Raw genomic sequence first — 56,571 nt, 5'->3', positions numbered from 1 at the left:
CAGCACCAGCCCCGCCGGCGCCTTGCCGATCGCCACGCGGCCGGTCTCGGCGCCGGTGGCGGCATCGAGCCGGATCAGGGCGTCGCCGCTCCAGTCGCTGACCAGAAGGGCACGCCCGTCCGGGGTGACGGCGATCCCGAACGGCTCCAGCCCGGCCTTGAACGTCGCCGTCACCCGCCGCGCCGCGAGGTCGATGCGGCTGACGAGGCTGAGATCGGGATGGGTGACGTAGAGCGTCGCCCCATCCGGGCTGGCGGCGAGGCCGGCGGGCACGGCGGCGACGCCGATCACCGCCCGCACGGCCCGCGCGTCGATATCGACCAGCGCCACCTCCGCCGCCTTCTGCGACACCACCGCCATCAGCGGGGAGGGCGGCTCGGCCCGCGAAGGGCCCGCCGCGAAGGGCACAGCAAGCGTGGAAACGGCGAACGCAAGCACGGCGCGGCGGGAAGCCGCCCCCGCCCTCACCGCGCCCCCCCCCGCGCGCCGCTCATTTGCCGGTCACCTTCGCCTGAAGCCCCTTGAGGCCCTGCTTGATGAAATCGGTCATCGCCGCCACGGCGGCCTCGTCATTGCGGTCCTCCGGCGGCTCGTTGGTGGTGTCGGCGCGGTAGAAGCGGGCATCCCACGTCACCAGGCTGCCGGCGCCATCCGGCTTCACCTCGATGGTCTGGGTGTAGAAGCTGACCGGGATCGCCTCGGCATTCTCGGTGAGCAGGCGATAGGAGATGCGGTGGGCGGCGGGGTCGATCTCGTCCAGCCCCTCCTTGATCTCACCCTTCTCCAGCGTCACCACGCGCTCGGCGCCGGAGGCGTCGCCGCCGGTGGCCTCCAGCTTTTTCACCAGCGGATGCCACTCGCCGAGGCTGCCGAAGCGGGAGAGCACGGCCCACACCGCCTCCGGCGGGGCGGCGATCACCAGCGTCTCGTCGGCCCTCTGGGGCGTCGGCCCATGGGCGAGGGCCAGAGCCGGGGCGAGGAGCAGCAGGCAGAGCGCAAACGCACGTCGTTGAAGCATGGTCGTGTCCTTTAGCGGGTGGGAAGGCGGTCGGGGCGCCGCGAGGTGGTGGCACCGAGGCCGAAGAGCAGCGCGAGGCAGAACAGCGCCAGCGCGGCGGGGATGGCGGCCGTGTCGACGCGCATCTCCACCGGGCGCGGCCGCGTGTCGGCCTCGACGGCGGCGATGAGCCCGCCGCCGGCGCCCAGCGCGAGGAAGCCGAGCCCGGTCTGGGCGGCGAGCGCGCGCAGATGCTCCTCGCGCATCGCGCTCAGATGCTCCGTCCCGGTGGCGGCCTCCCCGCCCCAGGGGGCGTTGCGCGGATTCCAGCCGGCGCGCGAGGCGGCATCCTCCGGCGGCGGACCCATGCGGTTTTCCTGCGGCACGTCCTGCTCCTCGTAGAAGCCGACCTCGCGCCCGTCCTGATCGAACTTCGGGATCGGGGAGGGGTCCGCGCCGCCAATGCCGACAAGGAGCCCGGCCACCTCGCCGGGCTTGCCGTCGAAGCTCGGCAGGGCGCCACCGGGCAGGGGTGGGGCCTCGTGCCCATCGGTCATGAAGATGAGGTCGGCCTTGAGCCCGGCGGCCAGCTCGAGGCCCGAATGCACGCCGCGCGCGACATAGCTGTCGCCCTCCCAGGCCATGCGCCAGTCGAGATCGTCGATGGAGCCGGCGATGGCGGCGAAATTGCCGCAGACTTCCGCCGGCTCGAACAGCAGGAAGCTGCGCCGCTCGGTGAAGATGGCGAGGCCGAGACGCGAGCCGCAGGGCAGGCCGGCGAGGATGTCGCGCGCCGCGCCCTTGGCGGCGGCGAGGCGGGTGGCGGGGCGCCCCTCGCTCAGCGCGTCGCGGACATTCATGCTGCCGGTCACGTCGACCACCACCAGCACGTCGCGCACGGTGCCGGTCTGGACGATGCGCGGGGCGAACAGCGCGGCGAGGATGGCGAGCAGCGCCGCCAGCAGCAGCCAGAACCGCCAGTCCCGACGGTGGCCGAGGCCATGGCTGGTCGCTGCGCGCCCCCTCATGGCAACCCCCGCGGCAGGCCGGGAAGGTCGGTCCACAGCTTCTTCACCGCCTCGGGCGGGAGTTCCTCGCCCTCCAGCTCGATCTGCGGAAAGTCGCGCACCAGCCGCATGGCGATGTCGAGATTGTATTTCGCGTCCCAGAAGCCGGGATCGAGGGTGAGGGCGCGGCGGTAATTGTCCTTGGCGAGCCGCACCAGCGGAATGGCAGGGTCGATGCGGTTGGATTCGAGATGGTTGAAAGCCACCCGCAGCCGGGCATTGGCCATGTCGTAGAGCGCGGCGACGGCGAGGCGCCGGTCCGCCCCGCCGGCGAGCTGGTTGAGCAGCGGCTGCGCCTCGTCCAGCCGGTCGCGCGTGGCGAGGAAATGCAGCCGGGCGAAAACGAGTTCCGGCGGGTCCTCGGCGCTGATGGCGAGGTCATGGCCGGCATTGAGCGACGCGATGAGGCCGTTGTCGCGCTCGACCACGATGAGCCGGGCGCCGAGCCAGGAGGCGGCGGCGAGACTGGCGAACAGCACGGTCCCGGTGGCGAACAGCGCCAGGCGTCTCAGCCTCATGCGGCCCTCCTCAGATCGGCGGCGGGAAGCGGCGTCGCGCCTGCCAGCCGGCGGCCCGCCGGGCGCAGCTGCCGCTCGGCCAGCTTGGCGGCCAGCAGCAGCGCCACGGCGAGGGCGGCGACGAGAAAGGCCGGGCGGGCGAGATCGCGGCGGGGAATGCGCTCGGCATAGCGGATCGGCCGGGTTTCCTGCCGGTCGATCTCGGTGATCGCCTGCGCCACCGCTTCAGGGCTGGTAGCCTCGAAGGCGCGGTAGGGCAGTCCGAGGCTCTGCAGGAACAGGTGGAGATGCCGCTCCGGATTGGCCTGCGCGGAATCATCGCCCGAGGCCGGCACGTCGTAAATGCCCTGCGCCCCGCGCGTGCGCAGGAACAGCCAGTAGAGATGCAGCGGCGTGCGTGCCGCCGCGTCGCGCAGCGCCTCCTGCACCCGGCGGTCGATCAGCGCCGCGCCATCCGACACCAGCAGCACGGCGCGCGAGGCTTCGTCCGTGTCGTCGGCGAAAGAGGAGAAGGCGAGCGCCAGTCCGCGCCCGACATCGGTGAAGGCGAGGCCCGGCCGGTCGATGGCGTCGATCGCCGCGTCCACCACCTCGTGATGATCGGTCAGTGGCAGCACCGGCATGGGCGAGGTGGAGAAGGCGGCCACCGCGATGCGGTCATGCGGGCGGCGGGCGACGAACTCCGCCAGCAGGCGCTTGGCGGCGGCGGATTTCGATTCCTGGTCGCCGGTGGGGGCGCGGCCGGCGAAGCTGTTATCCATGCTGGAGGACCGGTCGAGCAGCAGCACGAGATGCGCGCCGGTGCCCTCGCGCTCGACGCTCTGCTCGCGCCGGTGCAGGCCGGCGAGCCCGAGCACCAGTGCCACCATGGCCACGACGCCGGCCAGCCGCAGGCCCACGCCCATGATCCGCGACAGAGGATCGTCCGGGATCAGGCTCGTGGCGGCGATGCCGCGCCGGCGGAAGGGGGTGGCCAGCAGCGGCAGCACGGCGAGCAGCAGCAGCGCCAGCATGGCGGGGTGATCGACGCCCCAGCCGCGCGTCAGCCCGTCCCAGACGGCGCCGGCGGCGTTCATGCCGTGCCCCGCTCGACCGCGCGCAGCCGGCGCGCCAGCGCCACCAGCTCGGCCGGCGGCAATTCGCGCTGCGCCCCGGCGGGGTCGGCACCGAAAAAGGCGCGGCGGGAGGCAGCGAACAGGCGGCGCACCTCCGCCTCCGCCGTTCGGAAGGCGGCGTGGCGCTCGAAGAAGCCGGGCAGGTCCTCGGCGAACACACCCTTGCCGTCGGTGGCATCGAAGGCCCGGTGCAGCGTCTGCAGCGCGCGGGTGTAGCGCGGGTCGGCCAGCGCGGGATCGCCCGCCGGCGCGGCCAGCCCTGACGGTATCGCCCGCGCCGCCCGCGCGAAGGGGCGCGACCGGCGGTGGCCGAACGGTCCCCAGCCCATCTGCCAGGCGAGGAGCAGAAGGGAGAGCAGCGCCACGCCGAGCGCGAGCAGCAGCCCACGCGTCAGCGGCGCCGTGGGCAGCGGACGCGGGGCGATGTCCGGCCGCAGCGCCATGGCCGGGCCCGGCCCAGTGGCGACGATCTCGCGCAGCGGCGACATGAGGAACGACCAGCTCGGCACGTCCACCGCCACCCGCCGCTCGCCATCGACGGCGAACAGGGCGACGGCGGGGATGGTGAGCCGGCGCGGCTCCAGCGGCGCATAGAAGGTCTGGTAGACGAGGTCGAGCGTGTAGCGGTGGACGCCCTCACGGACGCCCCTGTCCTTCACCCGCACATCCCTGAGGTCGAGCCAGTAATTGAGCGCGCGCGGGGTGGGCAGCGAGGCGGAATCGAGCACGAAAGGCGCGTCGAGCGCGATCTCGGCCGTGAGGGTGAGCGTGTCGCCGATGACATGGCCGAAGCTGCGCGGGGCGTAGAGTTCCACGCCGCGCAGCTGGGCGAGGGCGGGGGCCGCCGTCAGCGCCAGCACACTCAGGGTCGCGACGAGGCGGGCAAGCCGGCGCATTTAGCCCTCCATCAGCCGCTGGGCCAGCGCGTCGGTGTCGAGCGCGTCCTTGAGTCCAACCGGGCGCAGGCCACGACGGGCGAACAGCGCCGCCAGCGCCGCCTGCCGCTCGCGCGCCGCGCGCAGCCAGCGGGCGCGCAAGGCCGGGCGCATGAAGACGAGCCGTGCCGCGCCGGTCTCCAAATCTCCGAGTTCGATCAGCCCCCAGCGCGGCAGGTCTTCTTCCACCGCGCCGTCGCGCAGCACGACGGGGACCACATCGTGCCGCCACAGCGCGTCGAGCAGGCGCTCGATCTCGGCCGCCGGCATGAGGAAATCCGACACCAGAAACACCAGGGAACGACGCCCCGGCAGGCGGCCGGCGGCCTCGAACAGGCCGGCCGCACCGGCGCCGCGGGGTTGCGCCGCCATCAGCCGCTCGCGCACCTCCGCCTCCAGTCCGCGCCGGCGCGACAGCGTCAGGCTGGCGGCCTCGTTCACCGCTTCGTCGCAGCCGAACAGCGCGAAAGTGTCGCCGGAGCGCACGGCGGACAGCGCCAGCAGCGCGCCGAGTTCCGCCACAGGACCGGCCACCGCCGCGCCGAAGCGCATGGAGCCGGAGAGATCGACCAGCATCGCCACCGGCACGGCGCGGCGCGGCGCAAACTGCCGCACATGCAATTCGCCATAGGGATCGCGCAGCGAGACGCGCAGGTCGATGCGGCGGGGATCTGGCTGTCGCAGCAGCGAGACATGGCGGCGGAACTCACCCTCCGCGCCCTCGCCCCGCCCGGGATGGGCGCCGGGAAAGATGCCCTCCGGCCGCCAGCGCAGGCGATAGGGAAGCGGGCGCAGATCGTCGGCGGTCGGCGTGTCGCGCGGCGTCGCCGTCATGGCGCCGGCACCCGTTCGAACACGCCGGCGATGAGCGCGGCGACGATGGGTTCGCGGCGCATCTCGTAGACCGGATCGGTGAAGATGCGGTGCGCCATGACTTCGGGAAACACGGCGCGCAGATCCTCCGGCACCACCATGTCGCGCCCTTCCAGCCACGCCCGCACACGGGCGGCACGGATGAGGTAGCTCATGCCGCGCGGGCTGGCGCCGCCCTGCACCACCCGGTCCATCGACACGCCCTCGATGGTGAGGCCGAGCGCGCCGGGATGGCGCACGCCTTCCCACAGCGCCAGCGTGTAGGCTTCCAGCGCCGGGCTGGTGCGCACGCCGATCTGGATGGCGCGGGCGACGGTGCCGAGCGCCTGCGGGTCGAGCACGCCGCTCTCCACATCCATCAGCAGCGCGTCGACATCGTGGAAGCGCGGATCGAACACCAGCGCGCGCCGGGCTTCCTCCGCTTCCGGCATCGCCACCTGCACCTCCATCAGGAAGCGGTCGCGAGCGGCGGCGGGCAGTTCGAAGGTCTCCTCGCGCTCCACCCGGTTGCGGTCGGCGAAGACCTGCACATGCGGGAAACGGTATTCGCGGTTGAAGGCCGAGACCGAGCGCTCCGCCATCAGCCGCAGCAGCAGCGAATGCACCTGGGGGCGGGCGCGGTTGATCTCGTTGAAGAAGAAGATGGAGAGGTCCTCACCCTGGCGCAGCAGCGGGCCGGGGTCGATGCGCGGCTTGCCGTCCTCGCCGAGATGGGCATGGTAGACGAGATCGCCCGGCATCAGGTCGATCGTGCCCTCGATGCGCTCGAAGGCGCCGCCGATGGCGCGGGCCATGGCCCGCAGCAGCGTGGTCTTGCCGACGCCGACATCGCCTTCCAGCAGCACATGGCCGCGCGCGAAGGTGGCGATGGTCAGCAGGCGGATGACCCGTTCCTGCCCCAGCACCACCTTGCCGATCTCGCGCTCGAAGCGCAGCGCGTGGGCGTGCCAGTCCGCCAGCACGGAATCGGGATCGCGGACGAGATGCATGGGGGGAGCCTCTCAGGCGGCGGGCGCGGGCCGCTTGTGCCGGAAAAGGGCGCGGCCCACGCCGGACGGAGGGGACCCCGCCCGGCGTCGGCCGCGCCAGTTGCCCACAAACCGGGCGGCTTGCCCGGAGGATCGCGGGGCGGACAGGAGAATATCGTCCGCCCGCAAGTGGGTTCTCGAAGAACAGAGCCGTGCGGCCGGGGGGTCAGTTCGGGATCTTGCTCACGTCGTAGACCCACTTGCCGGTCTTCTCGAAGTTGGCGACGCGCTGGGCGTTGCGCGCTTCCATCGCCTTGATCGATTCCGACTGCTTGTTCAGTTCCTTGGGATCGTGCTTGGGATCGTATTTGGAGCCCGCCACCTTGTCGGGATAGCCGGGCTTGGGTTCCCAGCAATTGCCGGGCGCCTTGCAATTGGTGCCGTCATAGGCGCTGGCGCCGCCCACCAGAGCGAGGGACAGCACGCCGGCGCCGGCGAGGGTCATGGCGAAGGTGAGGCTGCGGTCGATGATGCTCATGTCAGTCTCCTGGTCGTTTTCCACCCGTCATCAACCGACCGGTTCAGCCGGCCGGCCCGCCGCACGCCGCGGGCAGCTCTTCGGCTGGCTCAACGTGCTTGGCGTTCGCGTCGAAGGGCTTGAACTTGCTGCGCTGCTCATCGGTGAGCCACACGGCGCCCTTCGGATCGTCCTTGTAGAGATGCCGGACCCAGGCCATGGCGAGCAGCATCTCGTTCATGTTCAGCGCGCCATACATCGGGCCCATCTGGCCGTTGGCGCCGCCGAAGATCGTCTCGAACAAGCCCTGGTCGGTCTCGTTCTTGGGGTAGGTCCAGTAGGAATCGTTGAGGCCGGGGCCGATCTTGCCCTCGCCATAATGGCCGTGGCAGCCCGAGCACATGGACAGGAAGATCTCGTGCGCCTTGGGCAGGCAGACGGGGTCTTCGTTGTAGATGTTCTTGCCCGTCTCCAGGAAGACCTTCACCGCCTTGGTGTCGCGTCCCTCTTCCGGCGCCTCGGACAGGTCGAGCGGCTGCCCGGTGACGGTGTTACTGAGCATGATCGCGGCACGGGCACCGAACCCGACCACACCGGCTCCGAGCGCTCCGGCGAGCAGCAGCGTAGCCGCCTTCTTGGTGAAAATCGTCTTCGTCATCGAATCTTGTTCACATCCAGAGATCAGGGGCGCACCGCGGCCCGGCAGACACGCGGTGCGTCGGAGGCCATGGTCAGGTATTCGGCTCAAGCAGCGGAATGCCTTCCTGGGTGAGGATCTGCTCGATCTGCGGGCGCGCCTTCTCCAGCGCTTCGTTGATCTGCTTGACCAGTTCCGGGTCGTTCTTGCGCACGCCGATGGCCTGGTCGTAATGCATCGGGATCGGCGCATCGTTCGGCCGGTCGATGTCCTTGGTGATCACCGTGATCCGCAGCGGGGTGGACGACGCTTTCACATAGCGCGCCACCTCGGGCGCGAAGGCGATGCCGACATCGGCCTCGCCGCTGGCGACCTCGGAGACGATGCGGTCGCCCGGCACCTGGACCCACTGGTTGCGGCGGGATTTGAAATTGACCAGCGAATACATGTAGGCCGCGTTGTCCTCGAACCGGCCGATGCGCTTGAGCATGGTCTCGGCGGGCGAATAGAAGCGCACCGCGAAACGGGCCTGGTCCTTGATCTGCTGGTCTTCCCAGTCGCTGGCGGTGATGTTGCGGTCGGCCTTGGTCACCAGCACATAGCCGGTGCGGTAATAGGGCTTGGAGGCGAGCACGCGCTCGTCGCCGACATCGACGCCCATCACGACGTCGCAGTTGTTCTTGTCGAGCTGGTCGCGCACGAGATAGATGCCGGGCTGGTCGGTGCGCACGAAGACCGGCTTGCGGCCCATGGCCTGCGCCAGCACGATGGCGATGCGGTCCTCGAAGCCGCTATTGTCGGCGGCGGAGAACGGCGCTTCGGCGTTCGAGGCGCAGATGCGCAGCTCGTTGGGATTGCGGCCGGCGGCCTTGTCGGCCTCGACGGTCGCGGCGCGGGCGAGCCCGGCAAAGGCAAAACCGGACAAGGCGAGACCGGCGGCAAGGGCGAGCCGGCTGACGACCTGTCGTGTGGACATCGGGGAGCCCATGGCGAGTCCTCCTGGACGGGATTTCGGGTGCGGAAGGTGCTGTGAGGCAGGGGCGGGCAGGGGACGCGGCACCGGCAGTGAGCCCTTGTCGGCGCGCGTCCCCTTTCCCTAGGCGACCGGCGGCGAGGCAGCCGCCGGACACCCGGCCTTCGGGGACAGCGCCGCCCGCCGCGCTTTGCGGCCGGCGGCGTGTCAGGCGAAGGATCAGCCGCCGCCCTGGATGACGTTGGTCGAGTATTCGCCAACGTTCGGGTCGCTGTAGGGGCCGTCGCCATTGAGCGAGAACACCATCACGCCGCCACCCATCTGGGTGTAGTGCTGGAGCTGCTTGAAGGCGCCCACCGAGCCGAGGCCGGCGGTCGGGTCGTTGAGGTCGAACACCAGGCCGACGCCCGGCCAGCCACCGACGCCGTAATAGATGGCGACGAACTGCTTGCCATTATGGGTGTAGGTCATGGGGTGGCCGATCACGCCGGAGGGAAGCTTGAACTTCCACAGCAGCTCGCCGGTGTCGCTGTCGCGCGCCTTGATGAAGCCGTCCAGCGTCCCGTAGAACATCACGCCGCCAGCGGTGGCGAGCGTGCCGCCCCAGGCCGCGAAGCGTTCCATCACCTGCCACTTGAACTTGTTGTTGATGGCGTCATAGGCCTTCACCTGACCGAGACCTTCATAGGTCTGGCGGTCACCCTTCGGGCCCGGATACATCCACAGGGTCGCGCCGACGAAGAACTGGCCGGCACGGTAGGGAAGCATGAAGGGCTCCCAGTCCATGCAGATGTGGTTGATGCCCATGAAGAAGGACTTGCGCTCCGGATCGTAGGAGTCATGTCCCTGGTTGTGGTAGCCCATGGCCGAGGGGCAGATGTCGCGGCCCTTGTGGTCCATGCGCGTGCCGAATTCCGGATCGCGCTCGGGCAGGCCGGTCTTCAGGTCGACCTTCTTCACCCAGTTGACCGTGTCGTCGATCTTGTCGGCCGAGACGAGGTCGCCATTGGTGCGGTCGAGCGTGTAGACGATGCCGTTACGGTCGGGATGGGTGAGAAGCTTGCGCATCTTCCCTTCCTTGTCCTGCTGCTCGGAGAGCATCATGACGTTGACGCCGGCATAGTCCCATTCGTCGTGCGGGGTCTTCTGGTAACCGAACTTGGCGTTACCCGTGTCGATGTCGCGACCCCAGATGGTCATCGTCCACTTGTTGTCGCCCGGGCGCATCGTCTCGTTCCACGGCGCCGGGTTGCCCGAGCCGTAGTAGAAGAGGTTGGTACCGGGGTCGAAAGCGTACCAGCCCCAGTTGGTGCCGCCGCCGATCTTCCAGGCCTCGCCTTCCCAGGTCGCCTTGCCGAGGCCCTTCTGGCCGTATTGCGGGTTGGCGCTGTTGAAGTCGTCGGCGAGGCGCACTTCCTCGTCCGGCCCGGTGGCATAGGCGCGCCACTTCTGGGCGCCGGTGGGGATGTCATAGGCGGTGACATAGCCGCGCACGCCGAGTTCGGCGCCCGAGGAGCCGATCAGCACCGAATCCTTGACCACGTAAGGCGCGATGGTGAGCGTCGAGCCGACCTTGATGTCGGAGTTTTCGAGCTTCCAGTACTCCTCGCCGGTCTTGGCGTCGAGCGCGACCACATTGCCGTCGAGCTGGGTCTTGATGATCAGCGGGCCGACCTTGCCGTTGCCCGGCCAATAGGCGAGGCCGCGATTGACCACGTCGCAGCACGCCACCGCGCGGGCGGTCGGGTTCTGCTTCGGCTTGTGCTGCCAGAGGATCTTGCCCGGATCGTCCAGCCCGACCGCGAAGGTCGTGTTGGGGAAGGGCGAGTGGATGTACATCACGCCGTCGACGACGAGGGGGGTGCCCTCATGGCCGGACAGCACGCCGGTGGAGAACGACCAGGCAGGACGCAGCTGCTTGACGTTCGCCTTGGTGATTTCCTTGGCTTCGCTGTAATTGTTGGCGTTGTAGTTCTTGCCGGTCATCGGCCAGTTGTCGGTGCTTTTCGACAGCTCGACGAGCTTGTCGTTGGCCACCGCCGGCGCCGAGGCGCCGAGGCTCATCGCGGCCGCCATGACGGCGGCGACGGAGAGCGCGGACACCGAAGTGTGCAGTCGGCTCATTGGGTCTTCCCTCGCGTTTCCTACTTCCCAAGCCGCCCCGCTGCGCCCCGGCTTTGCCGTCGACGTGCGGGTCTCTTTTATCCCTCGCCGCGCCCGCTCATTCGTGGGCAGTTCCATGAGATTGTCTAAGGGAGCGGCGGAGAATTCTTATGATTTTCTAAGAACATTGACTGTTCTGGGAGTATTGTTCGCTGCGCTCGGATTTATTGTCTTTAGGCAGAATGGAAATTCGGGGCAGGAACTTTTTCCCGTTCGCACAGATAACTCACCCACCACTGCCGGAAGCCTTGCCCAAATCGCACGAAAATGCTTCTCTGACAGCGGGTTGAAGCCTTATGCTGCACCCCGGACGCAGGCTTTGCCGATGACGCTGGCGCCGGCACCGCCGGAGCGGTACTGTTACGGAACGCTGTTTGCGGCCGTTCTCATAAGAAGTTCATAAGTATAGATGAGCAGCTCGCCCTTTTCCCTTCTGCGCCTGTCGCTGAGCGCGGTCCTCGCTCTCGGCCTCGCCGGCTGCCCGGGCGAGAGCGAGCCGGAGACGCGCGAGCCGGAGACGCGTGAGCGGGTGGCCGCGCCGGAGGCCAGCGCCATCGCCCGCAAGACCTGGCTTCAGCCGACCGACGACACCGATCCGGAGGTCTGGCTCGCCAGCCGCGACGCGGGCGCGGATGTGGCGGCGAACGCGCCGGCGGCGAAGGCGTGGCACGATGTGCTCGACGCCGCCGATGACCGCTTCGGCGAGACCGGGCGGATGATCGCCAATCGCGCGGTGCAGCTGGAGACCATGCTGTCGGAGATCGGCATCAAGGAGACGGCGCGCGAAATCATCGCCGATTTCTCGACATTGGCGGGGAAGGGGTCCCGCGCCGGCTTCAGCGATCTGTGCCAGCACTATTACAATCTGCGCAAACAGGGCCTCGACCGCACCGCCGCGCTGGCGGCGCTGGCCGAACAACCCGCGCTGAAATCCGGGAATCCCGCACCGTGACCGCCTCCGGCACCGCCGCACCTCCCCCGCCCTCCTTCGGCCTATGGCAGCGCCGCTCGCTGCGCTGGCAGGTGCTGGCCGCCATCGTCGCCATAAATCTGTGCGCGGCATTGGTCGCGGTGGTGGTCATCATCGCCAATGCGCGCCGCGCCACCGAGGCGGAAATGCTGTCCTCGCTCGCCGTCGCCGAGCGCTTCGTGCAGGAGACGGTGGAGCGCCTCGCCAGCGAACAGGGCGCCACCGGCTCGCTGGCGCAGCTGCCGCTGCACATAAGCGGGCTGCGCCATGTCCGCATCCGCATCGAGGACCGCGCCGGCACGGCGCTGGACATAGCCCCCGCCGAGAGCGAACCGCATGAGGGCGAGGTGCCCGGCTGGTTCACCTGGCTGGTCTCGGCGGAAGGGCAGGAGGTGGTGGTGCCGATCGTCGAGAACGGCGCCACGGTGGGGCAGGTGAGGGTGGCCGGCGAGGCCTCCGACGAGATCGCCGAAGTGTGGGAGGACATGTCCGACCTCGCCCTGCTGGCCGCGGCGGTGAACATCGCCATCCTTGCCGCGCTCTATCTCGTGCTCGGCCGGCTGCTGATGCCGCTGCGCACACTTTCCGCTGGCCTGTCCGAGCTGGAGGCGGGCCGGTTCGAGCACCGGCTCGACCCGCCGCGCGTCCGCGAGCTGGCGGTGATCGCGGAGCGCTTCAACGCCCTGGGCGCGGCACTGAAGGCGGCGCGGGAGGACAATGGCCGGCTCAATGAGCGGCTGGTGAGCGTGCAGGATGACGAGCGGCGGCAGATCGCCTCCGATCTGCATGACGAACTCGGCCCCTGCGTGTTCGGGCTGCGGGCCAATCTCGAATCGATCGACCGCCTCACCGCCCGCACCGAGCCGGCCCTTGGCCAGCGCATGGGCGAGCGCATCGCCACCATGACGGAGATTCTCGACCGCATTCAGGGGCTCAACCGGCGATTGCTGCGCAAGATTCGCCCGATGGCGCTCGGCCATGTGCCGCTGGCGGCGGTGCTGGCGGATCTCGTCGCCGATTTCGAAAGCCACTCGCCCGGCCGGCGCATCACGCTCTCCGCCGAGGGGCTGGCGGAGCGCTACGGCGACAGCGTCGACATCACGCTCTATCGCTGCATCCAGGAGGCGGTGACCAACGCGCTACGCCATGGCGATGCGCGCAACATCGCCATCACCGTGCGAGCCGACCGTCGCGCCGGCCGGATCGACCTCGCCATCGAGGATGACGGCACCGGCATCGCCGCCGGCGCCCCGCACGGCTTCGGGCTGATCGGCATGGAAGAGCGCATCAGCGCGCTGGGCGGCACATGGCGTATCCTGCCCGTCGTGCCGAGCGGGACGCGAATCGACGTGACGATTCCCGCCCAGCCCTATCAATTCGGCCTGTCGGCCGCTCCGGAAAGGCTTGCCGCCCAATGACCTGCGCGCTCGTGATCGACGACCACCCCATCGTGCTGCAGGGCTGCCGCCGTCTGCTGGAAGATGCCGGCGTGGAGCGGGTGCTGGAAGCCAGCACCGTGCTGACCGGCTATCGCCTGTTCCGCCGCGAGCGGCCGGATGTGGTGATCGTCGACCTCGCCTTGCAGGGCAACGGCCTCAGCGGGCTGGTGCTGGTGCGGCGCCTGCGCATGCAGGACCCGCGCACGCCAATCCTCGTCTTTTCCATGCATGGCGATCCCGTCATCGCCAGCCGGGCGCTGGAAGCCGGCGCCAATGGCTATGTGCTCAAAGACACCTCCTCCGGCGCGCTGCTGGAAGCCTTCGAGCGCGTGCGCAAGGGCCAGCCCTATATGAGCCACGACCTCGCCTTGCAGGTCGCCATGCTCGGCTCGCGCAAGACCGCGCCGCTCGCCGACATCACCCCGCGTGAATTGCAGACGCTGTCGCTGCTCGCCGAGGGCAAGGACTACACCCTCATCGCCGACGAACTCGGCATCAGCTACAAGACGGTGGCCAACACCTGCTCGGCGCTGAAGGCGAAGCTCGGGGCGAACAGCCTGCCGGAACTGGTGCGCTGCTCGATCCAGTATCTCTCGACCTCGCCCGTCGGCGCCGGCGGCCGGCCACGCGTGATGTGAGGAAGCGGCGAACCGCGCGACATGACGGTTCCGTAATGTGGCGGGGCCGAACTGTGGCGGGGGTGCCTTGGCACCGGTGGCGGCGGTGCCGGAATGTCGTTGCCGCTTCGTCACTTACACTTCGTTCACCATGCCGAGCGATGCGCCGCATTTTCGCCCCACTCGGACAGCCTCCTGAGAGACACCAAGTCGGATTGCCGGTATCTTGCCGGAGATCTTGAGTGCAGCGCGTCGGCCTTCGCCGGGATTCTTCCGCCGGAGACGGCGCTCACAGACGGTTCGGGGTGAATGGGGACATATCCTGCTCTTGCCGAGGCCTGCCGCCGCCGCGTGGCGGATCAGGCCTTTGTCCGGTTCGGCCGGGTCGCCGCCCTGTGCGGCATCGGCCTGCTGGTGGCCAACTGCACGGGCGGCCCCAGCCTGACGAGCAAGATCGATCCGAAATACGGCGTCTCCGCCAGCCCGCGCGTGGTGCAGCCCGGCCAGCCCGTGCCCAAGGGCGGCGGCACCTATCGCGTCGGCAAGCCCTATGTCGTCGCCGGCAAGACCTATGTTCCCGCCGAGCCGGACAAGTACAAGGCCGAAGGGCTCGCCTCCTGGTATGGCGACGATTTCCATGGCCGCCTGACCGCCAATGGCGAAATCTTCGACATGAACTCCATCGCCGCCGCGCATCCGACGCTGCCGATGCCGTCCTATGTTCGGGTGACCAATCTCGACAATAAGCGCTCCATGGTCGTTCGCGTGAACGATCGCGGGCCGTATCACGACAACCGCGTCATCGACGTGTCGCACCGCGCGGCCGATCTGCTCGGCTTCAAGAACAATGGCACCGCCCGCGTGCGGGTGGAATATGTCGGGCGCGCGCCGCTGGAAGGCTCCGACGACATCCAGCTCGCCTCCACCCTGCGCATGAACGGCAAGCCTGCCGATGCCTCCACCGTCATGGTGGCGTCCGCCGGCCCGCTGCGCGGCCTGACCGCCGCCAATGTGCCGGTGCCGCCGAGCCGTCCGTTCGATCTCGGCGAACCTGTGGAAGAGCAGCAGGTGGCCGAGGTGGCCACCCTCTACCAGCCCGTTCCCGCGCCGGCCGCGCCCGCCCGCGTCGCCGCTGCGCCGCATCCCGCCGCTGTCGCCGCGCCCCGCCCGGCGGTGGTCGCCGCCGCCCTGCCGGCCCCGCGCCCGGCCGCGCCGGCCAAAAACGTTGCGGCGAACAGTGCCCCGGCCAAGACCGCCAAGACGACCAAGCCCGCTGCCGCGCCGGCAGGCGGAGTGCAGGTTGCGAGCCTGCAGCCGGCCCGCACCGCCCCGGCCCCCTCCACCGGCGCGCCCGCCGGCTGGATGGTCGGCCCGCAGCCGGTGATGGGTTATGCCCCGACCGCCAGCGATGGTCCGGTCGATATGGGTCGCGGGCTGTACTGACGCCCTCCGGGTGCCTGCGTTCCGGCAAGGCCGCATCGCTGCCGCATTGCGGTGGCGACCTCCGGCTGTTAACTCTGCCCGGAGCCGGGGAGGACCGACCGTGAAGCTGTTGCGCATCCTGTTCCCGCGCCGCCATTCCGTCCAAGGCGGGCATGTCACCGGCGGAATCGCCGCCGCCCTGCTGGGTGTGCTGCTCCTTGCCGCCGGCTTTTCCCCCGCTTCGGCGCAGACCGCGCCGGACATCCAGGCCCCGCAGGCGATCCTGCTCGACTATGACAGCGGCTCAGTGCTGTTCGAGCGTGCGGCCGACACGTCGAGCGCGCCCGCCAGCATCACCAAGCTGATGACCATGGCCGTGGTGTTCGGCGAGATCACCTCCGGCCGGCTGTCTCCGGATCAGGAATTCAAGGTGAGCGAATATGCCTGGCGGCGGGGAGGGGCCCCGTCGGGCGGCTCCACCATGTTCGCGGCCGTCAACAGCATGATCAAGGTCAGCGACCTGCTGCGCGGGGCGATCATTCCCTCGGGCAATGACGGGGCGATCGTGCTGGCGGAAGGCATTTCCGGCAACGAACTTGCCTTCACGGGGAAGATGAACCAGGAGGCCAAGCGTCTCGGCCTCACCGGATCGGCCTTCGTCAACGCCAGCGGTCTCGCCGATCCCGACCAGAAGACCACGCCGCGCGACATGGCCAAGGTCGCCATCCACATCATCCGCGACTACCCGGACCTCTATAAGATCTACAGCGAGCCGGATTTCCTCTGGAACAAGATCCGCCAGAACAACCGTAACCCGCTGCTCGGCATGAGTCTGGGCGCGGACGGCTTCATGACCGGCTACCAGAAGGATGCCGGCTTCAACCTCGTGGGTTCGGCGATCCAGAACGGGCAGCGGCTCGTCGTCGTCATCATGGGCGCCAAGAGCGAGAAGGAGCGGGCCGAGGATGCGCGCAAGCTGCTGGAATGGGGCTTCCGCTCCTTCGAATCGCGCACCCTGTTCGAGGCCGGGCAGATCGTCGGCGAGGCAACGCTCTATGGCGGCGAGCGCAACGGCGCCCCGCTGACCAGCGACACGCCGATCCGGGTGCTGATTCCACGCAATGGCGACGAGAAGCTGGTGGCGCGCATCCGCTTCGAGGGGCCGATCCCGGCGCCGGTGGAGAAGGGCGAGGTGCTGGCGCGCCTCATGGTCTATCGCGGCGAGCAGCTGTCGCTGGAGGTGCCCCTCGTCGCCGCCGAGACCGTACCGGCAGGCCCGCTGTGGCGCCGGGCGATGGACGGTGCCTATGAACTGATGGTGAGCCTGCTGCGCCAGGGCTACGCCAAGATCACCGGCTGAGCATGCCGACCCGCACGCCCCCGCACGCGCCCGATTCCGCCGAGAGCACGGAGAAGCCGCCGGCCACTCCGCCGGCCAAGCCCCGCCGCACGGCGAAGCCGAAGACGGCGAAGGACACGCCTGCCGCCAAGCCCGCGCCCGCCAAGCCCAAGGGGAAGAAGACGCCGGCCCCGCGCACGGCCTCCGCGCGCGCCAAAGCCACGGCGCCGGCCACGGGGCGCTTCATCACGCTCGAAGGCGGGGAGGGGGCCGGCAAGTCGACTCAGGTCCGCCGGCTGCTGGCGCGGCTGCAGGCGGCCGGCATCGACGCCGTCGGCACGCGCGAGCCCGGCGGCTCCACCGGCGCCGAAATCATGCGCCATCTGATCCTCTCGGGCGCCGCCAAGCCGCTGGGACCGCTGGCCGAGGCGACGCTGTTCGCCGCCGCCCGCGCCGACCATCTCGACGCCACCATCCGCCCGGCGCTGGCGCGCGGCGCATGGGTGGTGTGTGACCGCTTCGCCGATTCGACCCGCGTCTATCAGGGCGCGCTCGGCAATGTCGATCCGCGCCTGATCGCCGCGCTGGAACAGGTGACCGTTGGCGAGACGCGGCCGGACCTGACGCTGATTCTCGACCTGCCGGCGGAGGAGGGCCTGGCCCGCGCCGCCGCCCGTTCAGGCCAGGGCGCCGACCGTTTCGAGAGCGAGGGGCTGGCCTTTCACCGCGCCTTGCGCGCGGCATTTCGCGCGCTGGCGGAGAGCGAGCCCGAGCGCTGCGTGCTGATTGATGCCCGCGGCACGCCCGAAGCGGTGGAAGAGGCGATCTGGCAGGCGGTGTCCACCCGCCTGAAGCTGCCTTCCCCGCGCCGGAGACGCCGGACATGAAGGACGCGCCCCCGCTGGAAGGCGACCGCTTCGGCACCGCGCCGGCGCCGCGCGAGAGCACGCATCTCGTCGGCCATGAGGAGGCGCAGGCGATGGTGCGCACCGCCTGGGATGCCGGGCGGCTGCCGCATGCGCTGCTGATCGGCGGGGCGGAAGGAATCGGCAAGGCGACGCTCGCCTATGCCATCGCCCGCTTCGTGCTGTCCGGCGGCGCCGCGCCGGCGCATTCCCTCGCCGTCGATGCCGGCCATCCCGCCGCGCGGCAGGTGGCGGCGCTGTCGCATCCCGATTTGATGGTGCTGCGGCGCACGCCTAACGACACCGGCAAGCTGCCCTCGATGATTCCGGCCGAGCAGGTGCGCCGGGTGCGCAGCTTCTTCGGCTCCACGGCGGCGCTCGGTGGCTGGCGGGTCTGCATCGTCGACACGCTGGACGAGATGAACGCGCAGGGCGCCAATGCGCTGCTGAAAACGCTGGAGGAGCCGCCGAACCGGGCGCTGTTCCTGCTGGTGAGCCATGCGCTGGGCCGGCTCTTGCCCACCATCCGCTCGCGCTGCCGGATGGTGCCGCTGCGCGCGCTGTCGGAAGGGCAGGTAGTGGAGGTGCTGGAAGGGTTGAGCGCCCACATGCCCGGCCTCGACCGCAGCCGCTTCGCGGAGGCGGCGGAAGCCTCGGGCGGCAGCGTGCGCGAGGCGCTGACGCTGATGGAGGGCGACGGGCTCGCCGTGCGCAACGCTACCCGCGTGCTGCTCGACGCCCTGCCCGATGTCGACCCGAAATCGCTGCACGCGCTGGGCGAGAAGCTCACCGGCGACCGGGGAGGGGCGTTCCAGAGCTTTGTCGGCACGGTGGAGGGCTGGATCAGCGACCATGCCACCGGGCGCCGCCAGACCGCCCGCGTTCGTCTTGCACGCCTCCCGGAGGTGTGGGAGAAGGTTCGCCGCGCTGCGGTCGACGCCGATGTCTACAATCTCGACCGCAAGACCCTCGTCTTCCGGATCTTCGCGTCGCTCAACGAGGCCCTGCGCCCCTGATCGCGCGCTGGTCGCTCCGCAGGATACCGCCGTGAGACCCGCCTTCTACATCACCACCGCGATCGACTACCCCAATGGCGCGCCGCATATCGGCCACGCCTATGAGAAGATCGCGTCCGACGCGCTGGCCCGCTTCAAGAAGCTCGACGGCTTTGACGTCTTCTTCCTGACCGGCACCGACGAGCACGGGCTGAAGATGGCGCAGACGGCGGAAAAGCAGGGTCTGACGCCGCTGGAATGGGCGACGAAGAACGCCACCCGCTTCCAGGAGATGGATGCGCTGCTCGGCGTCGATTATGACCGCTTCATCCGCACCACCGACGCCGACCACATCGCTTCCAGCCAGGCGATCTGGCAGCGGATGGTCGAGAGCGGCGACATCTATCTCGGCGCCTATTCCGGCTGGTACTCGGTGCGCGACGAGGCCTATTACGCCGAGGACGAGACGACGGTGAACCCGGACGGGGTGCGCCTCGGCCCGCAGGGCACGCCGGTGGAATGGACCGAGGAGAAGAGCTATTTCTTCCGCCTCTCCGCCTATCAGCAGAAGCTGCTCGACTATTACGACGCCCACCCGGACTTCATCCGCCCCGAGGTGCGCCGCAACGAGGTGACCAGCTTCGTGCGCAGCGGGCTGCAGGACCTCTCCATCAGCCGCACCACCTTCTCCTGGGGCATCCCGGTGCCGGGCGACGAGGCGCATGTGATGTATGTGTGGGTGGACGCGCTCACCAACTACATCACCGGCGTCGGCTATCCCGACACGGAAAGCGCCAGCTTCAAGCGCTACTGGCCGGCGAACCTGCACATCATCGGCAAGGACATTATCCGCTTCCACGCGGTGTACTGGCCGGCCTTCCTGATGTCGGCAGGGATCGCGCCGCCGAAAACCGTGTTCGCGCATGGCTTCATCCATAATCGCGGGGAGAAGATGTCGAAGTCGGTCGGCAATGTGATCGACCCGTTCGACCTCGCCCGCGCCTATGGCGTCGATGCGCTGCGCTATTTCCTGCTGCGCGAAATTCCCTTCGGCCAGGACGGTTCCTACAGCCACGAGGCCATCGTCGCCCGCACCAATGCCGACCTCGCCAACGACCTCGGCAACCTCGCCCAGCGCTCGCTGTCGATGATCGCCAAGAATCTCGGTGGCGCGTTGCCGGCGCCCGGCCCCCTCGCCGAGGATGACGCGACGATTCTCGCGGCCGCCGACGCCATGGGCGCCAAGGTGCGCGAGGCGATGGAAGGTCAGCAGATTCATAATGCGCTGGCCGCGATCTGGTCGGTGGTGGCGGACGCCAACCGCTACTTCGCCGGCGCGGCGCCGTGGGAATTGCGCAAGACTGACCCGGAGCGCTTCGGCACCGTGCTGTGGACCACGGCGGAAGTGGTGCGGCAGGTGGCGCTGCTGGCACAGCCCTTCATCCCCACAAGTGCCGGCAAGCTGCTGGACCTGCTGGCGATTCCTGAAGAGGCACGCAGCTTCGCCAGCCTCGGCGCGGCCGGAAGGCTTCAGGGCGGCACGGTGCTGCCGGCGCCGGTCGGGGTGTTCCCGCGCTATGTCGAGCCCGAGGCGCCGGCGGCGTCATGATCGTCGACAGCCATTGCCATCTCGACTTCCCGGATTTCGCCGCGGAACTCGACGACGTGGTCGCGCGGGCTCGCGCGGCCGGCGTCGGCCGGCTCGTCACCATCGGCACGCGCGTGCGCCGCTCGGGCGAGGTGAGGGCGATCGCCGAGCGCTTCGACGATGTGTTCTGCTCGGTCGGCACCCACCCGCACAATGCCGGCGAGGAAGCGGATGTGACGCTGGACGAGATTCTGGCCGCCGCCGACCATCCCAAAGTGGTCGCCATTGGCGAGGCCGGGCTCGATTATCACTACGACACCGCGCCGCGCGACGCGCAGGCGGCCGGCTTCCGCCGGCATATCGAAGCGGCGCGGCGCACCGGCCTGCCGCTGGTGATCCACGCCCGCGACGCCGACGAGGATGTCGCGGCGATCCTGGAAGAGGAAAGCGGGAAGGGCGCCTTCGCCTTCGTGCTGCATTGCTTCACCGCCGGGCCGGACCTCGCCCGCCGGGCGGTGGCGCTGGGCGGCTATGTCTCCTTCTCCGGCATCCTCACCTTCAAATCCGGCGCCCCGCTGCGCGAGATCGCCGCCAGCCTGCCGACCGACCGGGTGCTGGTGGAGACGGACGCGCCCTATCTCGCGCCCAACAGCCGGCGCGGCAAGCGCAACGAGCCTTCCTATGTCGTGGAGACCGCCCATATACTCGCCGAGGCGCGCGGAGTGTCCTTCGACGAGATCGCCGCGCTGACGACGCAGAACTTCTTCCGCCTGTTCTCCCGCGCATCCTAGAGGCTTCCGCTCCCCATGGCGCTGACCTTCACCATTCTCGGCTGCGGCTCCTCCGGCGGGGTGCCGCGAGTCGGGCAGGGCTGGGGCGTGTGCGACCCGAACGAACCACGCAACCGCCGCCGCCGCTGCTCGATGCTGGTCGAGCGCCTTGACGACGGCGCCGAGCGGCCGACGCGGGTGCTGATCGACACCTCGCCGGATCTGCGTGAGCAATTGATCGACGCCGGGGTCGACCGGCTCGACGCCGTGCTGTTCACCCATGAACATGCCGACCACACCCACGGCATCGACGATCTGCGCCCGCTGACAATCCTCAACCGCCGCCGCATCGACGTGCATGTCGATCCCGAGACCTCGGCGATGCTGCACCAGCGCTTCGGCTATTGCTTCGAGACGCCGCCGGGCAGCGACTACCCGCCGATCCTGACCGAGCACCGTTTCCACGCCGGTGACACCATCCGCGTCGCCGGGCCCGGCGGGACGGTCGAGGCGCAGGCGTACCGGCAGTACCACGGCAACATCATCTCCTATGGCTTCCGCATTGGCGGGCTGGCCTATTCCAGCGACCTGCACGATCTGCCGGAGGAAAGCCTGGCTTATCTCGCCGACCTCGATGTGTGGATCATCGACGCGCTGCGGCCCAAGCCGCACCCGACGCATCTGTCGCTCAGCGAGGCGCTGGCCTGGATCGAGCGTATGCAGCCGCGCCGCGCCGTGCTCACAAACCTGCACACCGATCTCGACTACGCCACGCTGACACGGGAATTGCCGGACGGCGTGGTCGCCGCCTATGACGGCATGAAAATCACGCTCTGACAGTCATTTAACGTGCCTTTCTCACCCACGCGACCTCCCCCGCCCATAAGAGTGTTTTCCATAATATGTCTTCTGCGAATCACTCGGAGGCGGAATTGACGCCCTCCCGCGACATAGAGCGCCTGTTGGAGATCATGGCGGCACTGCGCACGCCGGAGACCGGCTGCCCTTGGGACCTTGCACAGGACTTCGACACGATCGCGCCCTACACGATCGAGGAAGCCTATGAGGTGGCCGACGCCATCGCCCGCGGCGATCTGGACGACCTCTGCGACGAACTCGGCGACCTGCTGCTGCAGGTGGTGTTCCACGCCCGGCTGGCGCAGGAGCGCGGCGCCTTCGATTTCGGCGCCGTGGTAGAAGCGATCACCGCCAAGATGATCCGCCGCCACCCGCATGTGTTCGGCGACGCGCGTGGGCGCGACGTGGCGGCGGTGAATGCGGCGTGGGACGCCATCAAGGCGGAAGAGAAGGCGCGGCGGGCCGCCCGACGGGCGGCGCGGGGTCTGCCGCCGGAGCCGGGGCAGGGCCGCACGCTGGACGGGGTGCCGGCCGGCGCCCCTGCCCTCACCCGGGCGGTGAAATTGCAGGACAAGGCGGCGAAGGTCGGCTTCGACTGGCCGGAGGTGCGGCCGGTGCTCGACAAGATCCGCGAGGAGATCGACGAGGTGGAAGCCGAGATCGCCGCCGGCGACGCGAAGGCGGCGGGGCAAGAAGTCGGCGACCTCCTGTTCGCGCTGGCCAATCTCGCCCGCCATCTCGATGTGGACCCGGAGGCCGCTCTGCGCGGCACCAATGAGAAGTTCACCCGCCGCTTCGCCCATATCGAGGACCGGCTGGCGCAGGCCGGGCGCACGCCGACAGAGGCCAGCCTCGATGAGATGGAGGCGCTGTGGCAGGAGGCCAAGACGGCGGCGAAGACGGCGGCGCCGAAGGAGTAGGGCAGAGGGGCGCCCTGCCCCCGCACGCCCCTCCGCCGTCATCCCGGCCGAAGCGAAGCGCAGAGCCGGGAGCGCCCGCCATCACCACGCGATCCCGGATGGGCCTTCGGCCGTCCGGGATGACGACGGGCCCTGGCGCCTTATCCCCGGATGCGCCGCGCGCCGAAGCGACGCTCGATCTGCTCGGCACGGTCCGGCGGCACCCGCACGGCGAGGTGCAGCCGCCCTTCCGCGTCCTCGCGGCGCTCCAGCACTTCGCTGTGGCGATAGAGCCAGCTGAGATTGCCACCATCGGCGGCGGCGAGATCGACGGCGAGGCTCACCCGCTCGCGTGAGAGGCGCTGCGAAATGGTGGCGAGCAGCGGCTCCATGCCTTCGCCGGTGAGCGCCGACACTGGGATCGGGCGGGCATCGCCCTCGCGGCGGGCGGCGGCGTTGAACAGCCCTGCCCTCGCCTCCGGCTCCAGCCGGTCGATCTTGTTCCAGACCTCGATGACGCGATGGTCGTCTTCCGGGTCGATGTCGAGATCGGCCAGCACGCTCTTCACATCATGGGCCTGCGCGTCCGCGTCCTCATGCGCCATGTCGCGCACATGCAGGATGAGATCGGCCTCGATCACCTCTTCCAGCGTCGCGCGGAAGGCGGCGACGAGCTGGGTCGGCAGATCGGAGATGAAACCGACCGTGTCGGACAGGATCACCTTGTCGCCGGTGGGCAACTGCACCGCCCGCAGCGTCGGGTCGAGCGTGGCGAACAGCAGGTCCTGCGCCATCACCTCGGCGCGGGTCAGCCGGTTGAACAGGGTCGACTTGCCGGCATTGGTGTAGCCGACCAACGCCACCACGGGATAAGGCACCTTCTTGCGGCTGGCGCGGTGCAGGGCGCGGGTGCGCTTGACCTGCTCCAGCTCGCGCTCGATCTTGACGATGCGCTCGCCAATCAGCCGGCGGTCGGCCTCGATCTGCGTCTCGCCGGGGCCACCGAGAAAGCCGAAGCCGCCGCGCTGGCGTTCCAGATGGGTCCAGGAGCGCACCAGCCGGCTGCGCTGATAGTTGAGATGGGCGAACTCGACCTGCAGCACACCTTCCTTGGTGCGCGCACGCTGGCCGAAAATTTCGAGAATGAGCGCGGTGCGGTCGATCACCTTGGCCGACCACGCCTTTTCGAGGTTGCGCTGCTGCACCGGGCTGAGCGGGGCATCGACAAAGACCAGCCCCGCCTCCTCCGCCTTCACCAGCCCGGCGATTTCCTCGACCTTGCCACTGCCGAGATAGGTGGCCGGACGCACCTGCGACAAGCCCACAAGCGCGCTGCCGACAAGCTTCAGATCAATGGCGAGGACGAGACCGACCGCCTCGTCGAGCCGCGCCTCGGGCGAGCGGCGCACGCCCTCCTCCCCTGCCCCGCGACGGGTCAGGTGCGGAACGATCACCACCACGCGGGTCGCGTCGCCTTCGGTTTCATGCTCGACAGGCAGGCCGGCGGCACGACCGGCGGACGACGTGCGGGAGGGCTTGAACTCCAAGATCAGCCCTTCTCGCCGGTCTCATCGGGTTCGAACAGCTGAACCGGATGGCCGGGCATGATGGTCGAGATCGCGTGCTTGTAAACGAGCTGCGAATGGCCATCGCGGCGCAGCAGCACGCAGAAATTATCGAACCAGGTGACGACTCCCTGCAGCTTCACGCCATTGACCAGGAAGATGGTGAGCGGCGTCTTGTTCTTGCGGACGTGATTGAGAAAGGTGTCCTGGAGGTTCTGCGAACGTTCCGCGGCCATGGTTTTTTGATCCGTTTGTTTGTTGTTGCTCGTAGGTCGGCGCGGTCGTCCTGCGCTCTGCGCCCCGTCCGGGAGCGGTCAAGCACAAAGACGTGCGCCCCAAACATGGCATAGCATGTCTGGCGCGCAAGATGCTTTCGCCAAGTTGGTTCCCCTTGGCAAGGTCTTTCCGCACCCGCCTGCCGGCCGGGCGGGCAGAATTACCTGTGTCAGCGGGCGATTTCGGCAAGCCGGTGGTAGTTGGCGCGCAGGGCGCGCGCCACCGGGCCGGGCCGGCCGTCGCCGATCGCCTGCCCGTCGATTCGCACCACCGGGGTGGCGAAATTGGTGGCCGAAGTAACGAAGGCCTCACGCGCGCCCAGCGCTTCCGCCACGGTGAAGGGGCGCTCCTCGATGCGCAATTGCAGCTCGGCCGCCACCTCGAACATGACCGTGCGGGTGATGCCGCGCAAAATGCCAGACTCCGCCGGCCGGGTGACGAGCCGCCCCTCGGGCGTGACGATCCAGGCATTGGTCGAGCCGCCCTCGGTGACATGGCCGCCCGCATCGACGAACCAGGCTTCGCGCGCGCCGGCCTGCTTCGCCGCCTCCTTGGCGAGGACGTTCGGCAGCAGGCCGACGGTCTTGATATCGACCCGCTCCCAGCGATTATCCGGCACGGTGATGACGCCGATCCCCTGCTCCGCCGCCGCCTCGCCCTTGGCCGGGTCAATCGCGCGGGCGGTGACGACGATTGAGGGCGGCGTCGCCGGATCGGGAAAATAATGGTCGCGCCGGGCGACGCCGCGCGTGACCTGCAGATAGACGAGGCCGTCGCGCACGCGGTTGCGGGCGATGGTCTGGCGCAGCACCACCCCGAGCGCGGCAAGCGACATAGGCAGCCGGATGCGCAGTTCGCCGAGCGAACGCACCAGCCGCTCCATGTGGCGACGCTCATCCACCATATGCCCGCCGCGCACCTCGCAGACTTCATAGACGCCGTCGCCGAACTGGTAGCCGCGATCCTCCACATGCACGCCCGCCACGGCGTGCGGCACATAGGCTCCGTTCACATAGGCAATGCGCGACATCGTCCGTCCTCAGCCCGGTCTCGGTATAGCCACCCGTTCGCACATCGCATGAACATGGCGACTCAGTGGCTTGATATATCTGCCCTTTAACGTCGCCAGAGGGCGAAATTGGCCAGCCCCAGCACGACCAGAATCTCCAGCCGCCCGAGAATCATGGCCAGGGCCAGTATAAGCTGCGCATAGGCCGGCAGCGCGCCCCAGTCCGGCCAATTCACGTCCGGCTGCCAGTTCACGGAATAGACCGGACCGGCATTGCTCAGCGCCGTCACGACCGCGACGAAGGCCGCTTCAAAGCTCGGCATGGCCGGCGCGAGCGCCACGGTTAGCGCGCCGATCACCGTGCAGGCGACGCCGAACATAATCCAGATCGCCTTCATCATCTGCAACGTCACATTCTGCTGCCCGAGACGACGCGGATGCACGGCGCTGGGATGCACCAGTCGCTCCAGTTCGCGCAGGCTCTGCAGCACCATCACCCCGGCACGGTAGATCTTGATTCCGCCCGCGGTGGAGAAACTGGCGCCGCCGATGAAGACGACGGTGAGCACCACCGTCACCGGCAGGCTGGCAAAGGCGCCGGCATGCGGCTCGATGCCTGTCGTGGTGACCAGCGCGACGGCGGTGAACAGCCCGTCCTCCAGCGCGATCGGCAGCGACAGGCCGCTGCCCAGCGTGCGGAAACCAATCGCCGCGGCAGCAATGCCGAGGCCGAGGCAAAGCGCGAAAAGCACAATGTTTTCATATTGTCCGAGCGCGAGGCGAAAGCGCCGTGTGAGCAGCATGCGCTGCCAGAGCAGGCTCGTGCCGCCGATCAGCATGAAAACGATCAGCACCGCCTTGATGCCGAAATGGCCATAGGCGGCGATGCCGTCCGCATCCGGCAGCAGGCCGCCGGTGGACAATGCCGCGCCGGCGAGGCCGAGCGCCTCGAACAGGCGAAGACCGAGCAGGAACAGCAGGAAGGTGCACAGGAGCGTGGCGCCGAGATAGATCGGCAGCACGAGGCGCAGCGCGTCGTCCAGCGTCATCTGATGGGTGACGCCGAGCAGATTGGCGCGGGCGCTGCGGTCCGGCAGGCCGCCGAGACCGGCGGGGCCGAGCACGGCGACGAAGCCCACAAGGGTGAGCAGCCCGCCCGCCCATTGCAGCGTCAGCAGCCAGCCCAGCGTCGCCCGCGGCACCTTGTCGAGATCATGAATCTGGATCGGCCCGGTGGTGGTGAACGCCGCCACCGCCTCGAACCAGGCATGCACCGGCCCGAGCGTCGTGGTCGCGGCGATCGGCACGGCGGCGATGATCGGCACGACGAGCCAAAGCAGCAGCAGCAGGCCATAGGCGGCGAGCCGGTCCAGCCGCCCGGCCCGGTTGCGCACGGCGAGATGCACCGCCCCCGCGCCGAAAACGGTGAGCAGCGCCGTCATCAGGAACACGTCGGCACCGGGCTCGCGCCGGAACAGCGACACCAGCGCGGCCAGCAGCAGGAAGCCGGCCATGACGCCGGCCGTCTGGGCGCTGTAGCGGGCGACCGCGATCATGAACCGGGGCCTCTCTCAGAAGAATTCAAGGCTGACCCGGAACAGCTGTTCGACCCGCTTCACCTTGTCGGCGAGCGCGAACATCACCACCCGGTCACGCGCCTGGATCACCGTGTCGCCGCGCGGCAGCATGACCCGCCCGGCGCGGATGACCGCGCCGATGCGCATGCCGTCGAACAGGTCGAGTTGGCGCAGGGGCTTGCCTACCAGCGGCGAGGTTTCCAGCGCCTCGGCCTCGATCACCTCGCCGGCCCCGTTCAGCAGCGAATGCACGCCGCGGATGCGGCCCTTGCGGACGTATTGCAGCACTTTGGAGACGGTGATCTGGCGCGGATTCACATAGGCGTCAATGCCGAGGCCGCGCGCGAAGGCGGGATAGGCTGGGTCGTTCAGCAGCGACAGCATGCGCTTGGCGCCAAGCTCGCGCGACAGCAGACAGGAAAGGATGTTGACCCGGTCGTCATTGGTCACCGCGATCATGGTGTCGGCATCGCCGACCGCCGCCTCCTCCAGAATGGTGCGATCCAGCGCGCTGCCGCGCAGCACCACGGTGCGGTTCAGCTCCTGCGCGATCTCCTCCGCGCGGCTGATCTTGTCCTCGATGATCTTCACCCGCGCCTTCGGGTTGCGCTGCTCCAGCTCGCGCGCGACATAAAGGCCGATATTGCCACCGCCGCCAATGACGATGCGCTGCGCCGGCGGCTCGTCATGGCCGAAGATCGAGAGGGTGCGGCTCACCTGGTCGGTATGGGCGACGAAATAGGCGAGGTCGCCGGCCAGCAGCGAATCGATGGAGCGCGGCACGAAGGTCTTGCCGTTGCGGTTGACCGCCACCACCACCGCCCGCAGGTCCGGGAACAGATCGGTGAGCTGGCGCAGCGGCGTGTCGAGGACCGGGCAATCCTCCTGGCAGCGCACGCCCACAACGACGACATTGCTGTCGTTGAAGCTCACCGTATCGACGGCGCCCGGCAGCGAGAGGCGGCGCAGCACCATCTCGCCCACTTCCAGCTCGGGCGAGATCACCACATCGATCGGCAGGTGGTCGCGCGAGAACAGGTCGCGCCAGTGGCCCTGCAGATAGCTTTGCGCGCGCACGCGGGCGATCTTGGTCGGCACGTCGAACAGCGCATGGCCGACCTGGCAGGCGATCATGTTGACTTCGTCGTGCAGGGTGACGGCGATCAGCATGTCCGCCGCCTCCAGCCCCGCCCGGGCCAGCACGTCGGGATGCGAGCCATGGCCGACAAAGCCGCGCACGTCGAGCGTATCGGTCACCGCCTGGATGAGGCGGGGCGAGGTGTCGATGATGGAAACGTCGTTCTGCTCAGCGGCCAGACGCTCGGCAATGCCGAACCCCACCTGCCCCGCGCCGCAAATCACGACCTTCATGACGTCCCCCGCTCCTGCCCGCCGGCGCCAGTGGGTTTCCGCGAACGGGCCTCCGGCATTTCCTGGCGAGTCTCTCTATAGCAGGTTCGCACGGCGCGGCAGACGCCGCAGCGTCCCGCCCGCACATCTTCCTTTACCGGAAGCGGCAGGGCGGCGGCGGAAGGCGCTCAGCCGATGCCCAGCGCCTTGAGCTTGCGGTGCAGCGCCGAGCGCTCCATGCCGACGAACTCCGCCGTGCGCGAGATGTTGCCGCCGAAGCGGCTGATCTGCGCCACCAGATATTCGCGCTCGAACACTTCGCGCGCATCGCGCAGCGGCAGGCCCATCAGATGCTCGCCGCCCGTGCCGCTCGGCAGGCTCGGCACCAACGCGCCGACATCCGGCGGCAGCATGTCGGCGGTCACGGGCGCATCCGCCTCGCCGGAGGCGAGGATGAGCAGGCGTTCGATATTGTTGCGCAGCTGGCGGACATTGCCCGGCCAGTCATGCGACTGCAGCACGGCGAGCGCGTCGTCGGCGACACGCCGGCGCGGCAGGCCGGTGGACTGCGAAATCTGGTCGAGGAAGAATTCGACCAGCTCCGGCACGTCCTCGCGCCGCTCCGCCAGCGGCGGCACCCGCACCGGCACCACGCCAAGCCGGTGATAGAGATCCTCGCGGAAGCGCCCTTCGGCGATCTCTTTTTCCAGATTGCGGGCGGTGGAGGAGATGATGCGCACATCCACCGAAACGCGGGTATTGCCGCCGACGCGCAGGAAGTTCTGGTCCACCAGCACCCGCAGGATGCGGTTCTGGGTCTCGCGCGGCATATCGGCGATTTCGTCGATGAACAGCGTGCCGCCATGCGCCTCTTCCAGCGCGCCGACCTGACGGCCCTGCCCTTCGCCCAGCTCGACACCGAACAACTCGACTTCCATCCGCTCCGGGGTGATGGCGGCGGCGTTGATGACGACGAACGGCCCGTTCGCCCGCTGCGAGGCGGCGTGGATCATGCGGGCGGTCAGCTCCTTGCCGGAGCCGGAGGGGCCGACGATCATGATGCGGCTATTGGTCGGCGCCACGCGCTCGATGCCCTGGCGCAGCTGGTTCATCACCGAGGACTTGCCCACCAGCGCCTGCGTCACCGCCGTGCGCTGCTTGAGGTCGCGCACCTCGCGCTTGAGCCTCAGCGTCTCCAGCGCCCGGTCGGCGACGAGGATCAGGCGGTCGGAATTGAACGGCTTCTCGATGAAGTCGTAGGCGCCCTGCTTGATCGCCGCCACCGCCGTCTCGATGGTGCCGTGGCCGGAAATCATCACGACCGGCACGTCCGGGTGGCTCTTCTTGATGCGCTCCAGCAGTTGCAGCCCATCGAGCTTCGAGCGTTCCAGCCAGATGTCGAGGAAGACCAGATGCGGGCGGCGCGCCTCGATGGCGGCCAGCGCCTCGTCGCTGTCCTTGGCGGTGCGGGCGCCATAGCCCTCATCCTCCAGAATGCCCGCGACCAGACCGCGAATATCGGCTTCGTCATCGACGATCAGGATGTCCGTCGCCATTCGTCAGTTCTCCTTCAGCCGACCACACGGGGGGTGGGGGCCCCGCCGTTGCCTTTTCCGTCATTGGCGGCGGTGGGGCCGCCGTCGCGCGCGAAGTGCAGGCGAATCCACGCGCCCCGCCCTTCGGGCGCATCGTCGAGCTCGATGCCGCCGCCGTGCTCTTCCATGATCTTTCCGACGATCGCGAGGCCGAGCCCGGTGCCCTTCTCGCGCGTCGTCACATAGGGCTCCAGCAGCCGCGCCCGGTTCTCGGTCGGCAGGCCCTTGCCATTGTCGACAACGTCAATGTCCACCATCCGCTCGGTGGCATGCACTTTCACCTGAATGCGCGCCGGCTCGGTGCGCTCTTCCGCCGGCACCGCCGCCAGCGCCTCGGTGGCGTTCTTGATGATGTTGGTCAGCGCCTGCGAGACGAGGCGGCGATCGAAACGGGCGACCACCGGCTGCTCCGGCAGTTCGAGGTCGATGACGATGTCGGGATTGCCGACCCGCATGAGGAACACCACCTGCCGCGCCGTCTCGCCAATGTCCTGCGCCTCGGCGACGGGCTTGGGCATGCGGGCGAAGGAGGAGAACTCATCCACCATGCGGCCGATATCGCCGACCTGCCGGATGATGGTTTCCGTGCACTGGTCGAACACTTCGCGGTCCTCGCCGATCACCTTGCCGTAGCGCCGGCGCAGCCGTTCGGCGGAGAGCTGGATCGGGGTGAGCGGGTTCTTGATCTCGTGGGCGATGCGGCGGGCGACATCGGCCCAGGCGGAGCTGCGTTGCGCCACCACCAGCTCGGTGATGTCGTCGAGCGTGACCACCCAGCCATGTTCGGCCTCGCGTGACTGCTCGGTGGTCACGCGCACCGCGATCACGCGGTCGCGGCCATTGCGGGTGAGCGTGGTATTGGCCTGCACGCTGCGCTCGCCCGGCTCCATCGCCTGGGCGAGCAGCGGCGCCACTTCCGGCACGACCGCGCCAAGCTCGGTGCCCAGCACATCCGCCTCCACCACGCCGAGCAGCTTCTCCGCCGGGCGGTTGATGATGGAAATGCGCCCCTGCGGATCGAGGCCGATGACGCCGGCGCCGACACCGGAGAGCACCGCCTCGGTGAAGCGCCGGCGGGTGTCGATCTGGTCGCGGGCCTGAACGATGTCGTCGCGCTGGGTGCGCAGCTCCTGCGTCATCTTGTTGAAGGTCTCGGCAAGGCTCGACAGATCGCCCTCGGTGCGGCGCACCGGCACCTCGACGAACAGATTGCCGGCGGCGACGAGATCGGCGGCGCCGATCAGGCGGCGGATCGGCGCCACCAGGCGGTTGGCGAAATTGATGCCGAGCCAGACCGCGCAGAGCAGCACGGTGAGCGAGATCACCGCATAGAGCACCGCGAACGCCACCTGCACGCCGACGCGCTGCTGTTCGAGGTTGCGATAGTCGACGACGGCGGCCTGCGTTTCCTTGAGATAGTCGATCACCTTCGGATCGACGGCGCGGGCGACGTAGAGATAGAGATCGCCGAAATCCTTCAGCGGGATCACCGCGCCGACATAATCGGCATCGCCCGGAAGATAGATCAGCGGCTGTTCGTCGGTTGCGTCCTTTAGCGCCAGATTGGCCGGCACGACGAATTCGCGGCCGACACGAATGGTGGCGCGGTCGATGACCTGCAGGTCCTTGTCGATGATCATGGCGGCGGGCAGGCCGCGCACTACCGCCTGCGCGGTCAATGCCTGGCGGAAGCGGCTGCGGTCCTGATCCCATAGCGGACGGATGCGCTGGAGATCGCGCGCCATGCCGAGTACGTCGCCGCGGATCGAATAGGCGTGCTCGCGCACATAGGTCTGGGCGACCGACACCGCATTGTCGACGATGGCGCGGGTGCGCACCGAGAACCAGCGGTCGAGCCCCTTGTCGAGGGTGATGCTGGCGAGGATGGCGACGAGCAGCGCCGGCACCACCGCCACCACGCCGAACAGCCCGACCACGCGCACATGCAGCCGCGCCGCCGCCCGTCCGCGCTGGCGGGCCTTGACGATGCGCCACACCTCGCGGCCGATGATGCTGAGCAGCACCAGCGACATGACGCCGTTAAGGCACAGGACGACGATGATCACGTCCTGCGAGGGCACCAGCGGGGTGATGCCGATGAGGATGATGAAGCTCGCCAGCGCGATGAGCAGCGCCAGCAGCACCGCCAGCGGCGCCAGCCCCCAGAGCGAGAAACGGAAGCCCATCCCGCCGAGGTCGAGTGCTTCGTGCCGGTCCGTTGCGCCGGTCGAGGTGTCGCTCATCCATCACCCTGTTGGCGGCGGGAATCAGCCCGCCCGACTGATGCAGTGATACGACACTGGTGCAAAAATGTGACAATGATGAGCCGCCCCCGCCTTTATTCGCGAGGGCGTAAGGCGCTCACCGACTGGTGCGGATTATCTGGATGTCCAGATCCCGGATCTTCTTGCGCAGTGTGTTGCGGTTCAGGCCCAGCAATTCCGCCGCCTTGATCTGGTTACCGCGCGTCGCCGCCAGCGCGGCGGAGAGGAGCGGATATTCCACATCCTTGAGGATGCGGTGATAGAGGCCCGGCGGGGGCAGATTCTCGCCGAAGCCGCCGAAATAGGCGTTGAGATGACGCTCCACCGAGGCGGAGAGCGTTTCGTCCTGGCCGTTTTCCTCCGGTGTCGGCGGTGCCACCGGGGTGGAGAGTTCCGCCTCGATGATCGAGCCGGTGATGACTTCCTGCGGATAGAGCGCGGCGAGGCGGCGGATCAGGTTCTCCAGCTCGCGCACATTGCCCGGCCAGCGGTAGCGCTTGAGCCGGTCGAGCGCGGCAGCGTCGATCTGCTTGCGCGGCAGCCCTTCGCGCTCGGCCTGCAGGAAGAAGTGTCGGGCGAGATCCGGCACGTCCTCCGCGCGTTCGCGCAGCGGCGGCAGACGCAGCGGCACGACATTGAGGCGGAAGAACAAATCCTCGCGGAACAGACCCTGCTGGATGAGGATGCGCAGGTCCTTGTTGGTGGCGGCGACGATGCGCACATCGGTCTTGATGGCGGTGCGCCCGCCGACCGTGGTGTATTCGCCCTGCTGCAGCACGCGCAGCAGCCGCGTCTGCGCCTCCATCGGCATGTCGCCGATCTCGTCGAGGAACAGCGTGCCGCCTTCCGCCTGCTCGAAACGGCCGGCCGAGCGCGCATTGGCGCCGGTGAACGCCCCCTTCTCATGGCCGAACAGCTCGGATTCGATGAGGTCGCGCGGAATTGCCGCCATGTTGATGGCGACGAACGGCCCGTTGCGGCGCTTGCCGTAATCATGCAGCGCGCGGGCGACCAGCTCCTTGCCGGTGCCGCTCTCGCCCGCAATCATCACGGTGAGATCGGTCTGCATCAGCCGCGCCAGCACGCGGTAAATATCCTGCATCGCCGGCGAGCGGCCGACGAGCGGAATGTTGTCGGCGTCCTCGCCCAGACCTTTGAGCGCGTTCTCCGGCTTCTTCGGCTCGGACAGGGCGCGGCCGACGATGGAGATCAGCTCCTTCAGGTCGAAGGGCTTGGGCAGATATTCATAGGCGCCCTTCTCCGAGGCGCGGATCGCCGTCATGAAGGTGTTCTGCGCGCTCATGACGATGACCGGCAGATCGGGGCGCACCTTCTTGATGCGCGGCAACAGGTCAAACGCGTTCTCGTCCGGCATCACCACATCGGTGATGACGAGGTCGCCGTCGCCCTGGCTGACCCAGCGCCAGAGCGTCGCCGCGTTGCCGCAGGAGCGCACCTCATAGCCCGCCCGCGACAGCGCCTGATTGAGCACGGTGCGGATGGCAGCGTCGTCATCGGCAACCAGGATACTTCCCGTCGGCATGGCGGTTCTCAACTCTTCTCGTCACCGCGGCTGGCGCGGTACATGGGCATGAGGACACGGAAGGTGGTGCGGCGCGGCTGGCTGTCGCATTCGATGATGCCGCCATGGTCGCCGACGATCTTCGCCACCAGCGCGAGGCCGAGGCCGGTGCCGGTCGGCTTGGTGGTGACGAAGGGATCGAAGAGGTGCGGCATCAGGTCTTCCGGCACGCCGGGACCGTTATCGCGCACGCAGAATTCCAGCGGCAGGCTCACCCGCGCCGGGGCGCCGGGCATCATCAGCCGCACTCCGGGGCGGAAGGCGGTGGTAAGCTGGATCTCACCATCGGGCGAATCGCCAATGGCTTCGGCGGCGTTCTTCACCAGATTGAGGAACACCTGAATCAGCTGGTCGCGATTGGCCAATACCGGGGGCAGCGAGGGGTCGTATTCCTCGACGAAGCGGATGTGGCGGGCGAAGCCGGTGGTCGCCAGCGTGCGCACATGTTCCAGCACCGCGTGGATATTGACCGGCTCGCGTTCGATCGGCCGCTCGTCGGAGAACACCTCCATGCGGTCGACCAGCTTGACGATGCGGTCGGCCTCGTCGGTGATCAGCCGGGTCAGCGAGCGGTCGTCGTCGCTGGCCGAGAGTTCGAGCAGCTGCGCTGCACCGCGAATACCCGAGAGCGGGTTCTTGATCTCATGCGCCAGCATCGAGGCCAGCGCCGTCACCGAGCGGGCGGCGCCGCGATGGGTGAGCTGCCGGTCCATCTTGTCGGCGATGGTGCGCTCCTGCAGCATGATGACGACATGGCCCGCCACCTCCGACAGGGGCGCGACATGAATGTCGACGATGCGCTCGCCGCCATTGCGCGGCGTGCCGAGATCGACCCGATACTCGTTCACCGCCGCGCCGCGCGTGCGCACCTGCTCCACCAGCGACAGGATCGGGCTGCCAAAGGGCACGAATTCCTGAAGCCTGTGCCGCACCAGAACCGCCAGCGACGCCTCGAAGAAGGCTTCAGCCGCCACATTGGCGTCCACCAGCCGGTTGTCTTCCGCAACCGTGATCACCGGATGCGGGAGCGCATTCACGACGGCTTCCGCGGTCGCGCTGCCCGCGCGCGGGCCAGGCCGTTGCGAGGAAACCGAACTCATGCAGCTTCTCTCCATCCAATGTCGTCATAGGCGTCGCGGAGTCCGGTGACGACACGCGCCGGATCCTCGAGGGTGAGAAGGCGCTGGCGCCAGCCGGTCGCCATTTCCGGCGGACGGCCGGCACTGGCGACCGCTGCGGCGAGCGACCAGCCGATATGCTTGCGGGCGCAGCGCATGCCGAGTTCGCGCCCGTAATGCGACAGCCAGCCCTCATAAAGCTCGACCAGCACGTCGCGCTGTTCGGCCAGCGGCGGGTCCGCCGGGACGAGGCCGTTGCGCAAAAAGGCGGCGACCTGGCCGGGAAACCAGGGACGCCCCTGTGCGCCACGGCCGATCATCACCCCATCGGCACCGGAGGCGGCGAGCATGGCAGTCGCGTCCTCCACCGCCACGAGATCGCCATTGGCGAGCACCGGGATCGAGACAGCCTCCTTGACCGCGCGGATCGCCGCCCAGTCGGCGCGGCCAGTGTAGAACTGGCAGCGCGTGCGCCCGTGAATGGTGATCATCTTGACGCCGAGCGCTTCCGCACGGCGGGCGAGTTCCGGAGCGACCGTCGCCGCGTCGTCCCAGCCGAGGCGGGTCTTCAGTGTCACCGGCACGTCCACCGCCTCGACCACGGCGGCGATGAGCCGGGTCGCGAGATCGAGGTCGCGCAGCAGCGCCGATCCGGCGAGCCCGGTGGTGACGCGCTTGGCCGGGCAGCCCATGTTGATGTCGATGAGCGCAGCGCCGGCGGCTTCGGCGAGGCAGGCGGCGCGGGCCAGCGATTCGGGCTCGTTGCCGGCCAACTGGACCGCGTGGACCGCCACCCCTGCCCCTTCGGCTCGCAGCACCGTCTCCTCATGTCCGGTTTCAAAGGCGCCGGCGGCGACCATTTCGGACACGGCGAGCGAGGCGCCATAGCGCAAGGCCATGCGCCGCATCGGCGCATCGGTAATGCCGGCCATGGGCGCGAGCACCACCGCCCCCGGCAACGCGACGCGGCCGATGTGAAGATTGCCGACGGGAGAAGAATAAGGGGTCAAGCGGCGATCACTCGATGCACATTAAATAAGCCCGACCAGCGGTGCCTAGATAATAGCCATGCTGAGCGTGTCATCAACCCATGCGAAGGGCGTAAGCCAAATCTTTTGCAATGAGACGCCGCTTTTGCGCTAAACGAGCCGGCAGGGCAAGTCTGGGCTGCGGCGGCGGCAGTCAGCAAAGGGGCGGAAACCGAGGCGATGCGGACGGACGTGATCGTGGTGGCGGCAGGCAGCGGCCTGCGGGCGGGCGAGGGGCGGCCCAAGCAGTATCGCCCGCTCGGCGGTGTGCCTGTACTTCGCCACACGCTGATGGCCTTTCTCGGCCAGCCCGGTGTCCGCCATGTCCTGCCGGTGATTTCGCCGGAACATGCCGCCTTGTGCGCCAGCGCCCTCGCCGGCCTCGACGGCGTGCTGCCGCCGGTGGCGGGCGGCGCGACGCGGCAGGCCTCGGTGCGCGCGGGGCTCGACGCGCTGGCGCAGGACCCGCCCGACCTCGTGCTGATCCACGATGCGGCGCGGCCTTTCGTCTCGCCCCGGCTGGTGGCGCAGGCGATCGCCACCGCCGCTGCGGAGGGCGCCGCCGTCCCAGCCCTGCCGGTGGTCGACACGCTGAAAGCGCTTGCCGCGGACGGCTTCCTGACGACCGGCCCGGATCGGAGTGCCGTGCGCGGCGTCCAGACCCCGCAGGCGTTCCGCTATGACCTCATCCGCGCCGCGCATCGCGCGCAGGCGGGCGCGGACGACCTGACCGACGATGCCGCCGTGGCCGAGGCCGCCGGCCACCGCGTCGCCGCCTTCCCCGGCGACCCCGCCAATTTCAAACTCACCACGCGGGAGGATTTCGTGACCGCCGAACGCCATCTGCTGGCCGAACTCGCCGATGTCCGCACCGCGACCGGCTTCGACGTGCATGCCTTCGGGCCCGGCGACCATGTGATGCTGGGCGGCGTGCGCATTCCCCACGAATTCGCCCTCGCCGGCCACTCCGACGCCGATGTGGTGCTGCATGCCCTCACCGATGCGCTGCTCGGCACCATCGGCAGCGGGGATATCGGCCATCATTTCCCGCCCTCCGACCCGCAATGGAAGGGCGCGGCCTCGGACCAGTTCCTCGCCCATGCCGCCGCTCTCGTGCGCGCCGCCGGCGGGCGTATCGCCCATCTCGACGCCACCGTGATCTGCGAGGCGCCGAAGATTGGCCCGCACCGCGAGGCGATGCGCGCGCGGATCGCGGCCATCGTTGACATTTCCGTGGCGCGCGTCAGCGTGAAGGCGACGACCAGCGAGCGGCTTGGCTTCACCGGGCGCCGCGAGGGCATCGCTGCGCTGGCCGCCGCGACGGTGCGCCTGCCCTGGATCGACTGAGGAGACGGCCATGGATGACGCGGAGCGAGCCAGCGAATTAGAAGCGATCCGGGTGCTCGACCTGTGCCGGGCGCGCGGACTGACCGTCGCCACCGCCGAATCCTGCACCGGCGGCCTCGTCGCCGCCGCCCTCACCGCGATCGCCGGCTCCTCGGACGTGGTGGACCGCGGCGTCGTCACCTATTCCAACGCCGCCAAGCGGGAGATGCTTGGCGTCTCCGCCGCGACGCTGGAGGCCCATGGCGCGGTGAGCGAAGAGACCGCGCGCGAAATGGTCAGCGGCCTTCTGCGGGTCGCCGGCACCTCGCTCGGCGTCTCCGTCACCGGCATTGCCGGCCCTGGCGGCGGTTCGGACGCCAAGCCGGTCGGCCTCGTGCATTTCGCCGCCGGCACCGTTGAGGGCAAGGTGATCACCCGGCGCGAGGTCTTTGCCGGACAGGACCGGGCCGGCGTCCGGCGCCTCGCCACCCTCACGGCCCTCGCGATGCTGGCGGAACTCACTGGCACGCGGGACTGAGGGAAGCTTCAGTTAAGGCTTGTAATGCCGGTCGAGAGAGCCGACGTAGCGTCGAGGTAACAGGTTAAAGGCGTCAATGCGGCTGGCGATTGTCTCGCATATCCCGGTCTATCCGACGACGGCCGGCAACCGGGCGCGCGTGCTTGGGCTGGTGCAGGCGCTGTTGGGCCTCGGCCATGAGGTGATCTTCATCCAGATCCCCAGCGGGCCCTACGACGCCGCCGAAAGCGTCGCCCGCCACGAAGAGCTGGTCGGCCGCGGCAACTACTATGACCTCACCCGGCTATCCGCGCCCGCCCGCCTCGCCAAATGGCTGAAGGTGTTTCCGGTCCGGGCGCTGTCGCGCGTCTCGAAGGCCCTGGGAATCTACACATCCTGGCGGCACTGGCGCCCGCTCGATTCGCACATTTCGCCCGAGACGGTCAGGGCCGCGCAGGCGCTCATCGTCGCGCGCGGCTGCGATGTCTGTCTGGTCGAGTATGTGTTCCATTCGGCGGTTCTGGTCGGCCTGCCCGCGCCGGTGCGGACACTGATCGACACGCATGACCAGTTCTCCAACCGACATGTCGGCTATGCCGCCAACGGCCTTGGCGGCGCCCATTGGATTTCGCTGCGCCCCGAGGCGGAACGGCGGGGACTGATGCGCGCGGACGGCGTGCTCGCCATCCAGGAGGATGAGGCGCAGGCCTTCACCCGGATGCTGCAAGGGCAGCCCTCCCCGCCTCTCGTGCGGGTCGTGAGCCATTTCCTGCCCGACATCGAGCCGCGCACCGACCACGGCCCGCCGCACCGGGCGGCGTTTGTCGCGTCCTTCAATAGCGCCAATGTTCAGGCCTTGAGCCTTTTCCTGCAACGGGGCCTGCCGGAAGTCCTGCGTCGCGACCCCGACTTCCGCCTGATCCTCGCCGGCGGCATTTGCGGCGAGGTGCCGGACCATCCGCAGATGGACAAAATCGGCCGCTTCGAGCGGCTGAGCGACGTGTTCGCACGCGCTCCCATCTCGCTCAACCCGGTGCTGAGCGGCTCCGGCGTTTCGGTAAAGGCGCTGGAATCGCTCGCTGCCGGCGCTCCTGTCATTGCCACGGAGACCGGCGCGCGCGGGCTCAGCGCGCTGGCCGGCGAAGGGTTGCGCATCCTGCCGGACGGCGACTGGCACGCCTATGCCGAAGCGCTCACGGCGCTGACGCTGGACCCGGCACGCTGCGTGCACGCCGGCGAGCAGGCGCGCATTGCGGCGGCGGATTGGAACCAGCGCCAGCGCATGGGGCTGCAAGAACTGCTCGGCGATGGGACGCCCCTGTATTCATAGTGCTCTGTCGACTCGTCCGCGGACCCCATGTCATTACCGCACCCCATGTCATCACCGCAGCCCACCCTCGTCACCATTGCCACCGACGGATTTCAGTATCTCTGGCTGCACTGCATCGAAAGCCAGCAGCGTTATGCCGCCCGTCACGGCTACGACCACCAGCTGATGACGACGAATGCCTATCCCACCCTTCCTCCTCATTGGGCGAAGGTGAAGGCATGTCGGGCTCTTCTGGTGGGGGGCCACGACGTTTTTCTCCTTGATAGTGACGCCTGCATCCGCGCCCATGCCCCGCGCTTCACCGATCTGTTGGAGCGGGAGCCGGGCTGCGACATCTTCATCGCCAACGGGTGGTCCGGCCGGCCGAATTCAGGCGTCGTCCTGTTCCGCGGTGGCGCGGGTTCTACGGCCCCTGCCTTCCTGGAGCGATGCCTCGCCAACCGGCACAAGGAACTGCCTGAAGAAGACCGGGTCACCGCTCATGGCGAGAATGGTCACTTCATCCATTTCCTCAAGGACGAGCCGTTCCGTTCGAAGACGTTCATTCTCGATGACCGCTGGAACAAGATCGTGCCGCCCGCGACCTCCGGCGATTTCATCATTCACTATACCGGACCGATGCGGGCCCAAGGCGGCGCGATGGACGGTTGTGTGCCGCTCCCCGCCCCCGCCCTCTCGCGCCCGCCATCTGGCGACTGGGAACGGCCTGCCTATCGCCGCCTGCTGCAGCGGATAAAGGCCCGGCTCGTCAAAATGAAGGGCGCCGAAGGCGCATCGGGACCCGGCGAGGGCAGCCCCCCCGCCCTGCCGGCCCCGGCAGCCTCATTGATCCGACACCTGCTCAGACCAGGCGATGGGGTCCTCGACGCCGGCACGCGCAATGAGGCCTTCACGCACCACGTCGCCGCCGCTGTCGGCCGCGAAGGTCAACTGCGCACACTGGGCAGCGGATGCCCCCTCGACATGCTCCTGTCCGCGCTCGATGCGCGGCCGGCGACCCTGCTCAGGATCGACCTCGAACCGCTTGGCGTTGAAGGACTGAAGCGCCTCGGCGTCGCGCTCGCGGCGGGACCGCGGCCCTATCTCATGCTCGACCTCGTTCCCTCCCGACTGGAGGCAGGTGGGGCCACTTTGGGGGACGTGGCGGGTATCCTGTACGACAGCGGTCTTGTCTTACGCGAAATCAGGGATGACCATACGCTTGGCCCCAGGGGCTTCATGGATAAGACATGTCCGAAGAGCTACCTTGCCGCAGATGACAAGGGCTGGCGCGAACTGGAAGCGCGCTTGAAAGGGCCGGAGCCTTGATGGTGCGCGGACACCGCCACCAGCGCGTGAAGGGGTCCGGCACGCAAAGGACTGACCTTAGAGGCGAGGCAACTGGGATGAAGATAAGGCTGGTCCTTGGCCACCCCGCCGACGATTTTGGCCCTGAAGTGCGGGAAGGACTGCTGATCGAAGCGCTTTGCGCGAGCGGCCATGATGCACTTGCCTATCGAATTGCCGCGACCGAGGGGAAGAACAACGCCTTCATCCGTCTGTTCGCGAACGATGCCCAGCACGGCTCAGACCCCCATGCTGCCTATTCGTCTGCGTTGCTGGACCAGATCCGAGAAGATCAGCCCGATGTTCTCATCGTCAACGGGCCGGATTACCGCGCCGTCTATAGCGCTATCCGGGCGGTAGGCCCAAAGGCCCTTATTGTGTCGATTATCGGAGGGGCGACTACCCATCGCCGGCATGATCCAAGGGTTCATATCGTGCTGGAAGAGTATGACGGGCAGATCGCCCCCGCGCGATCCGCTTATGTTCGGCTGCAGCACAGGATGTTCTTTCCAAAGCTCATCCGGTGGGATCTTGCGCAACTTCCCGGGCCGCGCACCACGCCCTACGACATCGTTAATGTGGGGTCATTCATTCCGATCAAGCGGCAGATCGACCTCCTGCCGCTCGCCGACACGTGGCGTCTTTGCTTCGTCGGCGACGGGCCAGAGCGCGGCAACGTCGAGCGGCAGGGGAATACGCTAAATCGGCCTGCGTTTCTTGGAAACGTCGGGGCGGCGGATGTCTATGCGGCCATTCGGCAGTCCCGGCTCATGGTCCACCCTTCCACCTCCGAAGGCTTCCCGCGCGTCTTCGCCGAGTCGCTTTCGGTCGGCGTACCGGTGGTGGCGCGGCAATCGACATTCCGCCATCTCCCGCCCATTCCCGGTATCGTCCTGGCTCCCGACCCTGACATTCTGTCCGTCGCGTCGGCCATCCTGAATGATGCGGAGCGGCTCGACGCGCTCGGTGTGGCGGCGCGCGCGTCGGCTGAGCGCTGGTCCCAAGCGGCACTGGACAGCTCGATCCAGCACTTCATCTCAATAATTGAAAGCCTTGAGGTGACCTATCGCCCGAGCCTTAGGGAACGCCTGCGCCCCTATGCGGAAGACTTCGTGGACGCTTGGCGGCAGCGGCAGGCCGATGCCTAGCGCATCGGGCACTGACCGAGCCCCCTGACACGGGGCCTCGCCCTACCCCACCATCTCCCGCCGGCCATACACCTCATCGGCGCGTTGCTCGAAGGCTTCGGCGAAGCGGCGGAAGGCGGCGTCGAACATCGCGCCCATCAACAGGCCGAGCGTGCGCGAGCGGAATTCATAGGCGATGTAGAACTCGACCTCGCTCGCCGCCTCGCTCTCCGGCCGGAAGGTCCAGCGGTTCTCCAGCCGGCTGAACGGGCCGTCGAGATATTCCACCACGATGGACAGGCGCGGCCGGTCGAGCGTGACCCGGCTGGCGAAACTCTCGCGGAACATCTTGTAGGCGACGGTCATGTCGGCGACGAGGATGTCCACGCCCTCCCCGCTCGCCACGCGGCGGCGCACATGCAGGTTCTCGCACAGCGGCACGAATTCCGGGTAGCGCTCCACATCCGCCACCAGGTCGAACATGTCGGTGGCGGAGTGGCGCACGCGCCGCTTATTGGTGAAGGACGGCATGGTCAGGCGGGAACCGTGACGGACGCCACTCCCGCGCCCACGGCCGCCTTGCCGGCCCGCGCCGCGCGCAGCCGGGCAAAATCCTCGCCGGCATGGTGGGACGAGCGCGTGAGAGGGCTCGACGACACCATGAGGAAGCCCTTGGCATAGGCCACCGTCTCGTAGGATTTGAACTCCTCCGGCGTCACGAAGGCCATGACCGGGTGGTGCTTGCGGGTCGGCTGCAGATATTGGCCGATGGTCATGAAGTCGATATCGGCGGAGCGCAGATCGTCCATCAGCTGCAGCACCTCGTGCCGCACCTCGCCCAGCCCCACCATGATGCCCGACTTGGTGAAGATGGACGGATCGAGTTCCTTCACCCGCTGCAGCAGCCGCAGCGAATGGAAATAGCGCGCGCCGGGCCGCACCTTGAGATAGAGCGAGGGCACGCATTCGAGATTGTGGTTGAACACGTCCGGCCGCGCCTCGACCACCACTTCCAGCGCCCCCTCCTTGCGCAGGAAATCGGGGGTGAGAATTTCGATCGTGGTCTTCGGGCTGGTGGCGCGGATGGCGCGGATGGTGCGGGCGAAATGCTCGGCGCCGCCATCGGCGAGATCGTCGCGGTCGACCGAGGTGACGACGACATGTTCCAGTCCCAGCCGGGCCACCGCATCCGCCACCTTCTGCGGCTCGTCGCGGTCCAGCGGGCCGGGCATGCCGGTGCGGACATTGCAGAAGGCACAGGCGCGGGTGCAGGTGTCGCCCATGATCATGAAGGTGGCGTGCTTCTTCTGCCAGCACTCGCCAATATTCGGGCAGCTCGCCTCCTCGCACACGGTGACGAGGCCGTTGGCGCGGACGATGTCCGCCGTCTCCTGCCAGCCGGGCGTGCCGGGGGCGCGAACGCGGATCCAGTCCGGCTTCTTCAGCACCGGCGTTTCCGCCCGCTTCGCCTTCTCGGGATGGCGGGGCTTTTCCAGCGCGCGGTTCAGAGTGTTGAGAACGACGACCATTGACGGCTTTCCCGGACCGCAAGGCCGAAGCGGCCTTCAGGGTCCTTCCTAGTTCAGGGCCGCAGCGGCGTCGACCGGCGCCGCTGCACGACGCCCCTGCGTCAGCGGCGGAACAGGCCGAGCAGGAACAGCAGCACGATGGCGCCGACGGTCGAGACGATCAAGCTCCCGATCCACCCGGCCGCGACATTGATGTTCAGCGCCGAGAACAGCACGGCACCGAGAAACGACCCGATGATACCGACGATGAGATTGGTCAGCAGCCCGTGGCTGCGCCCCATCGTCCGCTCGGCGATCCAGCCGGCGAGAATGCCGATGATGATCGTCGCAAAGAACCCCACGCCCGTCATGTCCCGTCCCCATCAGGCCGTTGTTGCGCATGCATGTGGCGTTCCGCGCGGCCGAGAACAAGGGCGGCACGCGGCCGCCCTCCCCTCAGACGTGGATCGCCCGCCCATAGGCGCTGAGCACGCTCTCATGCATCGTTTCAGAAACCGTCGGGTGCGGGAAGACCGCGTTGATCAGCTCTTCCTCGGTGGTTTCCAGATTCATCGCCAGCACGAAGCCCTGGATGAGCTCGGTGACCTCGGCGCCGACAAGATGCGCGCCGAGCAGGCGGCCGGTCTTGGCGTCGAAAATCGTCTTCACCAGCCCGTCCGGCTCGCCCAGCGCCACCGCCTTGCCATTGCCGATGAAGGGGAAGCGGCCGACCTTGATCTCGTAGCCGGCTTCCTTCGCCTTTTTCTCGGTGAGGCCGACGGAAGCGATCTGCGGCATGCAATAGGTGCAGCCGGGAATCATCAGCTTGTCCATGGCATGGGCATGCTTGCCGGCAATGGCCTCGGCAGCGATCACGCCCTCATGCTCGGCCTTGTGCGCCAGCATGGGCGGGCCGGCGACATCGCCGATCGCCCAGACGCCCGGCACATTGGTGCGGCACAGGCCGTCGACCACCACGCAGCCGCGGTCGGTCTTCACGCCGAGCGTCTCAAGGCCGAGATTCTCGATATTGCCGACCACGCCGACGGCGGAAATCAGCCGCTCGGCGGTGAGGGTCTCGACCTTGCCGTCGGCGGTCTCGATGGTGGCGGTGACGCTGTCCGCGCCCTTCACCACCTTGGAGACCTTCGCACCGGTGAGGATCTTGATGCCCTGCTTCTCGAAGCGCTTGCGCGCGTGCTCGGCGATCTCGGCATCTTCGACGGGGAGGATCTGCGGCAGCAGCTCGACGATGGTCACGTCCGAACCCATCGTCTTGTAGAAGGTGGCGAACTCGACGCCGATGGCACCGGAGCCCATGATCAGCAGCGACTTCGGCACGCTCGCCGGTGCCAGCGCCTCGAAATAGGTCCAGATGAGCTTCTTGTCCGGCTCGATGCCCGGCAGCGCGCGCGGGCGGGCGCCGGTGGCGATGACGATGTTCTTGGCGGTGTACTCGCCGGCCGCCAGCGCGCCCTTCGGCGCCGGCTCGGCCACAGGCGCCACCGTCACCTTGCCCGGCGCGGTGAGGCTCGCCTGCCCCCAGATCACGTCGACCTTGTTCTTCTTGAGCAGGAAGCCGACGCCATTGCTCATCTGCGCCGCAATGCCGCGCGAGCGCTTGACGACGCCTGAAATGTCGACGCCGAATTTCTCGGCGACGAGGCCGTAATCCTTGGCGTGCTCGATATAGTGGAAGATCTCCGCCGAGCGCAGCAGCGCCTTGGCCGGGATGCAGCCCCAGTTCGGGCAGATGCCGCCAATATGGGTGCGCTCGATGACGCCGACCTTGAGGCCGAGCTGCGCCGCGCGGATCGCGCCGACATAGCCGCCGGGGCCGGAGCCGATGAAGAGAACGTCGTAACTGTTCGCCATGATCGTTCCTCAGACCAGCATCGACATGGGCTTTTCGATGATCGCCTTGAAGGCGCCGATCAGCTGCGCGCCCATGGCGCCGTCCATCACCCGGTGGTCGCAGGAAATGGTGACGGTCATGACCGTGGCCACCGCCAGCTCACCCTTCTTCACCACCGCCCGCTGCTCGCTGGCCCCCACCGCGAGAATGGTGGCGTGCGGCGGGTTGATGATGGCGGTGAAGTCCTTGATGCCGAACATGCCCAGGTTCGAGATCGCCGAGGATCCGCCCTGATATTCGTGCGGCATCAGCTTCTTGTTGCGGGCGCGGGCGGCGAAGTCGCGGGTCTCGTTGGAGATCGCCGACAGCGTCTTGGTCTCGGCCTTGCGGATGATCGGGGTCAGCAGGCCCTTGCCGCCATCGATCGCCACCGCGACGCCGATGTCGGAATGCTTGAGCTTGAGGTAGCGGTCGCCGCCCCACACCATGTTGGCATCCGGCACCTGCTGGAAGGCAAGCGCATAGGCCTTGATGACGAAGTCGTTGACCGAGAGCTTGTAAGCCGGCTTGCCGTCCTTCTCCGGTGCCGCCTTGTTCAGCTCCTCGCGCAGCTTCAACAGCGCGTCCACGTCGCAGTCGACGGTGAGGTAGAAAGTCGGCACCGTCTGCCGCGCCTCGGTCATGCGCTGGGCAATGACACGGCGCATGGCGTCGAGCGGCACTTCCTCATAGGTGCCGGCCTCGTAGAAGGTCTTCACCTGCTCCAAGAGCGCGCTGTTCGACACCGGTGCCGGCGCCGCGGCCGGGGCGGGCGCGGCCGCGGCGGGAGCGGCTGCCGCCGTCGCGGGCGCCTTGGCGGCGCCACCGGCGGGAGCGGCCTCGACATCGGCGGCAACGACGCGGCCATGCGGACCGGAGCCCTTCACCGAGGCGAGGTCGACGCCCTTCTCCTTGGCGAGGCGACGCGCCAGCGGCGAGGCAAACACACGCTCGCCGGACGCGGCGGGAGCCGGAGCCGCCGCGGGGGCGGACGCGGCCGGGGTAGCGGCGGCCGGCGTGGCTGCCGCCTTCGGCGCCTCAGCCTTGGGAGCCTCGGTTTTGGGCGCTTCCGCTGGCGCCTTGGCCGGGGCCGCGCCGCCGCCGGCGGCCACCGCCTTCACGTCCTCACCCTCGGTGGCGAGCACGGCGATGAGCTGGTTCACCGGCACATCGGCGGTGCCTTCCGGTACCACGATCTTCGCCAGCGTGCCCTCGTCGATGGCCTCGACTTCCATCGTGGCCTTGTCGGTCTCGATTTCAGCGATGACATCGCCGGGGGCGACCTTGTCGCCCTCTTTCTTCAGCCATTTCGCGAGGTTGCCCTTCTCCATGGTGGGAGACAGGGCCGGCATCAGGATTTCGATCGACATGGCGCTTCTCCGACCTCAGCGATAGGTGACGGCGCGGGCGGCGTCGATGACGTCCTGCACCGACGGCAAGGCCAGCTTCTCCAGATTGGCGGCGTAAGGCATGGGAACGTCCCTGCCGGTCACGCGCAGCACCGGCGCGTCGAGATAGTCGAACGCCTTCTCCATCAGCTGGGCGACGATCTCGGCGCCGACGCCCGACTGCGGCCAGCCTTCCTCCACCGTCACGCAGCGCCCGGTCTTCTGCACCGAAGCGACGATGGCGGGCACGTCCATCGGGCGGATGGTGCGCAGGTCGATCACCTCGGCCTCGATGCCGAGCTTGGAGAGCTCTTCCGCCGCCTTCAGCGCGTAGTTCATGCCGATGGACCAGGACACCAGCGTCACGTCCTTGCCCGGACGGGCGATCTTCGCCTTGCCGATGGGGACGATGAAATCGTCGAGCTTCGGCACCGGCGAGGAGTGGCCGTAGAGGATCTCGTTCTCAAGGAAGATGATCGGGTTGGGATCGCGGATCGCCGCCTTGAGCAGGCCCTTGGCATCCGCCGCCGTATAGGGCGCGATCACCTTGAGGCCGGGAATGTGGCTGTACCAGGCGGTGTAGTCCTGGCTGTGCTGGGCTGCGACGCGCGCCGCCGCGCCATTGGGGCCACGGAAGACGATGGAGCAGCCGATCTGCCCGCCGGACATGTAGTGGGTCTTGGCGGCGGAGTTGATGATCTGGTCGATCGCCTGCATGGCGAAATTGAAGGTCATGAACTCGACGATGGGCTTCAGCCCGGCCATCGCCGCACCGACGCCGACGCCAGCGAAGCCGTGCTCGGTGATCGGCGTGTCGATGACGCGGCGGGCGCCGAATTCCTGCAGCAGGCCCTGGGTGATCTTGTAGGCGCCCTGATATTCCGCGACTTCCTCGCCCATGACGAAGACGTCGGCGTCGCGGCGCATTTCCTCGGCCATGGCGTCGCGCAGCGCCTCGCGCATGGTCTGGCTGACGAGCTCCGTGCCTTCGGGCACGTCCGGCTCGGGCAGCGCCTCCGGCTGGGGCGGAGCGGCGACGGCGGAATTGACCACGGCGGGCGTGGCCGGCGCCGCAGCGGCGACCGGCGAGGGCTCAACCGGAGCGGCGGCAATGGGCGGCGCCGATTCGGCGGCCTGCGGGCTCGGCATGCCGATGGCGGCGGCGTCTTCGCCGTCGGCGAGAATGACGGCGATCGGGGTGTTCACCGCGACATCCTGCGTGCCCTCGGGCACCAGGATCTTGCCGAGGGTGCCCTCGTCAATGGCCTCGACTTCCATCGTGGCCTTGTCGGTCTCGATCTCGGCGATGACGTCGCCGGACTTGACCTGATCGCCCTCTTTCTTGAGCCACTTGGAGAGGTTGCCCTTCTCCATGGTCGGCGAGAGGGCAGGCATGAGAACTTCGGTCGGCATGGCGGCGTTCCCCAGAGAAACGTGCGTCAAAACTCGCGCGTCACGGCTTCGGTACCGGAAGCACCAGAGTGAGATTGCTGTAGACGGCCATCGAGGCGATGGCGACGAGAAGGGCGGCGAAGAAGGCGACCAGCATCTTGTTCAGCACGGTCGCTTCGGCCGAGGTGGCGCCCGCCAGATACCGCGCGCCGAACGGCCAGAACACGGCCGCCAGGACACGCGGGACGGAGGAGCCGGCGACGCGGACGATGCCGAGGGCAACGCGCGCCGCGAGAACCCACAGCACCACCGCCGCCGACACACCGGCGACGAGAGTGACCCAGAAGATGCTGGCCAGCATCGCGCCGCGCTCAGCGCAGGATGTCGGTGTAGAGCTCGGACGGGTCCGGCTCCGGGTCGGTGCTGGCGAAATCCGCCGCCGCGTTCATCTGGTCGCGCAGCTCGGCATCGATCGCCTTCAGCTCTTCCTCGGTGGCCCACTTCTTTTCCAGCAGGCGGTTACGCACCTGCTCGATCGGATCGTGCTCGGTGCGCATCTTCTGCACCTCCTCCTTCGACCGGTACTTGGCCGGGTCGGACATGGAGTGGCCGCGATAGCGGTAGGTGAGCATTTCGAGGATGTAGGGCCCCTTGCCGGAGCGCGCGAACTCGACCGCGCGCTCGCCGGCCGCCTGCACCGCCCGCACATCCATGCCGTCGACCTGCTCGCCGGGAATGTTGAAGGAGGAACCGCGCTTGGAGAAATCGGTCTGGGCGGAGGCGCGGTTCACCGCGGTGCCCATGGCGTATTTGTTGTTCTCGATGATGTAGACGACCGGCAGCTTCCAGAGCTCCGCCATGTTGAAGCTCTCATAGACCTGGCCCTGATTGGCGGCGCCGTCGCCGAAATAGGCCAAGGTCACATTGCCATTGTCGCGGTAGTGATTGGCGAAGGCGAGGCCGGTGCCGAGCGAGACCTGGGCGCCGACGATGCCGTGACCGCCGAAGAAGCCCTTCTCGATGCTGAACATGTGCATCGAGCCGCCCTTGCCCTTGGAATAGCCGCCGCGGCGGCCGGTGAGCTCGGCCATGACACCCTTGGGGTCCATGCCGCAGGCCAGCATGTGGCCATGGTCGCGATAGCCGGTGATGACCTGATCGCCCTCCTTGAGGGCCGCCTGCATGCCGACGACGACGGCTTCCTGGCCGATATAGAGATGGCAGAAGCCACCGATGAGGCCCATGCCGTAGAGCTGGCCGGCCTTTTCCTCGAAGCGGCGGATTTCCAGCATCCGGCGATAGGCCTCGAGTTCCTGCTCCCGGGTGAACTCGACAACCGCCGCCGTGCCGTCCGTCCGCCGCGCGGAGCTCCGGGCTGCGGCCCGGGCCGGCGCTTTCGCGGTGGGGGCTCTTCCAACGGCCGATTTGTTGGCGGCAACTGCCATGGCGCATCCTCAGCTCGGGGACAAAGTCGGCACGTTAATAACGCACCTTCGCTGCCCGCGCTACGCGCTCAACGCAATGCTGCGACGCACAACATGTTGTGCGCGCAACGGTTTCCGCAATTAAACTCAATTTCAGTTCAAACGAGCATTTAGCTCAAATCAAGTTAAGCGTCTGGAATAGCGTCATTTCCTATCGGAACGACGCTGGCATACCAGACTTCCGCGTCGCCGATGAATTTTCGGTCAATTGGCCTGCGCGCTGTTCGGAACGCGCAGCAGCACGAGATCCTTGGGATGCACGAGGTTCAGCAGCACGCGCGCCTGCTCGTCCAGCATGTCGGCATCGACCAGATCGGGCGACATGAGCGCCACCTTGGCCTGCAGCGCCTGGCGCTGCGCCCGCAGCTTGTCGCGCTCCTGTGTCAACTCCGCGTGCTGCTGCTCGAAGTTGCGGCGGGCCAGAAGCCCGTATTGGCCATTATAGCCCTGGAAGGCGAAATAGCCGACGAGCGCCGCCGCTCCGAGATGGAGGATGACGGTCTGGAAGAAGGAGCGCCAGCGGGTGCGAATGATCATGAGGCGAGCCTAGTCCGGCGCGGTTGAGGGCCGGTTAACGCTAACGACCGAAACCCCTCTTTTCGCAGCGCACTCAACCTCCCGCATCGAGCCTGCACCGGCTAGCCGGCGGATGCCGGGAACGTGACACCGCCAAAGGCGCGTCGCTACCGCCCTGTGTGTCATTTTGGACAGTGACGAGGGTCGGGGACTGCTACCGTCTGGCCTGCCAAGCCGGTGTGGATCGACGCCGAGCCTGAACCGGAGCAGCTTCCCCGGTGGATCCGGCCCCGGCCGGACGCACGGAGGCCGATGCATGACCCGTAATGTCGAAGAACGCGCCCGCGCTCTCTGCGCCATGGACGCGCAGATGGCGGCCGTGCCGCCCGACGAGATTCCGGCGCTGGTGGAGCGCCTCTGGCCCATTGCCGCGCTGGAGATCAGCGGCGGCCTGTTGGAGCCGGACGCACCGCAAGTGCCCGACCTGCCGCGCCTCAGGGCAGAATACGAACGGCTGAAGCGCTGACCAAGCCAGCGCCCTCGCAAAGCCTGCCCCGACAAAAAAAGCCCCCGTCCAGGACGGGGGCTTTTCGCATTCTAGGGCAGGTGCGCCGGCTTTCAGGCCAGCGACTTGATCGCCGAACGGCCGGCGTAGATCGCCTGCGGGCCCAGCTCCTGCTCGATGCGCAGCAGCTGGTTGTACTTGGCGGTGCGGTCCGAGCGGGCCAGCGAGCCGGTCTTGATCTGCCCACAATTGGTGGCGACCGCGAGATCGGCGATGGTGGAATCCTCGGTTTCGCCCGAGCGGTGCGACATGACGGCGGTGTAGCCGGCCTTGTGCGCCATCTCCACCGCGTTCAGCGTCTCGGTCAGCGAACCGATCTGGTTGACCTTGACCAGGATCGAGTTGGCGACGCCCTGCGTGATGCCGGCCGACAGGCGGGTGACGTTGGTGACGAACAGGTCGTCGCCCACCAGCTGGCACTTGGAACCGATGGTGTCGGTGAGCAGCTTCCAGCCCGCCCAATCGTCCTCGGCCATGCCGTCCTCGATGGTGCAGATCGGGTAGCGGCCGACGAGATCGGCGAGGTACTTCACCTGCGCCTCGATATCGCGCACCGCGCCCTCGCCTTCATAGTCGTACTTGCCGTTCTTGAAGAACTCGGTCGAGGCGCAGTCGAGGCCGATGAACACGTCCTCGCCGGGCTTGTAGCCGGCGGTCTCGATGGCCTTCACCACGAAGGCGAGCGCGGCGTCGGCGGAGGGCAGGTTGGGGGCGAAGCCGCCCTCGTCGCCCACATTGGTGTTGTGGCCGGCGTCCTTGAGCGCCTTTTTCAGCGTGTGGAAGATTTCCGCGCCGGTGCGCAGGCCTTCGGCAAAGGTCGGGGCGCCGACCGGCAGGATCATGAATTCCTGGAAGTCGATCGGGTTGTCGGCATGGGCGCCGCCATTGATGATGTTCATCATCGGCACCGGCAGGGTGCGGGCGTTCACGCCGCCGACATAGCGGTAGAGCGGCAGGTCGCGGGCGGCGGCAGCGGCCTTGGCGAGCGCCAGCGAGACGCCGAGAATGGCGTTGGCGCCGAGGCGGGACTTGTTCGGCGTGCCGTCCAGCTCGATCAGAATCTGGTCGATGGCCGGCTGGTCCTCAGCGTCCATGCCGCCAATGGCGTCGAAGATCTCGCCATTGACCGCTTCGACAGCCTTGAGCACGCCCTTGCCGAGATAGCGCGCCTTGTCGCCGTCACGCAGCTCGACAGCCTCATGCGCGCCGGTGGAGGCGCCCGAGGGGACGGCGGCGCGGCCCTGCGAGCCGTCTTCCAGCATCACATCCACCTCGACGGTGGGATTGCCGCGGCTGTCCAGGATTTCACGCCCAACGATATCGACGATGGCGGTCATACGTTTCCCCAATGCTCAACTCGGTCAGGATGGTCGAGGCGCTTCTACTCCGGCCATGTGACATGCGAAAGAGGTGCCAGCGACATATCGCCCGCCCCCTCCCCCAGGAGACCGCCGCCATGACCGACATCGCCGACGGCACGACCCAGCTCGGCCGCCCCACCAACCTGCCCGCCAGCCCGGACGAGGCGGTGCTGGAGAAGGTGCCGAATCCGCACCCAGGCACGAATTACGTCGCCCGCTTCACCGCACCGGAATTCACCTCGCTCTGCCCGGTGACCGGCCAGCCGGACTTCGCCCAGCTGGTGATCGACTATGTGCCGGACGGTTGGCTGGTCGAATCGAAATCGTTGAAGCTCTATCTCGGCAGCTTCCGCAACCACGGCGCCTTCCATGAGGACTGCACCGTCGCCATCGGCCTGCGGCTGCACGCATTGCTCAGCCCGCGCTGGCTGCGCATCGGCGGCTATTGGTACCCGCGCGGCGGCATCCCGATCGACGTGTTCTGGCAGAGCGGCGCGCCGCTTGAGGGCGTGTGGCTGCCGGACCAGGGCGTTGCGCCCTATCGCGGGCGGGGGTGAGAGCCGCACACCGTCATCCCGGACGGCCGCAGGCCGATCCGGAATGACGGCGCGAGGTCCCTACTCCACCGTGACGGACTTCGCCAGATTGCGCGGCTGGTCGACATCGGTGCCCATCGCCACCGCCGTATGGTAGGCGAGCAGCTGCACCGGAAGGGCGTAGACCAGCGGGGTGATGAACGGGTTCATGTCCGGTAGCACCAGCGTCGCCTCGGTCTCCAGCACCGCCTGTTTCGCGCCGGCCTCGTCGGTGATGAGAATGATTCGCCCGCCGCGCGCCGCCACTTCCTGCATGTTCGACATGGTCTTTTCGAACACGGCGTCGTGCGGGGCAATCACCACCACCGGCATGTTCTCGTCGATGAGCGCGATCGGCCCGTGCTTGAGTTCGCCGGCGGCATAGCCCTCGGCATGGATATAGGAGATTTCCTTGAGCTTCAGCGCCCCTTCCATCGCCAGCGGGAAGGAGGTGCCGCGGCCGAGATAGAGCACGTCCTTGGTCTTGGCGAAGCTGCGGGCGAGGTGCTCGATATCAGGGCCGAGATCGAGCGCACGGTTCATCAGGCGCGGCACTTCCACGAGCGCATGCACCAGCGACCGTTCCTCCTCCACCGAGAGCACGCCACGCGCGCGCCCGGCCGCGACGGCCAGCGCCGCCAGCGTCGCCAACTGGCAGGTGAAGGCTTTGGTGGACGCAACGCCGATCTCAGGCCCGGCCAGCGTCGGCAGCACCGCATGCGCCTCACGGGCGATGGTGGAGGTCGGCACGTTCACCACCGCGAGCAGGTGCTGCTTCTCCTGCCCGGCATAGCGCAGCGAGGCGAGGGTGTCGGCGGTCTCGCCGGACTGCGAGATGACGATGGCAAGCCCGTTGGCCGGCAGCGGCGCCTCGCGGTAGCGGAACTCCGAGGCGACGTCGATCTCCACCGGCAGGCGCGCATAGCGCTCGAACCAGTATTTCGCGATCAGCCCGGCATAATAGGCGGTGCCGCAGGCGGCGATGGAGACGCGCTCAAGCTTGGCGAAGTCGAACGGCAGTTCGGGGAGCTGCACCGTCTCATTGGCCATGTCGAGATAATGCGCCAGCGTGTGCGCGACGACCTCGGGCTGCTCGTGCATCTCCTTGGCCATGAAATGGCGGAAGGCCCCCTTCTCGATGAGAAAGGCGGTGGCCGTGGTCTTCTGCACCGCGCGCTCCACCCGGTGGTTCGCGCAATCGCGGATCTCGATCCCCTTGGCGCGCAGCACCGCCCAGTCACCATCTTCGAGATAGGCGATGGTGTCCGTGAACGGCGCGAGCGCGATGGCGTCCGAGCCGAGATACATCTCGCCCTTGCCATAGCCGATGGCGAGCGGGCTGCCCTTGCGGGCGCCGATCAGCAGGTCCTCGTCGCCATCGAACAGAAAGGCGAGCGCGAAAGCCCCCTGAAGGCGCGGCAGCGCCGCCGCCACGGCGTCGGTTGGGCTGAGGCCGGCACGCAGTTCGCGCGTCACCAGATGGGCGACGACCTCGGTATCGGTCTCGCTTTCGAAATTGGCGCCGGACGCGAGGAGTTCGTCGCGCAGCTGGCGGAAATTCTCGATGATGCCGTTATGCACCACCGCGACTTCCGTTGTAGCGTGGGGATGGGCATTGGCGACGCTGGGCCGGCCATGGGTGGCCCAGCGTGTGTGGCCGATGCCGATGCGCGACTCCAGCGGCGTCTGGCGCAGCACCTCTTCCAGATTGCGCAGCTTGCCCTCGGCGCGGCGACGGGAAATGTGCCCGCCCTGCAGCGCGGCGATGCCGGCGGAATCATAACCGCGATATTCCAGCCGCTTCAGCGAGTCGATCAGGCGATCCGCAACCGGCTCGGTGCCGACAATGCCTATGATTCCACACATGAGCCGGGCCCTTTCGTGAAGCGACGATCCGCGAGGCTACGATGGCGGGTTTAACCGGCCGTCACCGAAGCGCTGAAATCAATTCCGGTGTCGCTTCGTATCGCCGGCTTCGTGTCATTTCTTCGGCCCGAGCCCGGCGGAGAGCCGCGCCCGCAGCCGCGCCGCCAGTCCCGGCTTGTTGACCTGCCGCGCCCGGCCGATGGCCAGCGCGTCCGCCGGCACGTCGTCGGTGATGACCGAGCCGGTGCCGATATAGGCGCCGTCGCCGACGCTCACCGGCGCCACGAGCAGACTGTTGGTGCCGACAAAGGCGTTAGCGCCGATGGTGGTGCGGTGCTTGCGGAAGCCATCATAATTGCAGGTGATGGTGCCTGCGCCGATATTGGTGTTCGCGCCGACACTGGAATCCCCGACATAGGACAGGTGATTCACCTTCGCGCCCGCCGCGAGGTCGGACGCCTTGATCTCCACGAAATTGCCGACATGCACCCCCTGCCCCAGTGCCGCGCCGGGACGCAGGCGGGCGAAGGGGCCGACAATGGCGCCGGGGCCGATATGCGCGCCCTCCACATGGCTGAAGGCGCGGATCGTGGCGCCCTCCTCCACCCGCACGCCGGGGCCGAAGACCACGTTCGGCTCCACGATCACATCGCGGCCGAAGCGCGTATCGGCCGAAAGGAACACCGTTTCCGGCGCCACCAGCGTCACCCCCGCTTCCAGCGCCCGCGCCCGCAGACGCCGCTGCAAAATGGCTTCCGCCTCGGCGAGCTGGGCGCGGCTGTTGACGCCGGCCACCTCCTCCGCCACCACCTCGCACACGGCGGTGCTTCGCCCCTGCGCACGGGCGATGGAAACCACGTCGGTAAGGTAGAATTCGCGCTTGGCATTGGCGTCGTCGACCTGTTCCAGCAGGCCAAGCGCCGCGCGGCCATCGAGCGCCATCAGCCCGGCATTGCACAGGCGAATCGCGCGCTCGGCCTCGCTCGCCTCCTTCTCCTCGCGAATGGCGATGAGTTCGCCGCCTTCGGTGACAAGGCGGCCATAGCCGGTGGGGTCGGCGGGGCGGAAGCCGAGCACGGCGACGCCGGCGCCCTGCGCCAGCGGCGCCCGCAGCGCGGCGAGGGTTTCCGGCTGCACCAGCGGCGTGTCGCCATACATGACGACCACATCGTCGAAACCGCGCTCCAGCGCCGCCCGCGCCGCGAGCACGGCATGGGCCGTGCCGCGCCGCTCGGTCTGCACGAAGATCTCGGCCTCCGGCGCCACGCGGCGCACCTCCGTCGCCACCTTGTCGTGGTCGGGCCCGATCACCACCGCGAGCCGCGCCGCGCCAGCGGCCAGCGCCGCGTCCAGCACATGCGCCACCATCGGCCGTCCGGCGACCGCGTGCAGAACCTTCGGCAGCGCCGAGCGCATGCGCGTGCCCTCCCCGGCGGCGAGGACGATGACGAGAAGCTGGCGCATCGGCGGTCTCCAGAGCGGCACGCGGGACGCGGCCCGGGCAGGGCTTTCGCGGTAAGGCGCTATCTAGCCCGGCGGGAACGACGCGAAAAGACCACCCGGCGTTCTCGGCTCCCGTCGAGCTCGCGACGGCAGGCGGGGAAGCGTGTATCACCACGCGCCATGGACTCCCGCCCCGACACACGCCGCGATTCCCCACCCGCCGCAACTGGCCTCGCGCACGACCCGTGGGCGATCGTGGCGCTGCTGGCGATGCCGCTGTTCTTCTCCACCAATCTCATCGTCGGCCGTGCGGTGGCGGAGCTGGTGCCGCCCTGGTCGCTCGCCTTCTGGCGCTGGCTGCTGGCGGTGGCGATACTCCTGCCGCTGACGGCGGGCGCGCTGCTGCGCCATCGCGAACTGCTGCGGCGGGAATGGTGGCGCGTGCTGTTGCTGGGCTTTTTCGGCATGGTGCTGTGCGGCGGCAATGTCTATGTCGCGCTGCGGCACACCACCGCCGCCAATGCGACGCTGATCTACACCACCGCCACGCTGATGATCGTGGTGCTGGACGCGCTGCTGAAGCGCCAGAGGCTACCGGCGATCCAGCTGGTCGGTTCTCTGGCGGGCTTCGCCGGCATCGCGCTGATCGCCGTGCATGGCGAGCTGGGCCGGCTGCTCGGACTTGAGTTCAACAGCGGCGATCTCGGCATATTCGTCGCGGCGGTCGCGTGGGCGATCTATTCGCTGATGCTGCGCCAGGGACCGCTGCCCCAGCTCGGCGGACAGACCGCCTTCGCCGCCAATGCCATCGCCGGCACGCTGCTGCTGGCACCGCTGGCGCTGTGGGAAGCGGCCAGCGGGGCCGCCACCCCGTGGACGCTGGAAGCATGGGGGTCGATCGCCTTTCTCGCCATCTTCCCGTCCGTGCTGGCATTCGGCCTGTTCCAGTATGCGATCAAGGTGGCCGGCGCGCCGATCACGGCGAATGTGCTCTATCTCATGCCGGTCTATGGCGTGCTGCTGG

General features: G+C 68.2%; 53 protein-coding genes (2 of these 53 only partly in view). 19 read left to right on the top strand and 34 right to left on the bottom strand.

What is annotated here, in order from left to right; genetic code table 11:
- From K9D25_RS15400 to K9D25_RS15345, 12 genes are all read right to left on the bottom strand, one after another.
- Positions 1–438: the 5' portion of a YncE family protein gene (locus K9D25_RS15400; protein ID WP_244376489.1), read on the bottom strand. The gene continues 537 nt to the left of window position 1, outside the view; only the first 438 of its 975 coding nucleotides appear in the window; it begins with the start codon at positions 436–438; its stop codon lies off the left edge, out of view.
- 52 nt (positions 439–490) lie between these two features.
- Positions 491–1,018 carry an SRPBCC family protein gene (locus K9D25_RS15395; RefSeq protein ID WP_244376488.1) on the bottom strand — a complete coding sequence of 176 codons (528 nt, stop codon included), beginning with the start codon at positions 1,016–1,018 and terminating at the stop codon, positions 491–493.
- Positions 1,019–1,029: 11 nt separating this feature from the next.
- On the bottom strand, positions 1,030–2,025 hold the full coding sequence (locus K9D25_RS15390; RefSeq protein WP_244376486.1) for a VWA domain-containing protein: 996 nt from the start codon (positions 2,023–2,025) through the stop codon (positions 1,030–1,032).
- Complete coding sequence (locus K9D25_RS15385; RefSeq protein WP_244376485.1) at positions 2,022–2,582, bottom strand: hypothetical protein; 561 nt, start codon at positions 2,580–2,582, stop codon at positions 2,022–2,024. The genes K9D25_RS15390 and K9D25_RS15385 overlap by 4 nt, the downstream gene beginning before the upstream one ends.
- Positions 2,579–3,658, bottom strand: a complete 1,080-nt coding sequence (locus K9D25_RS15380; RefSeq protein WP_244376484.1) for a vWA domain-containing protein — start codon at positions 3,656–3,658, stop codon at positions 2,579–2,581. Before K9D25_RS15380 ends, K9D25_RS15385 begins: the two co-directional genes overlap by 4 nt.
- The gene (locus K9D25_RS15375; RefSeq protein ID WP_244376483.1) at positions 3,655–4,593 is read right to left on the bottom strand and encodes a nonribosomal peptide synthetase MxaA; all 939 of its coding nucleotides are present in this window, start codon (positions 4,591–4,593) and stop codon (positions 3,655–3,657) included. Before K9D25_RS15375 ends, K9D25_RS15380 begins: the two co-directional genes overlap by 4 nt.
- A complete protein-coding gene (locus K9D25_RS15370) occupies positions 4,594–5,466 on the bottom strand; it encodes a DUF58 domain-containing protein (RefSeq protein WP_244376481.1) in 873 nt (290 codons plus the stop codon). It abuts the gene before it with no gap.
- Complete coding sequence (locus tag K9D25_RS15365) at positions 5,463–6,494, bottom strand: AAA family ATPase (protein ID WP_244376480.1); 1,032 nt, start codon at positions 6,492–6,494, stop codon at positions 5,463–5,465. Before K9D25_RS15365 ends, K9D25_RS15370 begins: the two co-directional genes overlap by 4 nt.
- Before the next feature lie 205 nt (positions 6,495–6,699).
- Positions 6,700–6,978 (bottom strand): methanol dehydrogenase [cytochrome c] subunit, encoded by a 279-nt coding sequence (locus K9D25_RS15360; protein WP_370874079.1) that lies wholly within the window; start codon positions 6,976–6,978, stop codon positions 6,700–6,702.
- Between the two features lie 76 nt (positions 6,979–7,054).
- The gene (gene moxG, locus K9D25_RS15355) at positions 7,055–7,648 is read right to left on the bottom strand and encodes a cytochrome c(L), periplasmic (protein WP_244376478.1); all 594 of its coding nucleotides are present in this window, start codon (positions 7,646–7,648) and stop codon (positions 7,055–7,057) included.
- 73 nt (positions 7,649–7,721) lie between these two features.
- The gene (moxJ, locus tag K9D25_RS15350) at positions 7,722–8,603 is read right to left on the bottom strand and encodes a methanol oxidation system protein MoxJ (protein ID WP_432207951.1); all 882 of its coding nucleotides are present in this window, start codon (positions 8,601–8,603) and stop codon (positions 7,722–7,724) included.
- Positions 8,604–8,819: 216 nt separating this feature from the next.
- Positions 8,820–10,724, bottom strand: coding sequence for a methanol/ethanol family PQQ-dependent dehydrogenase (locus tag K9D25_RS15345; RefSeq protein ID WP_244376476.1), 1,905 nt, complete (start codon positions 10,722–10,724; stop codon positions 8,820–8,822).
- A gap of 448 nt (positions 10,725–11,172) precedes the next feature.
- On the opposite strand from K9D25_RS15345, the gene K9D25_RS15340 reads away from it, so the two are divergent.
- The 11 genes from K9D25_RS15340 (at position 11,173) to mazG (ending at position 22,586) form a co-directional block, all read left to right on the top strand.
- Entirely contained in the window at positions 11,173–11,715 is a 543-nt protein-coding gene (locus K9D25_RS15340) for a hypothetical protein (protein ID WP_244376475.1), read from the top strand.
- Positions 11,712–13,151 carry an ATP-binding protein gene (locus tag K9D25_RS15335; RefSeq protein ID WP_244376474.1) on the top strand — a complete coding sequence of 480 codons (1,440 nt, stop codon included), beginning with the start codon at positions 11,712–11,714 and terminating at the stop codon, positions 13,149–13,151. Before K9D25_RS15340 ends, K9D25_RS15335 begins: the two co-directional genes overlap by 4 nt.
- Positions 13,148–13,810 carry a response regulator transcription factor gene (locus tag K9D25_RS15330; RefSeq protein WP_244376473.1) on the top strand — a complete coding sequence of 221 codons (663 nt, stop codon included), beginning with the start codon at positions 13,148–13,150 and terminating at the stop codon, positions 13,808–13,810. Before K9D25_RS15335 ends, K9D25_RS15330 begins: the two co-directional genes overlap by 4 nt.
- Before the next feature lie 288 nt (positions 13,811–14,098).
- Positions 14,099–15,232, top strand: a complete 1,134-nt coding sequence (locus K9D25_RS15325; RefSeq protein ID WP_244376472.1) for a septal ring lytic transglycosylase RlpA family protein — start codon at positions 14,099–14,101, stop codon at positions 15,230–15,232.
- 106 nt (positions 15,233–15,338) lie between these two features.
- Positions 15,339–16,571 carry a D-alanyl-D-alanine carboxypeptidase family protein gene (locus tag K9D25_RS15320; RefSeq protein ID WP_432207950.1) on the top strand — a complete coding sequence of 411 codons (1,233 nt, stop codon included), beginning with the start codon at positions 15,339–15,341 and terminating at the stop codon, positions 16,569–16,571.
- Positions 16,572–16,795: 224 nt separating this feature from the next.
- Positions 16,796–17,437: a dTMP kinase gene (gene tmk, locus K9D25_RS15315; RefSeq protein ID WP_244450892.1), complete on the top strand. Its 642-nt coding sequence runs from the start codon at positions 16,796–16,798 to the stop codon at positions 17,435–17,437.
- Complete coding sequence (locus tag K9D25_RS15310; protein WP_244376470.1) at positions 17,434–18,471, top strand: DNA polymerase III subunit delta'; 1,038 nt, start codon at positions 17,434–17,436, stop codon at positions 18,469–18,471. Before tmk ends, K9D25_RS15310 begins: the two co-directional genes overlap by 4 nt.
- 31 nt (positions 18,472–18,502) lie before the next feature.
- Positions 18,503–20,059: a methionine--tRNA ligase gene (metG, locus tag K9D25_RS15305; RefSeq protein WP_244376469.1), complete on the top strand. Its 1,557-nt coding sequence runs from the start codon at positions 18,503–18,505 to the stop codon at positions 20,057–20,059.
- A complete protein-coding gene (locus K9D25_RS15300; RefSeq protein ID WP_244376468.1) occupies positions 20,056–20,829 on the top strand; it encodes a TatD family hydrolase in 774 nt (257 codons plus the stop codon). Before metG ends, K9D25_RS15300 begins: the two co-directional genes overlap by 4 nt.
- Positions 20,830–20,844: 15 nt before the next feature.
- Positions 20,845–21,645: an MBL fold metallo-hydrolase gene (locus tag K9D25_RS15295; RefSeq protein WP_244376467.1), complete on the top strand. Its 801-nt coding sequence runs from the start codon at positions 20,845–20,847 to the stop codon at positions 21,643–21,645.
- A gap of 95 nt (positions 21,646–21,740) precedes the next feature.
- The gene (gene mazG, locus K9D25_RS15290) at positions 21,741–22,586 is read left to right on the top strand and encodes a nucleoside triphosphate pyrophosphohydrolase (RefSeq protein ID WP_244376466.1); all 846 of its coding nucleotides are present in this window, start codon (positions 21,741–21,743) and stop codon (positions 22,584–22,586) included.
- 140 nt (positions 22,587–22,726) lie between these two features.
- On the opposite strand, the gene hflX is transcribed toward mazG, so the two are convergent.
- The 10 genes from hflX to dusB form a co-directional block, all read right to left on the bottom strand.
- On the bottom strand, positions 22,727–24,118 hold the full coding sequence (hflX, locus tag K9D25_RS15285) for a GTPase HflX (protein WP_432207949.1): 1,392 nt from the start codon (positions 24,116–24,118) through the stop codon (positions 22,727–22,729).
- Entirely contained in the window at positions 24,115–24,366 is a 252-nt protein-coding gene (gene hfq, locus K9D25_RS15280; RefSeq protein WP_013166585.1) for an RNA chaperone Hfq, read from the bottom strand. Before hfq ends, hflX begins: the two co-directional genes overlap by 4 nt.
- 209 nt (positions 24,367–24,575) lie before the next feature.
- On the bottom strand, positions 24,576–25,436 hold the full coding sequence (locus K9D25_RS15275; protein WP_244376465.1) for a D-amino-acid transaminase: 861 nt from the start codon (positions 25,434–25,436) through the stop codon (positions 24,576–24,578).
- A gap of 86 nt (positions 25,437–25,522) precedes the next feature.
- The gene (locus K9D25_RS15270; protein ID WP_244376464.1) at positions 25,523–26,971 is read right to left on the bottom strand and encodes a TrkH family potassium uptake protein; all 1,449 of its coding nucleotides are present in this window, start codon (positions 26,969–26,971) and stop codon (positions 25,523–25,525) included.
- Between the two features lie 15 nt (positions 26,972–26,986).
- On the bottom strand, positions 26,987–28,363 hold the full coding sequence (gene trkA / locus K9D25_RS15265) for a Trk system potassium transporter TrkA (protein WP_244376463.1): 1,377 nt from the start codon (positions 28,361–28,363) through the stop codon (positions 26,987–26,989).
- A 167-nt stretch (positions 28,364–28,530) separates the two neighbouring features.
- On the bottom strand, positions 28,531–29,898 hold the full coding sequence (locus tag K9D25_RS15260) for a sigma-54-dependent transcriptional regulator (RefSeq protein WP_244376462.1): 1,368 nt from the start codon (positions 29,896–29,898) through the stop codon (positions 28,531–28,533).
- A 14-nt stretch (positions 29,899–29,912) separates the two neighbouring features.
- Complete coding sequence (locus K9D25_RS15255; protein ID WP_244376461.1) at positions 29,913–32,180, bottom strand: sensor histidine kinase NtrY-like; 2,268 nt, start codon at positions 32,178–32,180, stop codon at positions 29,913–29,915.
- A 118-nt stretch (positions 32,181–32,298) separates the two neighbouring features.
- The gene (gene ntrC / locus K9D25_RS15250) at positions 32,299–33,744 is read right to left on the bottom strand and encodes a nitrogen regulation protein NR(I) (RefSeq protein WP_244376460.1); all 1,446 of its coding nucleotides are present in this window, start codon (positions 33,742–33,744) and stop codon (positions 32,299–32,301) included.
- An 8-nt stretch (positions 33,745–33,752) separates the two neighbouring features.
- Entirely contained in the window at positions 33,753–34,883 is a 1,131-nt protein-coding gene (locus K9D25_RS15245; RefSeq protein WP_244376459.1) for a two-component system sensor histidine kinase NtrB, read from the bottom strand.
- Positions 34,880–35,911 (bottom strand): tRNA dihydrouridine synthase DusB, encoded by a 1,032-nt coding sequence (gene dusB, locus K9D25_RS15240; protein ID WP_244376458.1) that lies wholly within the window; start codon positions 35,909–35,911, stop codon positions 34,880–34,882. The genes K9D25_RS15245 and dusB overlap by 4 nt, the downstream gene beginning before the upstream one ends.
- 198 nt (positions 35,912–36,109) lie before the next feature.
- On the opposite strand from dusB, the gene K9D25_RS15235 reads away from it, so the two are divergent.
- The 5 genes from K9D25_RS15235 (at position 36,110) to K9D25_RS15215 (ending at position 41,576) form a co-directional block, all read left to right on the top strand.
- Positions 36,110–37,276: a bifunctional 2-C-methyl-D-erythritol 4-phosphate cytidylyltransferase/2-C-methyl-D-erythritol 2,4-cyclodiphosphate synthase gene (locus tag K9D25_RS15235; RefSeq protein WP_244376457.1), complete on the top strand. Its 1,167-nt coding sequence runs from the start codon at positions 36,110–36,112 to the stop codon at positions 37,274–37,276.
- A gap of 10 nt (positions 37,277–37,286) precedes the next feature.
- A complete protein-coding gene (locus K9D25_RS15230; RefSeq protein ID WP_244376456.1) occupies positions 37,287–37,793 on the top strand; it encodes a CinA family protein in 507 nt (168 codons plus the stop codon).
- Positions 37,794–37,869: 76 nt separating this feature from the next.
- Positions 37,870–39,102, top strand: a complete 1,233-nt coding sequence (locus K9D25_RS15225) for a glycosyltransferase (RefSeq protein ID WP_244376455.1) — start codon at positions 37,870–37,872, stop codon at positions 39,100–39,102.
- Positions 39,103–39,147: 45 nt separating this feature from the next.
- Positions 39,148–40,410 (top strand): hypothetical protein, encoded by a 1,263-nt coding sequence (locus tag K9D25_RS15220; protein ID WP_244376454.1) that lies wholly within the window; start codon positions 39,148–39,150, stop codon positions 40,408–40,410.
- A 77-nt stretch (positions 40,411–40,487) separates the two neighbouring features.
- Positions 40,488–41,576 carry a glycosyltransferase family 4 protein gene (locus K9D25_RS15215; protein WP_244376453.1) on the top strand — a complete coding sequence of 363 codons (1,089 nt, stop codon included), beginning with the start codon at positions 40,488–40,490 and terminating at the stop codon, positions 41,574–41,576.
- Positions 41,577–41,618: 42 nt separating this feature from the next.
- Here K9D25_RS15215 and K9D25_RS15210 read toward each other — a convergent pair whose 3' ends face one another.
- The 9 genes from K9D25_RS15210 to K9D25_RS15170 form a co-directional block, all read right to left on the bottom strand.
- On the bottom strand, positions 41,619–42,086 hold the full coding sequence (locus K9D25_RS15210; RefSeq protein ID WP_244376452.1) for a type II toxin-antitoxin system RatA family toxin: 468 nt from the start codon (positions 42,084–42,086) through the stop codon (positions 41,619–41,621).
- 2 nt (positions 42,087–42,088) lie between these two features.
- Positions 42,089–43,084: a lipoyl synthase gene (gene lipA, locus K9D25_RS15205; protein WP_244376451.1), complete on the bottom strand. Its 996-nt coding sequence runs from the start codon at positions 43,082–43,084 to the stop codon at positions 42,089–42,091.
- Between the two features lie 101 nt (positions 43,085–43,185).
- Complete coding sequence (locus K9D25_RS15200; protein WP_244376450.1) at positions 43,186–43,434, bottom strand: GlsB/YeaQ/YmgE family stress response membrane protein; 249 nt, start codon at positions 43,432–43,434, stop codon at positions 43,186–43,188.
- A gap of 85 nt (positions 43,435–43,519) precedes the next feature.
- The gene (lpdA, locus tag K9D25_RS15195; protein ID WP_244376449.1) at positions 43,520–44,938 is read right to left on the bottom strand and encodes a dihydrolipoyl dehydrogenase; all 1,419 of its coding nucleotides are present in this window, start codon (positions 44,936–44,938) and stop codon (positions 43,520–43,522) included.
- A gap of 9 nt (positions 44,939–44,947) precedes the next feature.
- Entirely contained in the window at positions 44,948–46,327 is a 1,380-nt protein-coding gene (locus K9D25_RS15190) for a pyruvate dehydrogenase complex dihydrolipoamide acetyltransferase (protein WP_244376448.1), read from the bottom strand.
- A gap of 15 nt (positions 46,328–46,342) precedes the next feature.
- On the bottom strand, positions 46,343–47,758 hold the full coding sequence (locus K9D25_RS15185; RefSeq protein ID WP_244376447.1) for a pyruvate dehydrogenase complex E1 component subunit beta: 1,416 nt from the start codon (positions 47,756–47,758) through the stop codon (positions 46,343–46,345).
- Between the two features lie 40 nt (positions 47,759–47,798).
- On the bottom strand, positions 47,799–48,098 hold the full coding sequence (locus K9D25_RS15180; RefSeq protein WP_244376446.1) for a hypothetical protein: 300 nt from the start codon (positions 48,096–48,098) through the stop codon (positions 47,799–47,801).
- Between the two features lie 10 nt (positions 48,099–48,108).
- Positions 48,109–49,182, bottom strand: a complete 1,074-nt coding sequence (gene pdhA / locus K9D25_RS15175) for a pyruvate dehydrogenase (acetyl-transferring) E1 component subunit alpha (protein WP_279613744.1) — start codon at positions 49,180–49,182, stop codon at positions 48,109–48,111.
- 243 nt (positions 49,183–49,425) lie between these two features.
- The gene (locus K9D25_RS15170) at positions 49,426–49,758 is read right to left on the bottom strand and encodes an FtsB family cell division protein (RefSeq protein WP_244376445.1); all 333 of its coding nucleotides are present in this window, start codon (positions 49,756–49,758) and stop codon (positions 49,426–49,428) included.
- A 295-nt stretch (positions 49,759–50,053) separates the two neighbouring features.
- Between K9D25_RS15170 and K9D25_RS15165 the strand changes: the two genes are divergently transcribed.
- On the top strand, positions 50,054–50,263 hold the full coding sequence (locus tag K9D25_RS15165; RefSeq protein ID WP_244376444.1) for a hypothetical protein: 210 nt from the start codon (positions 50,054–50,056) through the stop codon (positions 50,261–50,263).
- Between the two features lie 92 nt (positions 50,264–50,355).
- On the opposite strand, the gene eno is transcribed toward K9D25_RS15165, so the two are convergent.
- Positions 50,356–51,639: a phosphopyruvate hydratase gene (gene eno, locus K9D25_RS15160; protein ID WP_244376443.1), complete on the bottom strand. Its 1,284-nt coding sequence runs from the start codon at positions 51,637–51,639 to the stop codon at positions 50,356–50,358.
- A 119-nt stretch (positions 51,640–51,758) separates the two neighbouring features.
- Here eno and queF point away from each other — a divergent pair, with 119 nt between their 5' ends.
- Entirely contained in the window at positions 51,759–52,220 is a 462-nt protein-coding gene (gene queF / locus K9D25_RS15155; protein ID WP_244376442.1) for a preQ(1) synthase, read from the top strand.
- 60 nt (positions 52,221–52,280) lie between these two features.
- Here the strand turns inward: queF and glmS are convergent, their stop codons facing one another.
- On the bottom strand, positions 52,281–54,104 hold the full coding sequence (gene glmS, locus K9D25_RS15150) for a glutamine--fructose-6-phosphate transaminase (isomerizing) (RefSeq protein ID WP_244376441.1): 1,824 nt from the start codon (positions 54,102–54,104) through the stop codon (positions 52,281–52,283).
- A 114-nt stretch (positions 54,105–54,218) separates the two neighbouring features.
- The gene (gene glmU / locus K9D25_RS15145) at positions 54,219–55,568 is read right to left on the bottom strand and encodes a bifunctional UDP-N-acetylglucosamine diphosphorylase/glucosamine-1-phosphate N-acetyltransferase GlmU (RefSeq protein ID WP_244376440.1); all 1,350 of its coding nucleotides are present in this window, start codon (positions 55,566–55,568) and stop codon (positions 54,219–54,221) included.
- A 159-nt stretch (positions 55,569–55,727) separates the two neighbouring features.
- Between glmU and K9D25_RS15140 the strand changes: the two genes are divergently transcribed.
- Positions 55,728–56,571, top strand: partial view of a DMT family transporter gene (locus K9D25_RS15140; protein WP_244376439.1) — the 5' portion only. It continues 119 nt past the right edge of the window; 844 of the gene's 963 nt are visible here — the first part of the coding sequence; the start codon lies at positions 55,728–55,730; its stop codon lies off the right edge, out of view.

Origin of the sequence: Ancylobacter polymorphus (assembly GCF_022836935.1) — a bacterium.
Lineage (GTDB): Bacteria > Pseudomonadota > Alphaproteobacteria > Rhizobiales > Xanthobacteraceae > Ancylobacter > Ancylobacter polymorphus_A.
Note: the sequence above shows the minus strand (reverse complement) of the source record. Positions and strands in the feature narration are given on the sequence as shown.

Excerpts from the sequence above, each read along its gene's own strand:
- K9D25_RS15395 (WP_244376488.1), bottom strand. The coding sequence starts at position 1,018 with ATGCTTCAACGACGTGCGTTTGCGCTCTGCCTGCTGCTCCTCGCCCCG.
- K9D25_RS15390 (WP_244376486.1), bottom strand. The coding sequence starts at position 2,025 with ATGAGGGGGCGCGCAGCGACCAGCCATGGCCTCGGCCACCGTCGGGAC.
- K9D25_RS15385 (WP_244376485.1), bottom strand. The coding sequence starts at position 2,582 with ATGAGGCTGAGACGCCTGGCGCTGTTCGCCACCGGGACCGTGCTGTTC.
- K9D25_RS15380 (WP_244376484.1), bottom strand. The coding sequence starts at position 3,658 with ATGAACGCCGCCGGCGCCGTCTGGGACGGGCTGACGCGCGGCTGGGGC.
- K9D25_RS15375 (WP_244376483.1), bottom strand. The coding sequence starts at position 4,593 with ATGCGCCGGCTTGCCCGCCTCGTCGCGACCCTGAGTGTGCTGGCGCTG.
- K9D25_RS15370 (WP_244376481.1), bottom strand. The coding sequence starts at position 5,466 with ATGACGGCGACGCCGCGCGACACGCCGACCGCCGACGATCTGCGCCCG.
- K9D25_RS15365 (WP_244376480.1), bottom strand. The coding sequence starts at position 6,494 with ATGCATCTCGTCCGCGATCCCGATTCCGTGCTGGCGGACTGGCACGCC.
- K9D25_RS15360 (WP_370874079.1), bottom strand. The coding sequence starts at position 6,978 with ATGACCCTCGCCGGCGCCGGCGTGCTGTCCCTCGCTCTGGTGGGCGGC.
- moxG (WP_244376478.1), bottom strand. The coding sequence starts at position 7,648 with ATGACGAAGACGATTTTCACCAAGAAGGCGGCTACGCTGCTGCTCGCC.
- moxJ (WP_432207951.1), bottom strand. The coding sequence starts at position 8,603 with ATGTCCACACGACAGGTCGTCAGCCGGCTCGCCCTTGCCGCCGGTCTC.
- K9D25_RS15345 (WP_244376476.1), bottom strand. The coding sequence starts at position 10,724 with ATGAGCCGACTGCACACTTCGGTGTCCGCGCTCTCCGTCGCCGCCGTC.
- K9D25_RS15340 (WP_244376475.1), top strand. The coding sequence starts at position 11,173 with ATGAGCAGCTCGCCCTTTTCCCTTCTGCGCCTGTCGCTGAGCGCGGTC.
- K9D25_RS15330 (WP_244376473.1), top strand. The coding sequence starts at position 13,148 with ATGACCTGCGCGCTCGTGATCGACGACCACCCCATCGTGCTGCAGGGC.
- K9D25_RS15325 (WP_244376472.1), top strand. The coding sequence starts at position 14,099 with ATGGGGACATATCCTGCTCTTGCCGAGGCCTGCCGCCGCCGCGTGGCG.
- K9D25_RS15310 (WP_244376470.1), top strand. The coding sequence starts at position 17,434 with ATGAAGGACGCGCCCCCGCTGGAAGGCGACCGCTTCGGCACCGCGCCG.
- K9D25_RS15300 (WP_244376468.1), top strand. The coding sequence starts at position 20,056 with ATGATCGTCGACAGCCATTGCCATCTCGACTTCCCGGATTTCGCCGCG.
- K9D25_RS15295 (WP_244376467.1), top strand. The coding sequence starts at position 20,845 with ATGGCGCTGACCTTCACCATTCTCGGCTGCGGCTCCTCCGGCGGGGTG.
- hfq (WP_013166585.1), bottom strand. The coding sequence starts at position 24,366 with ATGGCCGCGGAACGTTCGCAGAACCTCCAGGACACCTTTCTCAATCAC.
- K9D25_RS15275 (WP_244376465.1), bottom strand. The coding sequence starts at position 25,436 with ATGTCGCGCATTGCCTATGTGAACGGAGCCTATGTGCCGCACGCCGTG.
- K9D25_RS15270 (WP_244376464.1), bottom strand. The coding sequence starts at position 26,971 with ATGATCGCGGTCGCCCGCTACAGCGCCCAGACGGCCGGCGTCATGGCC.
- trkA (WP_244376463.1), bottom strand. The coding sequence starts at position 28,363 with ATGAAGGTCGTGATTTGCGGCGCGGGGCAGGTGGGGTTCGGCATTGCC.
- K9D25_RS15260 (WP_244376462.1), bottom strand. The coding sequence starts at position 29,898 with ATGGCGACGGACATCCTGATCGTCGATGACGAAGCCGATATTCGCGGT.
- K9D25_RS15255 (WP_244376461.1), bottom strand. The coding sequence starts at position 32,180 with ATGAGCGACACCTCGACCGGCGCAACGGACCGGCACGAAGCACTCGAC.
- ntrC (WP_244376460.1), bottom strand. The coding sequence starts at position 33,744 with ATGCCGACGGGAAGTATCCTGGTTGCCGATGACGACGCTGCCATCCGC.
- K9D25_RS15245 (WP_244376459.1), bottom strand. The coding sequence starts at position 34,883 with ATGAGTTCGGTTTCCTCGCAACGGCCTGGCCCGCGCGCGGGCAGCGCG.
- K9D25_RS15235 (WP_244376457.1), top strand. The coding sequence starts at position 36,110 with ATGCGGACGGACGTGATCGTGGTGGCGGCAGGCAGCGGCCTGCGGGCG.
- K9D25_RS15230 (WP_244376456.1), top strand. The coding sequence starts at position 37,287 with ATGGATGACGCGGAGCGAGCCAGCGAATTAGAAGCGATCCGGGTGCTC.
- K9D25_RS15225 (WP_244376455.1), top strand. The coding sequence starts at position 37,870 with ATGCGGCTGGCGATTGTCTCGCATATCCCGGTCTATCCGACGACGGCC.
- K9D25_RS15220 (WP_244376454.1), top strand. The coding sequence starts at position 39,148 with ATGTCATCACCGCAGCCCACCCTCGTCACCATTGCCACCGACGGATTT.
- K9D25_RS15215 (WP_244376453.1), top strand. The coding sequence starts at position 40,488 with ATGAAGATAAGGCTGGTCCTTGGCCACCCCGCCGACGATTTTGGCCCT.
- K9D25_RS15210 (WP_244376452.1), bottom strand. The coding sequence starts at position 42,086 with ATGCCGTCCTTCACCAATAAGCGGCGCGTGCGCCACTCCGCCACCGAC.
- lipA (WP_244376451.1), bottom strand. The coding sequence starts at position 43,084 with ATGGTCGTCGTTCTCAACACTCTGAACCGCGCGCTGGAAAAGCCCCGC.
- K9D25_RS15200 (WP_244376450.1), bottom strand. The coding sequence starts at position 43,434 with ATGACGGGCGTGGGGTTCTTTGCGACGATCATCATCGGCATTCTCGCC.
- lpdA (WP_244376449.1), bottom strand. The coding sequence starts at position 44,938 with ATGGCGAACAGTTACGACGTTCTCTTCATCGGCTCCGGCCCCGGCGGC.
- K9D25_RS15190 (WP_244376448.1), bottom strand. The coding sequence starts at position 46,327 with ATGTCGATCGAAATCCTGATGCCGGCCCTGTCTCCCACCATGGAGAAG.
- K9D25_RS15185 (WP_244376447.1), bottom strand. The coding sequence starts at position 47,758 with ATGCCGACCGAAGTTCTCATGCCTGCCCTCTCGCCGACCATGGAGAAG.
- K9D25_RS15180 (WP_244376446.1), bottom strand. The coding sequence starts at position 48,098 with ATGCTGGCCAGCATCTTCTGGGTCACTCTCGTCGCCGGTGTGTCGGCG.
- pdhA (WP_279613744.1), bottom strand. The coding sequence starts at position 49,182 with ATGGCAGTTGCCGCCAACAAATCGGCCGTTGGAAGAGCCCCCACCGCG.
- K9D25_RS15170 (WP_244376445.1), bottom strand. The coding sequence starts at position 49,758 with ATGATCATTCGCACCCGCTGGCGCTCCTTCTTCCAGACCGTCATCCTC.
- K9D25_RS15165 (WP_244376444.1), top strand. The coding sequence starts at position 50,054 with ATGACCCGTAATGTCGAAGAACGCGCCCGCGCTCTCTGCGCCATGGAC.
- eno (WP_244376443.1), bottom strand. The coding sequence starts at position 51,639 with ATGACCGCCATCGTCGATATCGTTGGGCGTGAAATCCTGGACAGCCGC.
- queF (WP_244376442.1), top strand. The coding sequence starts at position 51,759 with ATGACCGACATCGCCGACGGCACGACCCAGCTCGGCCGCCCCACCAAC.
- glmS (WP_244376441.1), bottom strand. The coding sequence starts at position 54,104 with ATGTGTGGAATCATAGGCATTGTCGGCACCGAGCCGGTTGCGGATCGC.
- glmU (WP_244376440.1), bottom strand. The coding sequence starts at position 55,568 with ATGCGCCAGCTTCTCGTCATCGTCCTCGCCGCCGGGGAGGGCACGCGC.